Below are 57,671 nucleotides of genomic sequence, written 5' to 3' on the forward strand. Positions count from 1 at the left end.
ATACCGATACGCAATTAGCCAAAACGGATATTGAGGGAATGGGATTTGTTGATGGAGCTCATACTATTGATACCGATACACAATTAGCCAAAACCGACATTGAAACTATGGGATTTGTCGATGGTGCACATACCGTGGATACAGATACGCATGCCGATCAGACAGAAATCGAAGGTTTAGGTTTTGTTACCGGAGCACATACTATTGATACCGATACACAATTAGCCAAAACCGACATTGAAACTATGGGATTTGTCGATGGTGCACATACTATTGATACCGATACACAATACACCGCTGGTACGGGACTAACTTTATCCACTACGATATTTTCAGTTAATAATTTAGCTGGTGATGTAACCGGACCTATTAATGCTACTATTATAGCTGACGGTGCAATCAGTGGTGGTTCTGGAGGTAAAATTGTGGACAATTCAATAACGGAATCCGACCTTGCACCAAATTCGGTGAATTCGTCGGAAATTAATTTAAATGCCGTAGAAACCGAAAATATATTGAATGGCAATGTTACACCAATAAAAATTCAACCTGGTAGCAATAATCAGGTATTAACAACTAACAGTTCTGGAACTGTAGTTTGGGAAAACCAATCTGCCAATGTAACTACAAACTTAAATCAAAACACTACTACAGGTCTTATCACCTATACGAATGAAACCAATACTGACCAAACCGCAAATACGGTAGGTGCAGAAACCACCAATCAAATAAGTGTTGCAACCAATGGCGGTGCATATTATGAAAGTCCAATCAAAGCTTTTGGTAAAATTGGATCTGTCGGTACAGTTACTAAAGCAACCGCAGGGGTAACCGCTACCAGAATAAGTAAAGGAAGATACCGAGTAACTCTACCTACAGGTGCGGTTTCTGATGCAAATTATATTATTCAATTAACACAACCGGGTAGAGGTGGTGTAGGAAATGACGACCCGGGCATCTCCTACTCCAATCAAACTGCAACAAGTTTTGAAGTTATCATTGGTGACAATGATAATGGAGGTACTGACAGAAGCCGTTTTGATTCTGAATTTATGTTCACCATTTTAGACCTCTAAAAAAATGAATTTTAAAAAAATAATATTTACGATTCTATTTCTACTAACAACGATAGTAGGTTATACTCAATTAGATGGCAGTCTATTTTTAGGATTAACGAACGCCACAACATCAGAAATAAATTCTGCAATTAATGTAGAAAAAGGCTTCATGCTTTACAATACAGACGTAAATGAAATCTATGTTTATGACGGTTCTTCTTGGGTATCAAATAGTAAACCAAGTGTTTATATGGGAGTATTAACCATATCATCAACAGGAAATTTATCTGTATCAGGAATACCTTTTAAACCTTCACAAATTAGTTTTTCGGCCCATGCAAATATTGAAAGCCTGAATTTAAATACAGACAACGGTACAAGAAATAATGACAATGGAATTGCAAATACCTACGGCTCTATGAATGGGTTTGCGAGAGACGATAACGGAAGTATTGTACAACAAATCATTTACGTTGGAGGTAATGGTAATTCTATTAATGATATTTCCAGATTTTCATCAAACAGCGCATGTATCGGTATTAGGTATAGTAACCAAAATGGAGATAATATTGGTATAACTTCAGCCTCATTGGCTAGTTTTAACCCTAATGGGTTTACTATAAATGTAGGTAGTCATGCTGATAATCTAGTGGTAATCTATCAAGCTTATAAATAAACAATATCAATGAAGAAGTTTCTAATATGCTTAAGTCTATGTTTAGTTCAAATTGGTTATTCCCAAATTGAAGCCGGCCTACTTTTAGGGCTTACCGAAGCCACGGCTACAGAAATCAATAACCTAACAGGTATGGCTGAAGGTCAAATGTTATATAACACTGACACGAAAGAGGTAATGATTTATAATGGATTACAATGGGTATCAACCTCAAATTCTAACTGGTTGAACAGTGGAAATACGCTATCCGCTGGAGCTTATTTAGGCAGTAATAATGACTTTCCAATGGAATTGAGATCCAATGGTATCAGCTTGCTTCAAATAGGTCGCAGACAAACTTTGGGCCTTGTACAAAACTACCCCGATTATAATGATGGTAATCAGTATATAACATACTTAAAAGGTAATAACGGCACCTCTGCCTTGCAATTTCAAGCAGATGCCGCAGACTTTTACAAGCCTATGTTCTTTACTGACTCAAATGGAAACTTTAGGTTAAAAGGAAGTGCTGCCCAAACTGATTTTTTTGAAATCGGTTCCTCAGGTACCAATAACGCTGGAGAATTAGAGTTTATAATAGCTGATGATGGTGCAGAGCCCTTCATTTTTAAACGCTATGATTATAGAGACCAGCTGAAAAAAGAACTATTTAGAATTCAAGGAAGTTCGAATATTCAGAATGCATTACCTAGGGTAGGCATTAATACCGGCCAATTGGCAAATTCAACCTTGCAGATAAAAGGGTCTATTTCAACGGCTATCATTTCAATCAACGGGAATCTAACTCTAGATGAAACGCACCACACCGTTATTATTAATTCTAACAGTATAATTTCATTACCCTTGGCCAATACATGCTCAGGACGTACTTACATTATCAAGAATTCAACCAATACATCAGCAACTATAAGTAGTTATCTAAATAATTCCGGTACTAGCACCACAAATATCCCAGCGAACAACACCATTCAGATTCAAAGCAATGGAACCTCTTGGCATGCTATTTCTTCTGGAAACAGTACTATTGTTTCTTCCGACACAAATAATTTAATTCAGGTGGGAAATGACGGTGGAGCATTTTTAAAAATAAATCAAGGAGCAAGATGGACAAATACGGATATCGTAACTAATCTTAATGCAGGTAGCGTTTCGGCACCTATTTTTGGTACTGAAGATTATAATGATGATGCTATTAACCTGTATACTGCTGCTACCAATATGCTAACAATCAAGGAAGCAGGACGGTACGATATTAGAGCCAATATCTCCTTATTAGGTATTAATTCTGGAGGAGATCAGCAAAGAACTAATGTAAACGCTCAAATTACTGTAAACGGGACCGCTGTAGGTGCTCTTTCAGCATCTGGATATATTCGTTTTGCTTCTGGTCACGAACAATCTAGTATTCACATTAATGAAATTTTGCAATTAAATGCTAATGACGTTGTGCGAATAAGAACATATAGAGAAGCAAACTCCGGCAACGTAAGATTTAGTGGTGCAGGCGATTCAAGTTTTGTCATTAACAAATTAAAATAATTGATGAGATTCATTTATTACATATTCATATTTCTATTTACTATAATGGCATTTAGTCAAGATGCCGTTCATAATTTTGGAAATATTCAAATTCACGACGACGGTCTTGTAGGTTTTCACATGGATGTCATTAATAATGGAGCCTTTAATCAAAATAAAGGTTTGGTAGGATTTTATTCCATGGATAAAGCCCTCACCATTTCTGGAGGATCTAATCCTGTTTTTTATGATTTTGAGGTAGCGGTAGATAATGACCTTTATGTAGACAATACTGTAGGAGTTTTAAATAATGCTAACTTAATTTCTGGTGATATTATAACATCAAGAGTAGCATCCGAAGTAAATATCAATTTCTTAAACGATTCTTTTTATATTGGAGAAGGAGATAATACAAAAGTAGACGGATACGCTGCCATGAGTAAAAAATCTGATTTTACTTTTCCGATAGGACAAGATGGTAGTTTACGACCTTTAAGTATACATTCTATTGCTTCGAACGATTATGCCAAATCAGCATATTACTTTGAAGACCCTACTACACCTAGTATTTTTGGAACAAGTTTCGATATTAATAGAAAGGAAAACGAATTTTTATCTGTTAGTGAATATGAATTTTGGCATTTAGAAAGCAGTATTTCTTCTAAGGTAACCTTAACTTGGAACGAACAGAGTAATGCCAATTTTTTAGGAGATTTTATTTCAGATTTGAAGGTTGTTGGCTGGAGCGTAATCGATAAAGAATGGGTTAGTTTAGGAAATACAAATGTGGAAGGTGACTTTAATAATGGCTCAATAACTTCAGAGGAATTTATACCAAATGACTATGAAGTGTTGACTATAGGTGGTAATTCTGATATTTTAGAAACTTTAGGTAATATAACGCTAGACAACTTTTATATGACGCCAAATGGCGATGGCGTTAATGATTATTTAGTTATTGATGGTATTGAAAATTCACCTAATAATACCCTACAAATTTTTAACAGATATGGAATATTAGTTTTTTCAAAGAAAAATTACAACAATGAATTTGACGGTTTATCTAATGTTAGTGGGGTAATTTCTAAAAACTCAGGTTTGTCTTCTGGTATTTACTATTACATTATAACCTTGAATGAACTAAACATTAAACACCAAGGCTATTTATACTTAACCACCTATGAACAAAATTAATCTTAAAACCTATTAAGATTAAGATTTATTACTTTTACCTTAAGTAATATGATTTCCTTCTTACGATCCAATTTGCCTGTTTGACAAAAAAGGCATCATATTTGTAATTAAATAGTAGAAACAATTATGCAAAGAAGAACCTTTATCAATAAAAGCAGTGCAGCGGCCTTAGCTATTGGCCTTATCCCATCAATCTTTATACAAGAAGACCAAGATTATACCATTACAGAACTCATGGGAAAAGAGGATATTGAATTGTATGGCAAAGGTATTAACTTAAGAAAAGAAGCACACGATGCTTTTTTAGAGATGAAAAAGGCAGCGTATAACGATGGTATAGATCTTAAAATTGTTTCAAGCTATCGTAATTACGCACGCCAAAGAGCAATTTTTGAACGAAAATTCATAACATATACTGAAGATGACGGAATGGAGCCACTCGATGCTATTGACAAAATCATAGAGTATTCTACCATACCTGGTACCAGTAGACACCATTGGGGTACAGATATAGATGTGATTGATGGTTATAGAAAAGTAGAAGGTGATGTTTTGGTGCCTCATAAATATGAAAATGAAGGACCATTTGTTGACTTTAAAAATTGGATGGATGAAAATTCAGAAACTTATGGTTATCATCTCGTTTATACCGATGACCCAAAAAGAAGAGGATTTAAATATGAGCCATGGCACTATAGCTATGCTCCCATTTCAATTCCTATGTTAGAGCAATTTAGAAGTAAAAATATTGCTTCACTCTTACTTCGTGAAGATTACGACGGTGCTGAAAATTTTACAATGAGCTTTTTAAGAACCTATATTCAAAATAATATTTTAGACATAAATAGAGACTTGTTATAAGCTTTCTTTACACTTTTAAAACATGTATTAGAACACATTACAATGAGAAGAGGAAGTTGGAAAATTAGAATATTCATTGGTTTGGCCATTGTAGCCTTTGCATTTATTCAAAAATGCAGTAATACAGAAGAAAACCCATATACGGGTCGTTCACAGCACATTACTATGACTTCTGACCAAGAAATTGCTATTGGCTTGCAGAGTGCACCAGAAATAGCGCAACAACATGGCGGACTTTACCCTGATCAGAGGTTACAGTCATTTGTTGAATCTGTGGGTAATAAATTAGTACAAAACAGTATCGCAAGAGAAACACCTTACGAATATGATTTTCACTTACTTGCAGATGATCAGACTATAAATGCTTTTGCTTTACCCGGTGGACAATGCTTTATTACATACGCCTTATTCTCACAGTTGAACGAAGCTCAATTGGCAGGAGTATTAGGTCATGAAATTGGACATGTTATCGGAAGACATTCTGCTGAGCGAATTGCAGATAGCCAAACTTGGCAAACAGCTACAATGGGAGCAACAGTTGGCGCAGGAGACATGGGTAGCATTGTTGGTAGTATAGGTCAGAACACCTTACTTAAAAATGGTCGTGGTGATGAATTGGAAAGTGATGAATTAGGAGTCCTTTTTATGATTCAAGCAGGGTATGATCCTTATGAGATGATAAGAGTAATGGAAATATTAAAAGCAGCTGGTGGCCCAAACCGTACACCAGAATTTCAAAGTACCCATCCGGATCCCGAAAATAGAATTGAGAAAATTAATGAAGCTATAGAAAAGTACAAAAATCAAGGTTAATCGGATTTTTCGTTCATTTAATCTAGAGTACGTTTTAGCATACCTATAATTTTGTAACTTTGAGTAAGTCCCAAGCTTATTTTGCCATTGATGAATTACCTTTATAGCTATGATTTAATCATAGAAGAACACTATAATGGGAACAATAACACATTTTAAGAATTTATATGTACAGGCATTTGAAAATTGCAAACCTGAAATATTGGTTACAATTTTAAAGGTCTATTCTATATTTTGTGCCCTAATGATATTTTTGGCACTGTATGCTTTTGTTTATAGAGCAATTAATGGATTTGATTTTTAATGTTTTTTACTCTTTTACCTGAACACTATTTGGAGTAGAATTTTGTAATTTAAAAAGCCTCATTGAAATTTTCAATGAGGCTTTTTAATGTAATGTTTTACAATTAGGAGTTTTTGTCAATTATTGCTAAAACATCTGTTGCGTTAGACATTGTAGCATATTCTTTTGCCGTATATCCTTTTTCACTTTTTATGTTAAGGTTAGCGCCATTTAATAATAGAACTCTTAACACCTCTGCTCTATTATACCTTGCCGCATACATAGCCGGTGTTAGACCTAGTGATTTTTCGTTTAATTCTTCACCTAGAGCTATAAGACTGCGAACTTTATCTACATCTCCCTGCATAGCAGCTTTACATAAAGAGCTTATTTTATCTTTAAAAACCGATGTCATCGGTTCAGAAGAAAATATATTATTTGAAGTATTTGCATAAGTATCGGCTACTGCAAATACGCTAAAAAAGCAAAAAATGACAATTGAATTTTTCATAATAATTTTGTTTAAAAATTAATTATTTTATGTATAATATAAAAATAACCATACTATTGTAGTAATAATACAATTTTAAGAAAGAAATAATAAATATTTAACATTTATAAAATCTTAGCTTAATATGGAAAATAGTTGGCAATAATTAAGTTGAATTCAACAAGCTCAAAAACTTTTAATTATTATCTAACTATTAGTATTTCAAAATTGAATTTTATCAGCAAATTATAGAATTTCTGATTCCACTAACTACCTAGTGCAGTTTCGATAATACCTAATGCCTCTTCTGCATTTGATAATTCAGCATATCGTTTTGCAGAATAACCTTGATTGCTTTTGATTTTTAAATCGGCCCCATTTTTCAGTAATACTGTAAGCACTTCTACCTTGTTGTATCGGGCAGCATACATAACAGGAGTCATCCCCAAAGATTTTTGGTTGACATCTTCACCTAAAGCAATTAAACGTTTTACAGTTACGACATCGCCTTGTATGACAGCTTTGCAGAAAGAACTTACATCTACTTTTGAAATCAGTTCTTTTTTTAAAATGGTAATCGGTTCGGCAATTTCATGGGCCATAAGATTTGAACCCATAGTTAGAGCTACGATAGATAATGTTAGGATTGATTTTTTCATGATGAGTGATTTAATTGATGAATACAATATTGTATATATTAAAAGACGCCTAACAGTTATAATTGTTTCATCCTTTAACAGTGTTATAACGAAACTTTAACAAATAGCGCCTCCCTAAAATCAAAATTTGTTAGGATACACCCACAAATCAAAAAAGGTAAGTCATCTTGTAGATTTACTTATCAGAACATAGTATTTTTGTCTTCTAAAACTTTAGGAAAGATGAACAAAAAAGTAATCTTAATGATATTGGACGGATGGGGAAAATCAACTGATCCAGAAGTATCAGCAGTTGACAAAGCCAATACACCCTTTATTGATAGTCTATATACCAAATATGCCAATGCAAATTTGCTTACTGACGGTATGAATGTTGGACTGCCCGAAGGACAAATGGGTAACAGCGAGGTGGGACATATGAATTTAGGTGCCGGTAGAATCGTTTATCAAGATCTAGCGAAGATAAATAAGGCTGTAAAAGAAAATACTTTAAGTTCTGAACCAGTTTTAAAAAGTGCTTTCGAATATGCAAAGAAGAACAATAAAAATGTTCATTTCTTAGGCCTTCTTAGTGATGGTGGTGTACATAGTCATACTAACCACATTAAAGGACTTATTACTGCAGGAAAAGAATCTGGTGTTCAAAATATGTTCGTACACGCTTTTACCGATGGTAGAGATGTAGACCCTAAAAGTGGTAAAGGTTTTTTAGAAGATTTAGTTCATTTTAGTGCAGATAAGAATACCAAATTAGCAACAGTCATTGGGAGATATTATGCAATGGATCGCGATAAACGATGGGAACGTGTTAAAGAAGCGTATGATGTCATTGTAAATGCAGAAGGCGAAAAGTCTACAGACATAGGGCAAACTATTCAAAAAAGTTATAATAATGATATAACTGATGAGTTTATTAAACCTATTGTCATGACCAATACCGATGGCACACCGGTTGCATCTGTAAAAGAGGATGATGTTGTTATTTTCTTCAATTTTAGAACAGACCGAGGTAGAGAGCTAACGCAGGTATTAAGCCAAATAGATATGCATGAGCAAAATATGCATAAACTAAACTTATACTATGTTACTTTGACGAATTATGATGATTCTTATCATAATGTTCATGTAGTTTATAATAAAGATAATATCATAGAAACTTTAGGTGAGGTATTATCTAAAGCAGGTAAAAAACAAATACGAATAGCGGAAACAGAAAAGTACCCACATGTAACTTTCTTTTTTAATGGTGGTAGAGAAGTACCTTTTGAAGGTGAGACGCGTATATTATGTCCTTCTCCGAAAGTAGCTACATATGATCTGCAACCAGAAATGAGTGCTTATGAAATTAGGGATAAAATTATTCCGGAAATTAAAAAAGGTGATGTAGACTTTATTTGTTTGAACTTCGCCAATCCAGATATGGTAGGTCATACTGGCGTTATGGAAGCTGCTATAAAAGCTTGTGAAACTGTTGACAAATGTGCAAAAGATGTCATCACAACAGCAATTGAAAATGATTACTCGGTTATTGTTATTGCCGACCACGGTAATTGTGAGACAATGGTTAATGAAGACGGCAGTCCGAATACTGCCCATACGACCAATCCAGTTCCATTAATATTAGTAGATAAAGATATTCACCATATCAATGATGGTGTATTAGGTGATATTGCACCAACCATTCTAAAAATGATGGGGGTAGAAAAATCTAAATTTATGACCCAAAATTCATTGATATAATTTAATAATCGGAAACATCCGATAGTTACAAGATTTATGATAAAGATTAAGACAGCCGAAGAAATTGAATTGATGAGAGAAAGTGCGCTGATTGTATCTAAAACTTTAGGTATGATAGCGGGAGAAGTTAAGCCAGGAGTTACAACACTTCATTTAGATACTTTAGCTGAGACTTTTATTCGTGATCATGGTGCAGTACCTGGATTTCTTGGTCTATATGACTTTCCTAATTCACTATGCATGAGTCCAAATGCACAAGTCGTGCATGGTATACCTAACAATACCCCATTAGTAGAAGGCGATATTATATCGATTGATTGTGGTGCGTTAAAAAATGATTTTTATGGTGATCATGCTTATACTTTTGAAGTAGGTGAAGTAACGCCAGAAATTAAAAAACTGTTAGATGTAACTAAAAAATCACTCTACGTGGGTATACGTGAATTTAAAGTTGGTAATAGAGTTGGTGATGTTGGCTATGCAATACAAAAATTCACCGAAGACCATGGTTATGGCGTTGTTCGTGAATTGGTGGGTCATGGTTTAGGTCGAAAGATGCACGAAGGACCAGAAATGCCAAATTATGGTAGACGTGGCCGTGGTAAAAAGTTCGTTGAAGGAATGACAGTTGCTATCGAGCCTATGACTAACATGGGGACGAAAAATATAAAGCAATTAAAAGATGGTTGGACGATTCTTACTGCCGACGGAAAACCAAGTGCTCATTTTGAACATGATGTTGCTATCGTAAATGGTAAACCAGAATTGTTATCTACATTTAAATATATCTATGATGCACTAGGAATTGTTAGTGATGAAGAAGCTGAATTCACCTCTTCCTCTATTAACAACTAGGTAAGGATTATGAAGAAAATTTTTAAATTTTTTCTCAATCTTGTACCTAGACCTATTCTTATATCGCTCAGCTATGTAATAAAACCTTTTTTTATAATTTATTATAGCGGTAATACCTATGAAGATCCTATAGATGGAAAATCATTTCGTAGTTTTTTACCATATGGCTATGAGAACCCTCGTGAAAATGTGCTTTCCCCTTCTACCCTGTCATTAGAAAGACATCGACTACTATGGTTATATTTAAAAAAAGAGACTAACTTTTTTACCGCACCACTGAAAGTATTACATTTTGCTCCTGAGCAAGCCTATTATAAGCGATTCCGTAAATTAAAGAATCTTAATTATACTACCACTGATTTAAATTCACCTCTAGCAGATGTAAAAGCGGATATCTGTAATCTGCCGTTTGAAGAAAATTCTTTTGATGTTATATTCTGTAATCATGTATTAGAGCACATACCTGACGACACAAAAGCAATGTCTGAACTGTATCGAATATTAAAACCAGGTGGATGGGGTATTTTTCAAATTCCTCAAGATCTTAATAGAGAAAAAACTTTTGAGGATAATTCTATTATCGATAAAGTTGAAAGAGCAAAAATATTTGGCCAATATGACCACGTTCGAATCTATGGGAAAGATTATTTTGAAAAATTACGCTCTATAGGATTTACAGTAAATGAAATAGATTACACAAAAAACCTGACCTCTCAGGAAATTAATCGGTATCGATTAGCAACAGGAGAAATAATCCCCCTTGTCAAGAAATGATTATTTAACCACTACCTCTTTAAAACCTTTAGTTAAATATTCTTGAGCATCTCCATTTTCATCTAAATAAATAATATAAGCTTCTAACCTTTTATTTTCATTTATCAGCTTAAAGGCCTTGGCTAAATCCATAGCCATAAAAGCTGTGGCATAAGCATCTGCGGTTGCACAATTATCAGCTAAAATTGTAACTGCAAGCGTGTTCGACAACTGTGTAAAGCCTGTTTTAGGGTTTACAGTATGTACATATTTTTTACCAGTAGCTTCGTCAATTCTAAATTTTCGATAATTACCTGAAGACGCCAGAGCCCTATCATTTAGGTTAATTAATATTTTAGTTTTCCTATTAACTACCATTTGAGGATCATCAATGCCAACTACCCACGCTTTATTACTAATACTATTTTTACCTTTTGCAATGAGTTCACCACCAACTTCAATTAAATAATTTTTTACACCTTTAGCATTTAACATCGCAGCAATTCTATCAATTGCATAACCCTTTGCTATGGCATTAAAATCTAAATAAATATTCTTATTTGTCTTTATAACCTGTTTTTTAGAATTGATGGTCACTTTATCTAAACCAACATAATTCAACAAACTATCTACCTTGAGGCTATCAAGGGTTATTTGCCTTTCTGGACCAAAACCCCATGCATTTACCAAAGTACCCACTGTCGGATCAAAGAAGCCATCTGTGTCTGAGTTTATAACCTTAGACAACTCAAATACCTCTTCGAACATTTTATCAACCGCAATAGTACTATCCCCTTGATTAATTCTTGAAATATCTGATTCAGGTATATAAGTTGACAATGAATGATTAATAGATGTAAAAACCGAATCTATATCTTTTTGAAAATCTGTTTCTTCTGTAGTAATAGAAATAATATTATAAGACGTACCTAAAGCAGCACCTCTGTTCTCATTACGATATACTTCAGCATCGTTTTGATTACAAGAATATAATAATCCTAAAATAAAACCTAACACTAAAATTTTCTTCCTCATATCTCAACTAAACCATCATAATCAACAATATACTCCTCATCTAAATAAACCGGTAAATTATGGTCAGTCGAATTCACTAAACCAACACCTGCATAAAAAGTAGTAGCATCAAATTTTAACGCATGCTCCTTCATTTTATTCAAATCTGATTTAAAAAACTCCATATCTTTCGGGTCACCGGGATATTCAATCGCTTTTACAACCACAAAGCGCATTTTCTTGTCCTTAGTGCAAACAAATTGTGGATTCTTACGTAATTCGCTATTCACAGCTAAAAATTCAAACCCTGCATCTTCCAATTGTTTACCAACAATGTTCATCGCTAAATTGTGAAGTTCTTGTTCTGTTAATACGTGCATTTAAATAAATTTTATAAAAAAGCCGATACTTTAAGTATCGGCTATAATATTACATATCAGCGTTTTATATATTATCCACCGAAATCATCAAAACGTATATGCTCATCTGGGATACCAAAATCTTCACCCATTTTCTGTACAGCTTTGTTCATTAATGGAGGCCCACAGAAGTAAAGTTCAATATCTTCAGGTGAATCATGATGAGTTAAATAGTTATCAATTACACAATTGTGTATAAAACCTACGAAACCGTCACCTGGAGCATCAATATTCTCTTTTACTTTCCAATTGTCAACTTCCATTGGTTCAGAAAGCGCTAAATAGAATTTAAAATTAGGAAACTCGGCTTCTAGTTTATAAAAATGGTCTAAATAAAATAATTCACGTTTAGAGCGACCACCATACCAATAGCTAACTTTTCTATTGGTCTTTAATGTTTTGAATAAATGATATAAATGTGAACGCATTGGTGCCATACCAGCACCACCACCAACGTATAACATTTCAGAGTCAGATTCATTTATGAAAAATTCTCCATAAGGTCCTGAAATAGTTACTTCATCGCCTTTCTTAAGATTAAAAATATACGAAGATGCTACACCAGGGTTCACATCCATCCAACCGTTTTTAGCACGATCCCATGGTGGAGTTGCAATACGCACGTTCAACATAATCTCTCTTCCTTCAGCAGGAAAAGAAGCCATTGAATACGCTCTTTCTACCGTTTCTGGATTCTTCATTACTAAAGGCCAAAGGTTGAATTTATCCCATTCTGCTTGAAACTTATCTGGAGTTTCATGCTCTTCTGGGTGAGCTGTGATATCTATATCAGCGAATTTAACTTCACATTCAGGAATTTCTATTTGAATATATCCACCAGCTTTATAACCCATATCCTCAGGAATTTCAACAACGAATTCCTTAATGAAAGATGCTACATTATAATTACGAACTACTTTACCAGGCCATTTTTTAATACCAAAAACCTCCTCTGGTATGGTGATTTCCATATCTTGTTTCACCTTTACTTGACAGGCTAAACGTGCACCATGGTTCAATTCTCTCTTAGAAAAGTGAGGTGTCTCAGTAGGTAAAGCTTCACCTCCACCAGAAAGCACATGACATTCGCACTGAATACATGTTCCACCACCACCACATGCAGATGGCAAGAATACTTTTTGATTACCCAAGGTAGATAAAAGCGAGCCACCTGAAGCTACTTCAATTTTCTTTTCTCCATTAATTGTTATGGTAACCGGTCCCGAAGGCGAAAGTTTTTGTTTCGTAAACAAAAGCAATGCAACCAATACCATTAATAGTATTAGAAATGCGACAACGGTTATTAGTATAGTTCCGCCAGTACTTGCAGCTAAAATCATATTTATTTATTTACGTCGTTATAAGAAATCTCCTTTTCGTCAATTTCAGTATTCTTTTCTACCACTTCCTTTTCTGGCTCAACTACCTCTAGTTGTTTAATTTGAATCACTTGCTCATTAGCTTCTTCAGCTTCATCACCACCGCCGGTTAACATTCCTCCAAAACTTTGAAACCCGATACCCATTAAACCCGTAATAATAAAAGTAATTCCTAATCCCCTTAATGGCGCAGGTACATTACTGTATCTGATTTTTTCACGAATTGCAGCAATAGCTAATATGGCCAAGAACCAACCAATACCTGAACTAACACCATAATTAAGTGCTAAGCCTAGTGTTTCAATTTCTCTAGCCTGCATAAATAATGAACCACCTAATATGGCACAGTTTACTGCTATCAAAGGCAAGAAAATACCTAATGAGTTATATAATGAAGGTGAAAACTTCTCAACAACTATCTCTACTAATTGCACCATAGTTGCAATAGTAGCTATGAAAAGGATAAAAGATAAAAAGCTAAGGTTATAATCTGCATATTCAGGTCCTAACCAAACTAAAGCACCATCTTGTAATAAATACTTATCTAACAACCAGTTCAAAGGCACAGTTACAGCTAATACAAATATTACTGCCGCACCTAACCCTACTGCTGTAGCCACTTTTTTGGAAACAGCCAAATAAGAACACATTCCCAAGAACACGGCAAATACCATGTTATCGATAAAGATGGACTTAAAAAATAATTCTACATGTTCTAACATAATTTCTAATTAAATGTCTTTTTAATTCTCCTCTACCAATGCTGGATTTCTTGAGCGTTGCACCCAAATGATTATACCTACTACAATTAATGCAGCTGGTGGAATAATCATAAATCCATTGTTCTCGTATCCTGTAGAATATAACCCTGTTTTTGTAATTGGATCACCTAAAACCGGAATACCGAAAAGTGTTCCAGAACCTAAAAGTTCCCTAAAGAACCCTACAATAACCAAAATGATTCCATACCCTAATGAGTTCCCTATTCCATCTAAAAATGATCGCCATGGACCGTTCGCCAAAGCAAAAGCTTCGAAACGCCCCATAATGATACAGTTCGTAATAATTAGACCAACGAATACCGCTAAGGTTTTACTTAATTCATATTGATATGCCTTAAGTACTTGATCCACAATAATTACCAATGTAGCCACAATAATTAGCTGAACAATAATTCTAATTTTCGAAGGGATAATATTTCGCATCAATGAGATAACTACATTACCAGCACCCAACACGAACATTACAGAAATGGCCATTACCAATGATGCCTTTAATTCTGCAGTAATTGCCAATGCCGAACATATACCAAGTACTTGAATGGTAATAGGGTTATTATCCGCAAGCGGATCCTTTATAAGATTTATATCTTTTTTTGAGAGTAGTGCCATATTACTTTGCTCTAATTGTTTCTAAATAAGGTTTATATAATTTAATGGTTTCCTTGATCATAGCCGACACACCATTACCTGTGATAGTAGCACCTGCCAAGGCATCTACTTCGTTATCGTCTTTTGTATTATTTAAAGGATCGTTGTTACCTTTTGCAACAGCTATACCTGCATACCGAGTACCTTTTAAAATAGACTCTCCTTTAAAATCGTCCATAAAATAGCGCATTTTAATATTAGCGCCCAAGCCAGGTGTTTCCCCTTTATGATCAAAGTATACACCTTGTACAGTCATGGTTTCATCTAAAGCGATAAAGCCCCAAATAGCATCCCAAAGACCCTTACCGTACATAGGAATGATATAGAACTTCTTACCATCCTTGTCGCCAATAAAAACAGGTAACTTATAATCCTCACCTTTTTTTATATTAGCTAATTGCTTTTTCAAATCAATTAAATAGGCTTCATCATTCTGAGTAATTTTACCTCCTTGAATAACCAACTGCTCTTTTATGTAATTTGAAAATTCGCTTTCAACCACATCAGTAGGTATAAAATTTACACTACCGGTGTCATCTCCATTTTCATTAACCCCCATTGCATAAAGGATATTCTGTTGCTTTTCGAAACGCTCATTCTCTTTAATATTTGGACGTAATGCCGATGCTAAAAATGCAAGAATCGTTCCGACTACCACAACCATAACGGCCGCGAAAATAACGGTGTAACTATTTTTATCTGTATTAATTGCCATAATTAAACTGTTTCAGCTTTAAGTTCTTCTGCCTTACCATCTGAATCTTTTGGGTAGATAGTGGCATTCTTTAATCGGTTCATTCTTTTCTTGATATTACCCTTAACAACATAATGATCAATGGTAGGTGCAAAAACGTTCATTAATAAAATAGCCAAGAAAACCCCTTCTGGATATGCAGGATTGAATACTCGTATCATTACAGAGATAAATCCTATAAAAAAGCCATAATACCATTTACCTTTATTGGTCTGTGAACCTGTAACAGGATCAGTTGCCATATATACTATACCGAATGCTAGACCCCCAACGATTAGGTGTTTCCAGAAATCGAAACTCATTAAACCATAAAACTTACTTGATTCTGCAACCCAACCAAAATCAACCACTTGATTAAAAATCAATCCCATCACTAAAGAACCAATTACAGCACTGACCATAATTCTCCAACTAGCGATTTTAGTATATATCAAAAATAGACCTCCTAAAAGAATTAAAAATGCTGATGTTTCACCTACAGATCCTGGTATAAACCCGAAAAACATATCTGAAACCGAGTATGTCATTTCCGCTCCTTTATTCTGAGCTAAATATCCTAAAATAGTTTCACCCGAAATTGCGTCAACGTTTGCACCGGCCAAGATTTCCTCTGAACGCTCACGTGCACCATAAACCCATACTTTATCACCACTCATCCACGTTGGATAAGCAAAGAATAAAAAGGCTCTTATCGTTAATGCAGGATTAAGAATATTCATTCCTGTTCCACCGAAAACTTCTTTACCGATAACAACACCGAAAACAACAGCAACAGATAACATCCATAATGGTGTATCTATTGGAACGATTAACGGTACTAACATACCAGTCACCAAATAACCTTCTTCTACTTCATGACCTTTTATAACAGCAAAAATAAATTCTACCAAAAGACCAACTCCGTAAGAAACAACAACTAATGGTAATACCTTAATGATACCGATCCAAAAATTATCCCAAGTAAGGAAATCGTTCATCAATGAAAAATCAGCTGGAAATCCGTTAATAGCTGAATAATGCTGATACCCTGCATTGAACATAGAAAATATTAACACTGGTACCAATGCCATTATTACTGTATTCATTGTACGCTTTAAATCATCTGCAGACTTTACATGCGTACCACCTGCGTGGGTAGTTTCATCTGGAGAAAACAAAAAAGTATGGAAGGCATTAAATGCAGGAGCCATTTTTTTACCCTGATACTTCAGTTTAAGTTCGTGTAATTTACTTTTTAAACTCATTTCTTATCCTATTTCTTTTTGCAATAAATCTAACCCCTCACGAATAATCTTCTGGTGCGGTTGTTTAGAAATACATATAAACTCAGTTAATGAAAAATCTTCTGGAGCTACTTCATACAAACCTAATTGCTCCATTTCATCCAAATCTTTTACCATACAAGCTTTTAAAAGTTGCATTGGAAAAATATCCATCGGGAAAACTTTTTCATATTGTCCCGTTATTACGAAGGCTCTGTGCTCACCGTTAGTATTGGTATCTAAATCATATTTTTTATTCGGTTGCATCCATGAGAATGTCAATGCTCTAGTAGCCGAAATTTTATCAAAAACAGGTTTATTCCACCCAAACAACTCATAATCGTCGCCTTCTGGAATAACCGTCACTGTATTATTATAGAACCCTAAGAAACCATCTGGCTTGCTTTTAGAACCTGTAAGCACATCACCATTAATAACCCTGAAATTTTCTTCATTTACACCACTAGCATAAAGAAAAGTAGAAATTTCAGACCCTATTTTGGTTGTATAATATTTAGGTGCCTTAACAGATGATCCTGCAAGTGCAATAACTCGATCAGCATTAAACTTACCCGTAAGTAGGTATTCACCAATAATCACCAAATCTTGAGGTGATACTGTCCAAACTAACTCCCCCTTATTAATAGGATCCAACATATTTATCTGGGTACCTACCAAACCAGCAGGATGCGGACCAGAGACTTTATGTAATTCAATACCTTTTAAAGAAGCCAAAGGCGAACTACCAGAATCATCTACAGATACATGTACTTTACCAGGGGTTAATTTACCCAGTGCTGTAATTGCAGCTTGCAATTCTTTTTCCTTCCCCTGTAGAACGTAATTCAAATCAGCTTGTAACGGCGCACTTGAATATCCAGAAATAAATATTGATTTCGGTGTCGTATCAGGATTAGCAACAACATCATAAGGACGTTGTTTTATGAATGGCCAACAACCACTCTTCAATAAAGTAGCCTTCAACTCTCCCTTAGAAGCCTTTTCAACATCTAAAACAGTTCCAGGAAATGCCTCTTGTGTTTTATCAGCTAAAATCTTTAAAGTCAAAATACGTCTTCTATCTCCTCTTTCAATTTCTATCAACTCACCGCTTACTGGTGAAACAAAGAGCATATTCTCCATGTTTTTGTTGTAGAACAAAGGCTCACCAGCTTTCACTTCTGCGCCCTGCTTTACCATCATTTTAGGAGTAATTCCGTGAAAATCACTTAACTGAATTGCGTAAACATTACTCAAAACAGCTTTCGAAGTAGACTTCTCCGCGGTACCCACAAGGTTAATGTTGAGCCCTTTCTTTATTCGTATGTCTTTGGACATGTGCGTGTAGACCTTTAGGTTAACAAAATTTGAGCAAATTTAAGTACAAAAACTTCGTTTTCATAATTATTACCCCATAATTTAGACATTACAACGAGGTATATTTTTTAGGCATCGTTTTTGTTTACCTTTACTCAAAAAAAAGCCATCAGATGCGAATTTTTATTAAACATTTTATATGTCTTTTTTTCTTGCAGAACATAGTCGCACAGGTTGAAGAAGAGGTAAATCCGCCAGATAATATAAAATCAATCATCTTTAAAGGTCCTACTGAAGATCAGTTTCCAATTATTAAGATTGGCGAACCTCTTTACTTAGAATTTGATGATGTTTTAGCCAACGAACAAGACTACTACTATAAGGTAATACATTGCGATTATGATTGGAACAAATCATCTTTATTAAAATCTCAATACCTCGACGGTGTAGACAACCAGAGAATTACTGAATATGAGAATAGCTATACCACACTAGAAACCTATTCTAACTATCAACTGACCATACCCAATGACAATGTCCGTCTTAAAGTTAGCGGCAATTATCTTTTAGAAGTTTACAATAGCAATTATGAACTACAATTTTCACGTAGATTTTTGATTTATAAAGACCTTGTTACGGTAGCATCAACTATAAAACGCTCAAGAGATTTCAATTTTATAAACGAAAAACAGGTTGTTCAATTTAGTATACAGTCATCAGGCTACAAGCTGGTCAACCCGAAAAAAGAAGTTAAAGTTGCCATATTACAAAATTATAATTGGGCTACGGCTCTTCACGATATTGCACCACAATATACTATTGGCAATGAACTTGTATATAAATACGATCAAGAGACGGCCTTTTATGCAGGTAACGAATATTTACTTTTTGACACTAGTGATCTCAGAGCCCCAAGTTCTCAAATTTCGAGAATAGAACTTACCGACCTTTACAACCATTATCTATTTTCTGATGATTTCAGAAACGATAAACCCTATAGCTACTTTCCTGACATTAATGGCGATTTCGTTATTAGAACTTTGCAAGGAGACAATGCATCTCGAGAAGCGGAATATACTAATGTACATTTTAGTTTACCCTATACCGAATTCATTGCTTTAGACGAGGTTTACATATTCGGTAAATTCAATAATTACGCGCTTACCGACGAAAATAAAATGACCTATAACGAAGTCAATGGTATGATGGAAGCAACATTGAAAATGAAGCAAGGTTTTTACAATTATAAATATGTGCTCAAGGATGGCGAAAACATAAAACCAAACGTCGTAGGAGGCAATTTTCATTTTACTGAAAACAATTATCTTATTCTCGTTTATTACCGCAACTTCGGAGACATGTATGACAGCTTAATAGGCATTGGTTCTACCAATTCTAGGAATATCACCAACTAGCTGTATCTTTACGTTCTTCATCATCCATGGAAAATAAACCAACCATAAAAACTACGGGCCGTTATCGGCTACAATATAGAGGTGTTAATTGCCTCAATTGCGGACACCCTCTTGACCTGAGTGACAAATATTGTCCAAATTGCTCCCAAGCAAATAGCACTAAAAAATTAACCCTCTTTGATTTTTTTGAGGAGTTTTTTTCAAATTACATCTCTTACGATTCTAAATTGTGGCAAACTTTAGCTGCATTACTTCTAAAACCTGGTAAAATAACCAAAGAATTTATCGCAGGTAAACGTTTATCATATACGAACCCTTTCCGTTTTCTATTAAGCTTGTCTATCGTGTACTTCTTAATTATCAGTTTCAATAGCGAGTTTGAAACTTGGAACAAATTCGGCTCAGATAAACACACACCTATTTTTGATCTACAATCACAGATAAATAATTTAGAATTTGAAAATGAGGAGGAAAGAAAAATAGCATTAGCACAATTTGATTCATTAAGAATACAAGGTTTAAACGGATATAATCTTAGTGAAAATGATTCTTTATTATTAGCAAACCCTAAAGGTCATTTCAAAGAAATCAATCAAGAGGGATTTATTGAACGGTTTTTTGAAAAGATTCAATTTTTCAACACTGTTATAAAAAGCGACACTATATACAGTTTTAGTGAAAGTGTTCGTAAATATGAAGTACCTGAAGTCACTGAAAATAGAATGGCTTTTAACCTATCTAATAGTATAGTAGAAATAGAAAAACGACCAGGAACCTTTCTGAATTCTTTAATATCTAAGCTTCCCTTTGCTACATTTTTCTTCCTACCATTCTTTTCTTTCTTCATTTGGATGGTCTATATCAGAAAAAAATACACTTATACCGATCATTTAATATTTAGTTTTCACAATCAATCGTTATTATTTATCTTGCTCATTGTTAGCAATTTGATTAACACAGTTTTTAATATTGGCAGTGAAGGAGTATTTTTATTAATATTCGCAATCTGCCTTTATAAAGCAATGCGAAATTTCTATCAACAAGGAAGAGTTAAAACGATTATAAAATATATTTTCCTAAACTCAATATTTTTTATCTTAGGAAGTATTGCTATAATAATATTAATAGCTGCAAGCGTTTTTACATATTAAATATGATGATAACACAGGTAACCAAAGGCATTAAGATATCGGTACAGACTAGTTTTGAAGGCACATTCTTTAAAAACTATAAAATGCATTATGCGTTCGGGTATACTATCACCATTGAAAACCAAAGTAAAGATGCAGTTCAGTTAACTTCTCGTCATTGGAAAATATATGATTCTTTAAATGATATGGAAACCTTGGATGGTGAAGGCGTAATTGGCAAAAAACCAGTAATTCAACCTGGGGATTCACACACCTACAATTCTGGATGTTTACTAACCTCTCCTATTGGCGCTATGAAAGGTCACTATAACATGACTCATCTTAGCAACTCTGAAAAATTTAGAGTTTATATTCCAACCTTTAAATTTAGCGCACCTTTTGCTTTGAACTAAATCCTTTTAACCTTCTATTAGTTTTAAGTCCAACTCCCTTTTAGTACCTTTGGTCAACTATTTAATCTAAAAATTTTGACAATGGGTAAAGGTTTTTTCCAAGTTCCTACAGCAATTAATGAACCAATTAAAAGCTATGTACCTGGCTCTTCTGAAAGAGAAGCCGTTTTGGAACAATACAAAACATATTTTAATAGCACAGTAGATGTACCTATGTACATAGGCGCAGACGAGGTTCGCACAGGCAACACAAAACCTATGTCGCCACCTCATGACCACAAACATATTGTAGGTACGTACCATACCGCTAACAAAGAAAATGTGCAATCAGCTATAGATAATTGTCTAGAATCTAGAAATGCGTGGGCTAATTTAACTTGGGAGCAACGTGCAGCTATTTTCTTAAAAGCAGCAGAATTAATTGCCGGCCCATATCGTGCAAAAATTAATGCGTCCACAATGATTGCCCAATCAAAAAACATTCACCAAGCAGAAATAGATGCCGCTTGTGAATTGATTGACTTTTTACGTTTCAACGTAGAATACATGTCTCAGATATATGCGGAACAACCTGATTCTGCAGAAGGTATTTGGAACCGAGTTGAATATAGACCTCTAGAAGGTTTCGTTTACGCAATAACACCTTTTAACTTTACTGCCATTGCTGGTAATCTACCTGCTAGTGCTGCAATGATGGGTAATGTAGTTGTTTGGAAACCTAGTGACAGTCAAATATTTTCAGCAAAAGTTATTGTTGACATATTCAAAGAAGCAGGTTTACCTGACGGCGTTATTAATGTTGTGTATGGTGACCCAGTAATGATTACTAACACTATTTTAGCAAGTCCCGATTTTGCAGGACTTCATTTCACTGGCTCAACCCACGTTTTCAAAGAACTTTGGAAACAAATTGGAAATAACATACATACTTATAAAACATACCCAAAAATAGTTGGTGAAACTGGTGGTAAAGATTTTATACTAGCACACCCTACTGCAAACACAAAACAGGTAGCTACTGCTATTTCAAGAGGAGCTTTTGAATTTCAAGGTCAAAAATGTAGTGCGGCATCAAGAGTTTACCTACCAAAATCTACATCGAAAGAAATTTTAGAATTTGTAAAAGCAGATATCGCATCGTTCAACAAACCTGGATCACCAGAAGACATGAGCAACTTTATTACTGCCGTAATTCACGAAGGCTCTTTTGATAAATTGGCAAAATATATAACCCAGGCGAAAGAAGATAAAAATGCAGAGGTTTACGCTGGTGGTAGTTTTGATAAGTCTAAAGGTTACTTTATAGAACCTACCGTTATTTTAACCACAGACCCAAAGTATACAACAATGGAAACCGAGCTTTTCGGACCTGTAGTAACCATTTACGTTTATGATGATAAAGATTGGAGTGAAACTTTAAAATTAATCGATGGCACTTCAGAATATGCCCTTACAGGTGCTGTTCTATCAAATGATAGATACGCTATTGATGAGGCTACGAAAGCTTTACAAAATTGTGCCGGTAACTTCTACATCAACGATAAGCCAACTGGTGCCGTAGTAGGCCAACAACCTTTTGGTGGTGCAAGAGCGTCTGGAACAAATGATAAAGCCGGATCAGCTCAAAACTTGTTAAGATGGGTATCCCCTAGATTAATCAAGGAAACATTTGTAACCCCTGTGGATTACAGATATCCATTTTTAGGATAAGAAACTTAAAAGGCTGAATTTAAATTCAGCCTTTTTTTTTGATTTTTTATAAAAATAAGGGTATCATTACAATAGTTGAAATTTAATTTTATCAACCTTAACATACTAATTATGAAAAAGATACTGCTATTCGCACTGCTTTTCTCCGGAGCGTTTTCTTACGCCCAGGAAGCATTAACACAGAACACAATCAAAGCTGTTTTAACAGGAAATCAATCTCAGGTAATACAACTTGCAGAGGCTTTCCCAGAAGATAAATATGATTGGAGACCTACCGAAGGAGTTAACTCTGTTGCCGAAGCTCTTTTACATGTTGCTGGCGGCAATTACTTTTTAGCTTCCAAATTAGGATTCGCCCCGCCAGAAGATGTTGATGTTATGGCATTAGGTAAAATAACTGGCAAAGAAAATATCATTGCTGCCCTTAAAAAATCTAACCAATTTGTTCTAGATAAAATCACAAAAGTAGAGGATGGAACACTTAACGAAGAAGTTGATTTCGGATTTATGAAATCGAATAAATTAGGCGGTCTTTTAGCTATTATGGAACATAATGGAGAGCATAAAGGACAATTAATTGCTTATGCTAGATCTAATGGTGTCGTGCCACCTTGGAGTAACTAATTAAAAGTCTTTTTAATAAAAGCCCGTTAGCTATATAGTTAACGGGCTTTTACTTTTTTTCAATTTAAAGCTTTAATAAGGGTTCAACACAATATCAATGTAAATTTAACGTTAATTAATTGTAAACTAAACGTACTTTATTTAACTTGGTAATCAATTTAAAATCAAAACCTTATGAAATCTATAACAACAAAAACTCAAAGTAGTAGTTTCAGAATGTTAACATGGAGCTCAATTAAACTATTCGTCCAAAAATATAGAAGGGCATATTATCAAGCATTTTGCATTTAATTACCCTTTGAATTTCAGTGGTAGATAGACCATTTTCTTGGTTTCAAAGAATTCTTCTTTGAAGTAATCTGTCAATTCAAAAATTTCAGCGGTTTTATAATCCTTTAATTCATCAAGCAAATCGCCACCTTTTAGGTAAAGTATTCCGTTTCGAATAGAGTGCACCGACTCCTTCTTTATCTTTCCCTTTATCCAATGAACGAATGTTGGCATTGCAGCAACTGCCCTACTGACAATAAAATCGAATTGACCTGGTATTTCTTCTACTCGGGCATTAATAGTTTTTACATTAGATAATTGCAGACCCCCTACTACTTCATCAACTACTTTTATTTTTTTTCCAATAGAATCCACTAATGTAAATTGTACCTCAGGAAATAATATAGCTAACGGTATACCTGGAAAACCACCGCCTGTGCCGACATCAAGAACAGACGAGCCATCTTTAAAATTGATAAACTTGGCAATCCCCAGTGAATGTAAAACGTGTCTTACATAGAGTTCATCTATATCTTTTCTAGAAACCACATTAATCTTTTGGTTCCAATCCTTATAAAGATCTTCTAATTTTTTAAATTGTTGTTTCTGATTTTCAGATAAATTGGGAAAATATTCAAATATGGTTTCAGCAGTCATCCGTATCTTTGTAAATAGATATTATTAGTATATTCACTATTGCAAAGATTTAGCTTTTAATCAAGCTATCAAACTTTTATAGATTCAATTACATCATATTAAGTAAAAGAATACCAAATTATGGAACAAAATACCATACGATTTCCAAGAACAGATTCTGCAAAGTTTTTTAAAACTTTGAATAGTAGAGTCAATGATTATTTTAAAACCAATAAATTAAAAAAAACAGGCAACTGGAGACTTCACGTTAAAACCCTAGTGATGTTCTCTCTATTCTTAGCACCTTATTTTCTAATCTTAACCTTAGGATTACCAAATTGGGCCAACTTTTTATTGACCATTGTAATGGGCATAGGTATGGCCGGAGTTGGAATGAACGTAATGCATGATGGTAATCATGGTGCATATTCTAACAAAAAATGGGTAAACAAATTAATGGGCAGTAGTATATATATACTAGCTGGCAATGTTTACAATTGGCAAGTACAACATAATGTATTACACCACACCTATACCAATATTCATGAACATGATGAAGATATGGAAGCTGGTAGAATACTACGTTTTTCGAAACATGCGGAATGGAAGAGACATCATAAATTTCAACATTTTTATTCTGTATTACTATACGGTTTACTCACATTTAACTGGGCAATAACTACTGATTTTCAGCAGATGTATAGGTATATGAAACGCAAACTGTCTTACGGTAAGTTACCAAGTGCTACGATGAACTGGAGTACTTTAATTATTACTAAACTATTGTACATAACCATTTGGATTGTATTGCCTATGTTAGTTTTAGACATTGCATGGTGGAAAATCTTAATAGGGTTCTTTTTAATGCATTATGTAGCTGGGGTAATTTTAAGTGTAGTATTTCAGTTAGCACATATAGTTGATGATGCTGATACACCATTACCAGATGAATCTGGTACAATGAAAAATACCTGGGCAATACACCAACTGTTTACTACAGTTAATTTTGGCACTAAAAACAAAGTTGTAAACTGGTTTACGGGTGGTTTAAATCATCAGGTAGAACATCATATATTTCCTAACATAAGCCACGTTCATTACACAAAAATTTCGAAAATTGTGAAACAAACAGCACAGGAATTTAATTTGCCATATCACGAGTATAAAACTACTAGAAAAGCTATAATTTCGCACTTCAAACATTTAAAAGAATTAGGCAAAGAGCCTACATTACAATACTAGAAATTTATAGCACCCATGAGCAATCAACTTTCGGATAGAATTAATAGCGTTACACCGTCAGCTACTTTGGAAATGGCCGCAAAGGCCCGTGAATTAAGAGCATTAGGGAAAGATATCATCGGTTTAAGCTTAGGCGAACCAGATTTTAACACTCCAGATTACATTAAAGATGCTGCTATACAAGCAATCAATGATGACTACAACTCTTATTCACCTGTAGATGGTTACGTTGATTTAAAAAAAGCGATAATTACAAAATTTAAGAGAGACAATAACCTTAGTTATGAGCCATCTCAAATTGTTGTTTCAACAGGAGCTAAGCAATCGCTATACAATGTTGCGCAGGTTATCTTAAACAAAGGAGACGAAGTTATTTTACCTTGTCCTTACTGGGTAAGTTATAGCGACATAGTTAAACTGGCAGACGGAGTACCAGTAGAAGTACCTACAACTTTGGAAAATGATTTCAAAATGACTCCTGAACAATTAGAGGCCGCTATCACCCCTAAGACAAAAATGTTATGGTATAGCTCTCCTTGTAACCCTAGCGGATCTATATATAGCAAAAAAGAATTGCGTGCACTTGCCGATATATTAATTAAATACCCGCAAATTATTGTGGTTAGTGATGAAATTTACGAGCACATTAATTATGGCGTAACTGAACATGCTTCAATGGCCGAATTTGATGATATGTTTGATCGCACAGTTACGGTCAACGGTGTGGCTAAAGCATTTGCAATGACTGGATGGCGTATTGGATATATTGGCGCACCAGCTTACATTGCTCGCGCTACGAACAAATTACAAGGTCAAGTAACCAGCGGTGCCAATTGCATTGCTCAACGTGCAGTTATAACCGCTTTAGAAGAATCTCCAGACCGTATTAAGTATATGGTTGACGAATTTAAAGAACGTCGTAAATTAATTTTAGACTTGTTAAATGAAATAGATGGATTTAAATGTAATGAACCTGAGGGTGCATTTTATGTTTATCCAGATGTAACAGCTTATTTTGGAAAAACGTTCAATGGCACAAAAATTAATAACGCATCAGATTTTTCAATGTACCTTTTGGAAGCCGCTAATGTAGCCACTGTAACTGGTGATGCTTTTGGTAATGGAAATTGTATTCGTATATCTTATGCAGCATCCGTTAAAGAAATCAAAGAAGCTATATCTAGAATCAAAGAGGCACTAAAATAAATTAGAGCCACATATTTAAATAAAAAAAGCCCTTTACATGTAAAGGGCTTTTTTTATTTAAATCGCTTTGCAATTATGTTCGTTTCCAAAAATAAGGCGTTAATAATATTAATACGGTAAAAAGTTCTAGCCTACCTGCCAACATTAGAAAGCCACACCACCATTTCGCCAGATCAGGTAAGCTATTGAAGTTACTTACAGGGTTCAAACTCCCCAATGCCGGGCCTACATTACCTAACGAAGAAGCTGAACCACCTATGGCCGATTCAAAATCCAGACCTAAAGAACCTAATACAAGCGCTCCAATAATGAAGAGCAACATATAGAGAACAAAGAAGCCAATAATGTTATAAACGATTTTCTCCTTAACTGTTTTATTATTGTAACGCACCGGTATTATAGCGTTCGTATGCAATGTTCTTTTAAATTCAAGAACACCATTTTTTATAATTAATAAATGACGCATTACCTTAATACCACCTGCCGTAGAACCTGCAGATCCCCCTAAGAAAAATAACCCGAAAAAGAATATTGTTAAAAATGGAGTCCATTGTGTAAAATCGGCACTAACAAAACCCGTTGTAGTAATTACAGAAATTATCTGAAACAGGGCATGCCTAAATGAACTCTCAGCTTTACCTAAAACCATTGGGTACCCAGGGGTTATATCTGTGATATTTGCCTTAAAATAAATAACTAATGCCACTATGATTGTAAATACGATTATGAACCCAGCATAATACCGAAATTCCTCATCTTTAAATACCTTCTGCACTTTTCCTTTAAAAGCAAAGTAGCTTAACACAAAATTACTCCCCGCTAAAAACATAAAAAAGATGACAATATATTGAATTAACGGTTGATCATTCCAATAAGCTAGACTGGCATTTTTAGTAGAAAAACCACCTGTAGATAATGTAGCCATTGCATGGTTTATGGCATCGAAAAAGGACATTCCCGCTATCTTTAATAGAATAGTTTCTGCGATAGTGTATCCAAAATAAATAAGCCACAAACGCTTGGCAGTATCGGTTATTCTAGGATGCAATTTATCTGCACTTGGCCCAGGAGCCTCTGCAGAGAACAGCTGCATCCCTCCTATTCCCAACAACGGCAAAATCGCTATTGCCAGAACAATAATTCCCATTCCACCAATCCAATGGGTAAGGCTTCGCCAAAACAATATACCCTCTGGCATTACTTCTATATCATCCATAATAGAGGCACCTGTAGTGGTATAACCAGATACTGTTTCAAAGAAAGCATTAGTTATGTCTGGGACCGCGCCAGAAAACAAATAGGGCAACATCCCTGAAATTGACATTACTATCCATCCAAAAGTTACGATGATATAACCCTCTTTTTGTTTTACCTCTTTCTTATGTCCTCTAGTATAATACATTGAAAACACCCCAACAAACATGGTCGTAATCGATGCCAATGTTATACTTAAAGTAGCACCGTCTTGGTAAATACCACTTACTACCGCCGCCAAAAGCATAAAGCCCCCGTTGCATAGCAACAGAAGCCCCATTAAATGAAATATAATTCTTGAGTTAAGCCGCATTTTAAAGGAACATTCGTTCAATTTTTGAAATCTCTGAAGGTAGACAACAAACCACTACGCGGTCACCTTCTTGAATTTTAAACCCACCTAGGGCGATATGACCTACACCATCTCTTACAACACCCCCAATAGTAGCAGCCTTAGGAAAATTTAATTCCCTAATTGTTGCTCCAGTCACCTTAGAATTCTTTTTAACTATAAATTCTAAAATCTCGGCATTTAAATTATTCAAGCGCATTAGAGCCACTACTTCGCCTTTTCGAATATGTCTAAAAATATTATTAGCAGCTAAAAGTTTTTTATTGATTAATGTATCAATCCCGATAGAATGAGAAAGTTGAAAATAATCCATGTTTTCAACTAAGGCAATGGTTTTCTTAATATTCTTAGATTTCGCAACTAAGCACGACATTATATTGGTTTCTGAATTACCAGTAACAGCAATAAAGGCATCCATAGACTCTAAGCTTTCCTCTTCTAACAATTCAACATTTCTTCCATCGCCATTAATCACCAAAGCATTCGGCAATTCATCTGCTAAATCAAAAGCTTTTTCTTTGTTCTTCTCTATCAACTTAACGTTGAATTTATTGGCACAAAGGTCTCGGGCAGTTTTATAACCTACCTTACTACCTCCCAAAATCATTACATTTTTTATCTCCGCCTTTTTCTTACCCGTAAGTTTATATAACTCATCAACCCCTTTCTTTACGGTAATAAAATATACTTGATCACCTTCTTTAAACAAGGTATCCCCTCTTGGAATTACAGTATATTGAGTTCCGGTACGTTGTAGCGCAATAGGCATAAAATGTACTTCTGGGAATATCTTTGCAGCCTCTTTAACCATTTTACCTACAAATGGTGCAGATTTAATTAAAGATACACCTACCATTATCAATTCACCATCTTCAAATTCGTAAGTATCGTTAAAGGCAGATTTATTAAGTAGCATTTGAATCTCAGTAGCAGCTAAGGCTTCAGGAGAAATCAATTCATCGATTCCCAATTCAGAAAATCTCAAAAGCTCTTTATTTTTAATAAATTCGGTATTTGAAATTCTTGCGATAGTCCGCTTACATCCTAACTGTTTTGCCAACATACATAAAGTTATGTTAGTAGTTTCAGAAGACGTTACCGCAATAACTAAATCGGAATCTTGCACCTGGGCATCTCTCAATACTTCAATAGAAGTGGCATCCCCCTTTAAAACCCTAATATCTAAATGGTTGTCTGCATACGCAAGACTTTCTTTTTGACTATCAATTAAGGTAATATCCTGTGATTCATAGGAAAGCAACTTAGCCAAATGAAAGCCCACTTCCCCAGCACCAGCAATTATAATCTTCATTTAATTTATTAAACCGCTTACCATCAAAAATTGAGAAGATGTATTACCCTTCAACAGAATAATGCTCAAAAGTAATCTTGATAATAATAGCAATTATTACGGGGCAAAATTACATAATTTAATTAGTTTATTATTTATTTCCAGCTCTTTAACTATTTAGGACATAACCACTCTCATTAAAAAGGAATTAAGCTTTGCTAAATTGTATCTTTGCGAAAAAAAAGCATTCAATGTCTAAAAAAGTTACACCTTATAAAGATTCTGATTTAGGAAAAAAGGAACAAGTCACCAAAATGTTCGATACTATTTCTAAAAATTATGATGGCTTAAATCGCGTGATTTCATTTGGCATAGATATTAAATGGCGTAAAAGAGTTGTCGAAATATTAAAACAAGAACAACCTAATTCAATTTTAGATATTGCAACTGGCACGGGTGATTTAGCAATTGCTCTTGTAAAGACCGGTGCAAAAAAAATTGTTGGCTTAGATATATCACCTGGCATGTTAGCTGTCGGTAAGGAAAAGATAAAGAACAAAAATCTTGACAATAATATAGAAATGATTGTCGGGGATAGTGAAAACCTGATATTTGAAGATAATTCTTTTGATGCCGTTACAGTTTCTTTTGGTGTTAGAAATTTTGAAACTCTTGAAACTGGTATGACTGAAATACTACGAGTTTTAAAACCTAAAGGCACATTGGTTGTTTTAGAAACATCAGTACCCACACAAACGCCATACAAACAAGGCTATTCATTTTACACAAAAAATATTCTTCCTCTTATTGGTAAACTTTTCTCAAAAGATAATTCCGCTTATGGCTATTTAAGCGAATCTGCTTCTGTTTTTCCTCATGGCGAAAATTTCAACAATATTTTACGTGAAATCGGGTTTATAGATGTAACGAACAAACCTCAAACATTTGGGGTTGCATCAATTTATATTGCGAAAAAGGCAGATGCCATGCTCTAGAAAGCTCGCTTTATATTATTGATTACTTACAATAGTAAACCAGGATATATGAAGAAATGGTTTTTTATAAGCCTAGCGCTATTGTTGATGACCACCACATTGAGTGCTCAATTCAACGAAAGCCCCATATTGAACAAACAAAACGAAGACAAGAAAATCTTAAATTGGGGATATTTCTTAGGTTTAAATCAATATGATTTTAAAATAGAATACAAAGAAAATGCTCCTGATATTTTGGTCAGTAAAAGTTTTGGATTTAATGTAGGCCTTATTGGCGAATTACGCCTTAACGAGTTTTTAGATTTACGATTTGAACCCGGACTGCATTATGGATCAAGATTAATGGGCTTTACTGGCTTTGAAGATGAACGTGATGCCATTAGAGAAGTAAAATCTACCTATATAAATTTCCCTATTTTACTTAAAGCCAGTGCAAAGAGATTAGGAAACTGGAAACCTTTTATTATCGGTGGTGGGTCAAGAAGTCTTAATTTAGGTAGTAACGAAGAAAGTCTTGACGACAATAGTTCTGGCACCTTTAGAATGAAAAAATGGGTGTATAACTACGAACTTGGTTTTGGTATAGATTTCTACTTAGAATATTTTAAGTTCACACCATCTATAAGAGGCGTGTTTGCTTTAACAGATGAATTGGTACCAGATCAAGACCCAAATAGCCCTTGGACCGGAAATATTGAATCTTTAAAAACAAGAGGAATTTTTATCAATTTTACTTTTGAATAATTTTCATTAGCCGTTAGTTTTTAAAAAAAATAAAAGAGGCTTATCCTTTTCAATAGAAATATTTGAACTGAGCTCTAATCTCATAAAAACTCTGCTACTTTCTAATTTCATGTAATAAAATTGCTGTTGCAGAAGCCACATTTAAACTTTCTGTAGTTTCACCTCCATATTGCGGTATAGCCAATTTATAAGTACATAATTTTGCAACAGAATTAGAAACTCCTTTTCCTTCATTACCCATTACCATAATCCCTTTTTTTGGTAATTTCGAATCGTTTACACTATCACCATCCATAAATGTACCATACACTGGTAATTTTGTTGAATTCAAAAATGAGTCTAAAACTCTATACTGAATATTTACACGAGTAATTGAACCCATAGTCGCTTGCAATACTTTTGGATTATAACAATCAACAGTATCTAGCGAACAAACAATATCAGTTAAACCAAACCAATCGCAAAGTCTAATAATTGTACCCAAGTTACCTGGATCTTGCACACCATCTAGCACTAAAATCCAGTCTGACAGTAATTGCTCTGCCTGTTCAGGAATATGAAATACACCAAGATATCCATTCGGATTCTTTAGACTACTTATTTGACTAAGCTCCCTATTGGTAATTCGTTCAACTTCTACTCCTTCCACAAAACCTTCGGGATCTACAGCTAATAATTTATGCAGTTTTATTTTAGAATTCACCACTTCCTCTACCGTCTTTTTTCCTTCGACAACAAATAGACCATGCTCATTTCGGCACTTTTTTTGCTGTAGACTTTTGATAAGTTTCAATTCACTTTTGACAACCATTCAAATAATGTATTTTTGATTTCTATGAGGATGGCACTTTGCTCCAAAAACAACATGGCTAAATTAAGCTTATTATCCCTATTGGCAATAGTCTTGCTATCGTGCAACTCACTTAAAAAAGTTGAGGATGATGAATTTTTGGTGATTAAAAATTCTATTTACGCCGATTCTATAAAAATTAACAACGAAGAACTTCATAGTCTTATTTATCAAAAATCTAACTCAACCGTACTTGGCTACCCATTAAGACTTAATTTATACAATTTAGCAAAAGAAAATCCTGATTCATCCTATAACGCTTGGCTAGATAGAAAAGAGAATAGAAAAAAGAGACTAACAAAGCTTTTATCCGCTAAACAAGTAGAACGCTTGGGAGAATCATTTTTAGTTACAGGCTTAAGCAATTGGCTTGAAGACATTGGTGAAGCGCCCACTATTTTAGACACAACGAGAACTCGCTTAAGTTTAGCAAGGCTTAGCGCTTATTATCAAGGTAGAGGCTATTTCACTAATAATACTTCTTATGAAATTGATACCACAAAGCAGAATAAAAAAGCTAAAATTAATTATCATATAGACCTTGGAAATCCATACAAAATTGATTCTCTCGGAAATGATATCTCATCTACAGCTATTGACTCTCTGTACTTTTTAAATTCAGCCAACTCTTTAATAAAAGAGGGCCAGCAATTCGATTTATCTAATTTTAATAATGAACGTGAACGATTAACCAGTATTTTTAGAAATAGCGGTATTCGAAATTTCCAGGAAAGCTCTATTACTTTTGACATCTTACGAGATACTATAAAAGCAGCAGATGATCAACTGATGAACATCACATTAAAAATTGGCGATTTAAAGACTAGAGGTGAGAATGAAGTAACCACTTCGGCCTACAAAGTTGAAAAAATCAATAAGATTAATATTTATACAGATTACCTCTCTACTACTACACAAGATTCTTTATATGCTATTGATTATAGAGATTACACGATACACTATTCTAAGAATTTCGATATTAAACCAAAAACATTGGCTAATGCCATATTTTTTAAAAAGGACAGTATTTACAGAGATGTCGACAAAATAAGAACCTCAAGACAGCTAAACGCCTTGAATATTTTTAAATATCCAAACATAATTTTTGAAGCAGATAGCATAGGTAATAAGGTGAATACTAATATTTACTTAGCTCCAAAATCAAAATATTCACTAGGTACAAATTTCGAAGTTAGTCGTTCGAACCTTAGTAGAATAGGTGTAGGTTTAAGCACCACATTACTTATTCGAAACATTTTTAAAGGTGCTGAAAATTTAAGTATTACTGCCGACGGATCTTATGGCCTTTTGAGCAGTAACACTTTCGAAGCCAATTATTTTTCAGAGTTCGGTGGCGACATTACTCTTAACTTCCCCCGTATATGGTTTCCTTTTATTAACACCTCCAAAATAATACCTAACTATACGTTACCTAAAACCAGAATAGCTATAGGTACAAGTTTTCAAAACAACATTGGACTTGATAAACAGACATTCAATACTGTTTTAGGCTATAATTGGGTCCCAAGTGATTTCGTAAATCACAATATTGAACTTTTAAACATTCAGTTTGTTCGTAATGTAAATCCAGAACGTTTTTACAATGTATACAAAAACACTTATGAACTTTTAGATGACATAGCAGATTCCTATGATAATAGCGAATTCCCTGAACTGGCCGAATATTTTGAGTCCGATGACGACACAAATAATCCCAACTTAATAATTTCCTCCGGCACAACCGGGTTCACTGAAGCCATTTTAGACGGCACTGTATCTTCGTCTAGTGCTAATTATAGTAAAGTAAATAGCATTGAAGAAAGAAGAATTCGGCTTACCGAAAATAATTTAATTTTTGCAACCAACTATACATTCAACAAAACCAATAGAGAAGGTATTATAGATAATAGTTTTTATCAATTTAGATGGAAACTAGAAAGTGCAGGGAATCTTTTATCAGCTTTTTCATCTATCGTTCCTTTTAACAAAAATGACGATAACCAATTATTAGTCTTTGGCGTTCCTTTTTCACAATACATAAAGAATGAATTTGAATATGTCAAATACTGGGACCTATCACGTTCAAATGTATTGGCTGCTAGAGCATTTCTTGGTATTGCTATACCTTATGGTAATTCCGATAACATTCCTTTTGTACGAAGCTATTTTGCAGGTGGCGCAAACGACAACAGAGCTTGGTTTCCTTATTCTTTAGGCCCTGGTAGTGTTTCCGCTATTGATGATTTCAATGAAGCTAATCTAAAATTAACCGTTAACCTTGAATACAGATTCCCCATAGCAGGTGATATTAACGGAGCCATTTTTGCTGACGCAGGTAATATCTGGAATGTTTTAGACAATGTTGACGACCCTGAGGCTACATTCGACGGCATATCATCTTTGAAAGACATCGCTTTAGGCACAGGTCTTGGTTTACGATACGATTTCACTTATTTCCTTTTCAGACTTGATTTAGGTTTCAAAACCTATAACCCTGCTGAAATTCAATCAGAAAGATGGTTTAAGGATTATAATTTCGCCAACTCTGTTTTACAAATAGGTATCAACTATCCGTTTTAAATATAATTGTTTTACTACTTTTGTTTTTCATTTTTTTAGAAACAAATAGACCACTAAATTATGGCTCACAATATTAAGCCGGGTGTTGCTACCGGAGACGAAGTTCAAGCAATATTCAACTACGCTAAGGAAAAAGGATTTGCACTACCTGCTGTAAATGTTATAGGTTCTGACACTATTAACGGTGTTTTAGAGACTGCTGCAAGTTTAAACGCACCAGTAATTATTCAATTTTCTAATGGCGGAGCTCAGTTTAATGCTGGTAAAGGTCTTTCTAATGAAGGTCAACAAGCGGCTATACAAGGAGCTATTGCAGGTGCAAAACACGTACACCAATTGGCTGAAGCATATGGTGCAGTAGTTATTTTACATACAGATCATTGTGCTAAAAAATTATTACCATGGATAGATGGTTTATTAGATGCAAGTGAAAAGCATTTTGCCGAAACAGGTAAATCTCTTTTCAGCTCACATATGATCGACCTTTCTGAAGAGCCTTTAGAAGAAAACATAGAAATATGTAAAGGTTATCTTAAGCGTATGAGCAAAATAGGAATGACATTAGAAATCGAACTTGGTATTACTGGTGGCGAAGAAGATGGTGTTGATAATTCAGATGTAGATGATTCCAAATTATATACTCAACCAGAAGAAGTTGCTTACGCATACGAAGAACTTTCTAAAATAAGTCCGAGATTTACTATTGCTGCTGCTTTTGGTAATGTTCATGGAGTTTACAAGCCTGGTAACGTTAAATTAACACCGAAAATTCTTAAGAATTCTCAAGAATATATTACTAAGAAATACGGTGTAGAACATAACCATATTGATTTTGTATTCCACGGTGGTTCTGGATCTACAGTAGAAGAAATTAGAGAAGGTATAAGCTATGGTGTTATAAAGATGAATATTGATACAGATTTGCAATATGCATTTCTTGAAGGTGTTCGTGATTATGTTCAAGACAATAAGGACTATTTACAATCACAAATTGGAAATCCTAAAGGTGCTGACGAGCCTAACAAGAAATATTACGACCCAAGAGTTTGGTTAAGAAAAGGTGAAATCACTTTCATCGATCGTTTGAAAAAAGCATTTGAAGATTTAAATAACGTTAATACGCTATAATAAATTTTAGGACAACCATAAAATGGACGATATGACGGCTTGGTTTAAAAGAAAAGAAAAAGGAATACAGACTTCTACTGAAGAAAAGAAAGACACTCCAAAAGGACTGTGGTACAAATCTCCCACAGGCAAAATTGTTGAGTCTGATGATCTTGCCAAAAACTTTTATGTAAGCCCAGAAGATGATTACCATGTAAGAATTGGTAGTAAGGAATACTTTGAAATCTTGTTCGACAACAATAAGTTCACAGAACTTGATGAAAAGCTTACATCAAAAGATCCTTTAAAATTCGAGGATACCAAGAAATATAGCGAACGTTTAAAAGCCGCCCAGAAAAAAACTGGACTTAAAGATGCTGTCAGAACTGGATACGGAAAGTCATTTGGTAAGGACATAGTAATTTGTTGTATGGATTTTAAATTCATTGGTGGTTCAATGGGAAGTGTTGTTGGCGAAAAAATCGCTCGCGGTATTGACTACGCCATTAAGAAGAAAACACCATTTATGATGATTTCTAAATCTGGTGGAGCCCGTATGATGGAAGCTGCTCTTTCGTTAATGCAACTTGCAAAAACCTCAGCTAAATTAGCTCAGTTTTCAGAAGCCGGTTTACCATATATTTCTTTATGTACTGATCCAACTACTGGTGGCACAACAGCATCTTACGCAATGCTTGGTGATATAAACATTGCAGAACCAGGAGCTTTAATAGGTTTCGCGGGCCCTCGTATTGTTAAAGACACAACAGGTAAAGAACTGCCTGAAGGTTTTCAATCATCTGAATTTTTATTGGAACATGGTTTTTTAGATTTTATATCACATCGAAAAGACCTGAAGAAAAAAGTCAACCTTTATATTGACTTAATTCAGAACAATAAGGTTAGGTCATAAATTGGGTCAATGTTTTTCTTAATTTGAAATAGTTTCTTATTTCAAAAAAAGAGTATCTTTGCAGCCTGGTTGAAAATCAATCATAATACATAAAAATCATTTAAAATAATATTGGAATGTATCTAACAAAAGAAGTAAAGTCAGAAATTTTCAAGAAACACGGCGGTAAAGCAGAGAACACAGGTTCTACAGAAGGCCAAATCGCATTGTTCACACACCGAATCAATCACTTGACCGGTCACTTGAAAAAAAATCATAAAGATTACAATACTGAGCGTTCACTTGTGAAACTCGTAGGTAAAAGAAGAAGTCTTCTTGATTACATGATTAAAAATGATATTGTAAAATACAGAGAGCTAATTGTAGAGCTTGGTATTAGAAAATAATAGTGCAAAAAGGGGATAGGCAACTATCCCCTTTTTTTTTAATTACTCCGTGCCTTAGGAGATTTAGCTAATCATTAGCAAAGGCGAACACAAAAAGCTACACACGGTTTTTCATTGGTCAACACAACAACACAACAACTCCGACCAGAGAAATTAGTCGGAAAGACCATTGTTTAACAAATCTGCAATGTGCAGGTTTTAATCAAATTTTATGATTCCAAAAGTATTTAAAGAGGTCATAGACCTTGGTGACGGTAGAGAAATTTCTATCGAAACCGGAAAATTGGCAAAGCAGGCCCACGGTTCTGTTGTTGTACAATCAGGAAAATGTATGTTATTATGTACAGTTGTTTCCAATTACAAACAAAGCGATGTGGACTTTCTTCCACTTACGGTAGATTACCGTGAAAAATTTGCAGCCGCAGGTCGTTACCCTGGTGGTTTCTTCAAAAGAGAAGCAAGACCAAGTGATGGTGAAGTTTTGACTATGCGTTTAGTGGATCGTGTATTACGCCCATTATTCCCAAAAGATTACCATGCAGAAACGCAAGTGATGATTCAGTTAATGTCTCATGACGAAAACGTTATGCCAGAAGCTATGGCAGGATTAGCTGCTTCAGCTGCTATTCAATTATCTGATTTCCCATTCGAATGCCCTATCTCTGAAGCAAGAGTTGGTCGTGTTAATGGCGAATTTGTCATTAACCCAACTAGAGCACAATTAGCAGAATCTGACATCGATATGATGATTGGAGCATCTGCCGATTCTGTAATGATGGTTGAAGGTGAAATGGACGAAATTTCTGAAGAAGAAATGGCGGAAGCTATCAAATTTGCTCATGAAGCCATTAAAGTACAATGTGCTGCGCAAGTAAAATTGGCTGAAGCTTTCGGTAAAAAAGAAGTACGTGAGTACGCAGAAGAAAGAGAAGATGAAGATTTAGCTAAGAAAGTTCATGACATGGCATACGATAAAGTATATGCCATTGCAAAAGCTGGATCTGCTAAACACGAAAGAAGTGCTGCCTTCGCTGAAATTAAAGCTGAAATCAAAGCAACATTTTCTGAAGAAGAATTAGCTGATTATGGTGATTTGGTATCTAAGTATTACTCTAAAGCTGAAAAAGCTGCGATAAGAAACCTAACCCTAGATGAAGGCTTACGTTTAGACGGTCGTAAGACAGATGAGATTAGACCAATTTGGTGTGAAATTGATTATTTACCATCAACACATGGTTCTGCAATTTTCACTAGAGGTGAAACTCAAGCATTGGCAACTGTAACTTTAGGAACTTCTAGAGATGCAAACAAAATAGATATGCCATCTCACGAAGGTGAAGAAAATTTCTATTTACACTATAACTTCCCTCCTTTTTGCACAGGTGAAGCAAGACCATTAAGAGGAACATCTAGAAGAGAAGTTGGTCATGGTAACTTGGCTCAACGTGGTCTAAAAGGAATGATTCCTGCAGATTGTCCTTACACAGTACGTGTAGTATCTGAAGTATTAGAATCTAACGGTTCTTCTTCTATGGCAACTGTTTGTGCTGGTACAATGGCATTAATGGATGCTGGTGTAAAAATGATAAGACCAGTTTCAGGTATTGCAATGGGGTTGATTTCTGATGCAAAAACCGGAAAATATGCAGTTCTTTCCGATATTTTAGGTGATGAAGATCACTTAGGTGATATGGACTTTAAAGTTACCGGTACTTCAGAAGGTATTACTGCTTGCCAAATGGACATTAAAGTAAAAGGATTGTCTTATGAGATTTTAGTAAATGCACTAAAACAAGCTCGTGAAGGCCGTTTACATATCTTAGGTAAAATTACCGATACTATTTCCACTCCAGCAGAAAGTGTTAAAGAACATGCGCCAACAATGGTTACGCGTAGAGTTCCTAACGAATTCATTGGTGCTTTAATCGGACCTGGAGGAAAAGTGATTCAAGAGATGCAAAAAGAAACTGAGACCACTATCGTTATAAACGAAGATCCAGTAACTGAAGAAGGTATCGTTGAAATTTTAGGTGTAGGACAAGAAGGTATCAATGCTGTTATGGCAAAAATCGACGCTATATTGTTTAAACCTACTGTAGGTAGTGTTTACGAAGTAAAAGTGATCAAAATGCTAGATTTTGGTGCTGTTGTTGAGTATATGGATGCTCCAGGAAACGAAGTTTTACTTCACGTTTCTGAATTAGCATGGGAAAGAACTGAAAATGTAACCGATGTGGTAAACATGGGAGATGTGTTTGATGTTAAATATTTTGGTCTTGATCCAAGAACAAGAAAAGAGAAAGTTTCTCGTAAAGCTCTTTTACCAAAACCAGAAGGTTTTGTAGAAAGACCACCACGTGATGATAAAAAAAGAGATGACCGTCGTGGAAATGACCGTAATCGCGATAGAAAACCAAGAAGAGATTAATTCTTTGTAAGTTTAAAAAGGAGGCCTCGACATATATGTTGGGGCTTTTTTTATGCATTTCAACAGAAAAACAAAGTTTTTTACCTTCAATTGTAACATTCGGAAGTTTTTTACGTATAAGTATATGCAGTCTATGCAAATTGAACTTAATTTATTTTAATGAGACAGCTTAAGATTACAAAACAGGTCACCAATAGGGAGACCGCATCTTTGGACAAGTACTTACAAGAAATTGGAAAAGTAGACTTGATTACCGCTGATGAAGAAGTAGAGTTGGCACAACGCATCAAGGCAGGCGACCAGATCGCTCTTGAAAAACTTACAAAAGCCAACCTCAGATTCGTGGTTTCAGTTGCAAAGCAGTACCAAAACCAAGGCCTTACTTTACCAGATTTAATTAACGAGGGTAACCTTGGTCTAATTAAAGCTGCACAGCGTTTTGACGAAACGCGGGGATTTAAATTTATCTCCTACGCCGTATGGTGGATCCGTCAATCTATATTACAAGCATTGGCAGAGCAATCTCGTATCGTTCGTTTGCCATTGAACAAAATTGGTTCTATCAACAAAATCAACAAAACTTTTGCTTTTCTAGAGCAAGCGCATGAAAGAATGCCTTCTCCAGAAGAAATTGCAAAAGAATTGGATATGACCGTTGAGGACGTAAAACAATCTTTAAAAAACTCAGGTAGACACGTATCTATGGATGCGCCTCTTATTGATGGTGAAGATTCTAACCTTTATGATGTACTTCGTAGTGGTGAGTCTCCAAATCCTGATAGAGAGTTATTACATGAGTCACTTCGTACAGAAATTGAGCGTGCATTAGAAACATTGACTCCGCGTGAGGCAGATGTTATTCGTTTGTACTTTGGCCTTGCAGGTCAACATTCTATGACTTTGGAAGAAATTGGTGAAACCTTTGACCTAACAAGAGAAAGAGTTCGTCAAATAAAGGAAAAAGCGATTAGAAGATTAAAGCATACCTCTAGAAGTAAAATATTAAAAACGTATTTGGGTTAAAAATCCTAAGCGTTCAAGCTATAAAAATTACACGTTAAATATATCCTAAATTGGTTTTATGGCATATTAATTGTAATTTTAACGGTAACAACAGTTTATCATGACTGTTCGTTTTTTGATTGATGAATAAACTCCGGCTGATTACCGGAGTTTTTTCATTTATAATAGTCTGTAAAAGTATTCGACCGATTATAAAAACAACAAATGCTCTCAAATTAATCTTCCTTATATTAGATCACTATCACCTAATACCAATGAAACAATTTATATTAATTATAATGGGTGTCACGCTTTTAATTTCTTGTAAAAATCAAAAAAAAACTACAGATTTTGATAGTTATCCCACACCAATAAATGAAAACCTTTGGCATAGTTATACTAAAGAATCAACGGTATTTAAATTATGGTCACCAAATGCAAAAGAGATTGTTCTAAGATTATTTAAAACCGGAAATAGCTCTGAACCCTTTACCGCCAAACCGTTAAAAAAAGAAGCGAATGGCATATGGCAACTAAAAGTTGATGGTGACTTAAATGGCACTTATTACACGTATCAGGTTAAAATAGATAATTTATGGCTATCCGAAACACCAGGCATATACGCCAAAGCTGTTGGCGTTAATGGCAATAGAGCTATGGTGTTAGATTTAGAAACAACAAATCCTAAAGAATGGAACAAAGATAAAGGCCCGCAAATAAACTATTTGAACGAAGCTATTATTTATGAGCTTCATATTAGAGATATGACTATTCACACTAAATCTGGATCTTCTTTACCCGGTTCTTATTTAGGTTTAGTGGAGAAGAGCACGAAAGGCCCTGCAAATGTAACTACCGGAATAGACCATTTAAAGGAGTTAGGAATTACACATGTGCATCTATTACCCACTTTTGACCATTATTCTATTGACGAAACCAACTTAAACACACCTCAATTCAATTGGGGCTATGATCCTCAAAACTACAATGTGCCCGAAGGTTCTTTTTCATCAGACCCTTTTAATGCTGAAGTAAGGATAAAGGAATTTAAACAAATGGTGAAAGCTTTTCATGATAATTGCATTGGTGTTATATTAGATGTAGCCTACAATCATACAGGGAAGACCGCAAAGGCTAATTTCAATCAAGAAGTACCCGAATACTATTTTCGTCATTGGCAAGATGGCTCTTATGCCGATGCGGCAGCTTGCGGTAACGAAACAGCTTCTGAACGTGCCATGATGCAAAAATTCATCATAGAATCTATGACCTATTGGACCAAGGAATATCACCTTGACGGTTTTCGAATAGACCTTATGGGAATTCATGACATTGAAACCATGAATAAAATATCGGAAGCTGTAAAAAAAATAAATCCTGATGCATTATTATATGGTGAAGGGTGGACTGCCAAAGACTCCCCCTTACCAGAAGAAAAACGTGCACTTAAAAAACACATGCAGCAGCTACCTCAAATTGCTGCTTTTAGTGATGACATTCGTGACGGAATAAAAGGTTCTGTTTTTAATGATGAAAGTACCGGTTTTGTTAGCGGTGCAAAAGACACCGAAGAATCTATAAAATTCGGAATTGTAGGTGCTATTCAACATCCTCAACTTGATTATGAAAAAGTCAACTATTCAAATGCCCCATGGACATTAGAGCCTTGGCAATCTATAAATTATGCATCATGTCATGACAATCATACTTTATTCGATAAATTAAAAATCTCAAAACCCGAAGCTGACACAGAAGAGTTAATTGGTATGGATAAATTGGCGAATGCCATTGTGCTAACCTCTCAAGGAACCCCATTTTTACATGCAGGTGTTGAAATGCTTCGTACCAAAAACGGAGAGCATAATTCCTATAATTTACCAGATAGTATAAACCAAATAGATTGGGATTGGAAAGTTCAACATAAAGCGGTATTTGAGTATTATAAAAATCTAATTTCACTACGTAAAGCACATCCAGCGTTTAAAATGAATAATGCCACAGATGTAGTAAATCATTTAAAATTCAATACCGTTGAAGATGGAATTTTATCTTATAGTATAAAAGGTAATGCTAATGATGATAATTGGAAAAGTATTCTTGTTATTTACAATGCTACCAACAACGTAATTTACCATGATATAAAAGGGACTTGGCAAGAAGCCGTTTCTGGAGACAATTTTGATTTAAAAGGTAAACGAAGATTGAAAAATAAAATAGAAGTACCGCCCTTATCTATGTACATTGCATTCCAGAAATAACTGAATCACCTAAACAACACTAATATTATATTGATGAATTCTGAAACCCAACCTAATAATCCGCTTCATGGTGTTAAACTAGTGACTATACTAGAAGAACTTACTGAAAAGTATTCATGGGAAGATTTGGCTGGTCAAATCGATATTAATTGTTTCAAAAGTAATCCATCTATTAAATCAAGTTTAAAATTTCTAAGAAGAACTCCTTGGGCAAGAGAAAAAGTAGAACATTTATATTTACAATCCTTTAAAAAGTAATGAGTTTCAATATTGTATTAATAGAACCCGAAATACCTAATAACACGGGTAATATAGGTAGGTTGGCGCTTGCCACAGGATCTACACTTCATCTTGTTAAACCTTTCGGCTTTGAACTTAGCGACAAACGTTTAAAACGTGCTGGTTTAGATTATTGGCAGTACCTCGACGTTATAATTTATGAAAATGTAGAATCGTTTTTTGAACAACATCACGAAAAAGAAATGATTTTCTTTTCTGCTACTGCAACTAAAAATCATTGGGATATAAAATTTAAAGATGACATGTTCCTTGTTTTTGGTAAGGAATCCATTGGACTATCTAATTCCATTTTATCTCAGAACAAACAAAAAACAGTCAAAATTCCACTCTACAGCGAACATATTAGAAGTTTAAATTTAGCTAACGCAGTGGCCATTTCAATTTATGAAGGATTACGTCAATTAGACTGAGAACTGCACAATGTTACTTTGTATCTTTAAAAGACCAATACAAAGAACCAATGACAACAACCAAGCACCTCATTACCTTCTTTACTGCTTTGCTATTATTTTCTTGCAATGAGAAAGAAAAAGAAATAGCAGAAGAAACAAGTATAAAATTTAACACTCCAAAAGATTTCATACTCGAAGAAATTTATCATCCCAGCAATTTCAAACAAGGCTCATGGGTAGCATTGGCACAAGGTGATAATAGCACCATGTTTGCCTGTGATCAATATGGCAAACTATATCAATTCGCAACTCCTGAAATTGGCGACGTTCTCAAAACAACTGATGTAACCCCATTAGATTTAGAAATTGGAGAAGCACATGGCTTATTGTGGGCGTTCAATAGTTTGTATGTTGCGGTTAATAAAAATTGGGATGAAGAAACTATCGAGGACCAAAAAAATGGTAGTGGCATCTATCGGATAACCGATACTAATAATGATGGCAAGTTAGATACCGTAAAAATGCTTCTTAAATTAGAAGGAAGCGGAGAACATGGGCCCCATAGTTTTATATTATCACCAGATGGTAAAGAAATTTATTTCATTGCCGGTAACCATACATTAATACCTGAAAGTATAAAACAAAATAGTCGCTTACCTAGCAACTGGGACGAGGACAACCTCTTTACCCCTTATTTAGATGCCAGAGGTCATGCAAATGACATTAAAGCACCGGGTGGATGGATAACCAAATTTGATCCTGATGGTTCATCTTTTGAATTAATTTCTGCAGGTTTTAGGAATCCTTTTGATATTGCTTTTAATTCTGACGGTGAACTTTTTACCTATGATGCAGACATGGAATGGGATATTGGTATGCCATGGTATAGACCAACAAGAATTTGCCATGTTACTAGCGGTAGTGAATACGGCTGGCGAACAGGATCCGGAAAATGGCCTGCCTATTATCCCGACAATTTACCTGCAGTGCATAATTTAGAACAAGGATCACCAACCGCAGTTTTATCAACCTCTTCATTAAATTTTCCAGAAAGATATAAAAATGGACTATTGGCAATGGATTGGAGTTTTGGCACCGTTTATTTTATTGATTTAATTGAGAAAGAAAGTACTTATGAAGCCAAAAGGGAAGAATTCTTATCAGGAACCCCCCTACCCTTAACAGATATGATTACTGGCAATGATGGTAATTTATATTTTGCAACGGGTGGTCGTCGACTAGATTCTCACCTCTACCGTCTGCGATATACAGGCTCAGATACAACCAAAACATCTCAGGTAAATTCAAAAAACACACATGAACGAAATCTGCGTAAACAAATAGAAGAGTACCATGTAACGGTTTCTCCAAAAGGCACAGAATTGGCATGGGAGCATTTAGCAAATAAGGACCGATTTATAAGATACGCCTCAAGAATTGCCTTAGAACATCAACCTATAACTTCTTGGTTAGACAATTACAAAAACGAAGCCGACTACAGAAAAATTATTGAAAGTAGTATTGCCTTAAATCATCAGGGCGATCAACAACTTCAATCGTTGATTTTGAAAAAATTAATGGCAATACCCATTTCTACTTTAGATGCTGAATTACAAATGGATTTACTTCGTACCTATTCTCTAAATTTTATTAGATTGGGAATGCCAAACAAGAGCGAGAAACAAAAACTCATAAAGCTCCTAAATCCATTATTTCCTGCAACAAATAGTGCAGTAAGTAAAGAATTGGCTCAGATACTATTATACTTAGAAGCTGACGGTATAGTTAAAAAACTCGTAGAAAGACTCGAATATCATACAGCGCAAAAAACAGTTACAGAAGGTGTTGAGATGCTATCTAATGAAGCCACCTTGCGTAGTGAGCAATATGGACCATTAATTAGAGCTGTTATCGCTAAAATGCCGCCAAGTGAAGCTATTTATTACGGTATGCTATTAAGCAATGCCGAAAATGGATGGAACAAAGATTTAAGAACACGTTATTTTTCTTGGTATTTTGATGTGTTAGGCTCTAAGGGTGGTATGAGCTTTAAAGCCTATATGGAAAATGTAAGGCAACGAGCCCTAACTCATGTTCCAGAAAAAGAAAGAGATTATTTTCAAGAAATTTCCGGAGTATACTCTCCATCTAGCGCAGTGGCAGATTTACCACAACCTTTTGGACCGGGTAAAAATTACACCGGCGAAAATATGGGCGATGTCGTTTGGGGCGGCTTAGATAACTACATAGGCAATATAAAAGCTGGCAAAAGAGCATTTGCTTCGGCAAACTGTGTATTGTGTCACAGAATGCGTGGTGAAGGTGGTGCTGCTGGTCCTGATCTTACCCAAGCACATTCTAAATTCAGTACCTATGACTTAATGTTCGCTATTTATAGCCCGAACGATGAAATTTCAGACCAATATGCAAACACTCTTTTTCATTTAAAGGACGACGCGAAACTGGCCGGTCGAATTAAATCTGAAACTGGAGATTCTATCGTGATAATGCCCAATCCGTTCAACGAAAGCTACACGGTTAGCATTGCCAAGAATGCCATTCTCAAAAAAGAACTTTCGCCGGTATCACCTATGCCACCAGCTTTATTGAATAGATTGAATGAGCAAGAGGTTGTCGATTTATTTGCATACATCATTGCTGGTGGAGATGAAAAACATAAAATATATTCAAGGAAAGAGTAACAGTTAACTAACCAAATTCAAATTAAAGCCTCATAAAAGGAGGCTTTTTTAATTACCAAAATCATAAAATACAAGTTCAATTTCGAAATTATTCTTAAGTGAAAAGCTATTAAATGGGCTTAACATATTAAACATGTCTACAACCCGTTAAAATTTAAAAATGACTTACGAATAGTATAATAATTGATTAATTTCAAACTGATATTTTTAAAATCAATCCAACCAAACTTCAACGATTATGAATATTAAGTATTTCTATCTATTTCTTGTATTTACGCTATCATCTTATAGCACAAGTTTTGCTCAAAAGAAATCAGACAAAACAGCTTCAACATCCCCATTAGACCAATCTTTTTATGAAAATTTAGAATGGAGAAATATTGGTCCTATTCGCGGTGGCCGTTCATTAGGTTCAGCAGGTAGCCCTGGCAGACCTAATGAATATTATTTTGGAGCAACAGGTGGTGGACTTTGGAAAACTACCGATGGTGGTAATGAATGGGCACCAGTTACAGACGGCCAAATTACAAGTTCTTCAGTTGGTGCAGTAGCTATCGCAGAAACCAATCCTGATATTGTATATATCGGTATGGGAGAGGTACAACTTCGCGGTAGCATAACGCAAGGAGATGGTGTCTATAAGACTAAAGATGGTGGTAAAACATGGAGGCACTTAGGACTAGAAGAAACCCAAGCAGTATCTAGAATTAGAATTCATCCTACAAATCCTGATATTGTTTATGTTGCTGCTCTTGGTCACCCATATGGTGATAATGAACAACGTGGGGTTTTTAAAAGTACAGATGGTGGAAATACATGGAAAAAGACATTATATGTTAGCGACAAAGCGGGTGCGGTAGATTTAATCATCGACAGAAATAATCCTAAAGTTCTTTATGCAAGTACATGGCAAGTTCAACGAAAAGCATGGAAAATGTGGAGCGGCGGACCCGATTGTAAATTATGGAAATCTACCGATGCAGGTGAAACATGGACGGATCTAACAAAAAATCCAGGTATGCCAGAAGGCCCTATTGGTAAAATTGGTGTTACCGTATCCCCGGCCGATTCCAATCGTGTTTGGGCAGTTGTAGAAGCAAATGAAGGTGGTGTTTTTCGCTCAGATGATGCTGGTAAAACATGGGAAAGAACTAATGATGAGCGAAAGTTAAGACAACGTGCTTTCTATTACTCTAGAATTTATGCGGATCCTTTCGATAAAGATATTGTGTATGGACTCAATGTTGATTTCTGGAAATCTACTGATGGTGGTAAAACTTTTGATACAGAAATAAAAGTGCCACACGGCGATAACCATGATTTATGGATTGACCCTAATAATCCAGAACGTATGATTTCTTCCAATGATGGTGGTGGCGTCGTTAGTATCAATGGAGGTAAGTCTTGGACAGAAGAGGATTATATTACTACTCAATTGTACCACGTAATGGCAACTAATGATATTCCCTATCATGTGGCCGGTGCTCAACAAGATAATAGTACGATCGCTGTACCAAGCGATGGTTGGGAACATATGCAGGCACGTGGACAAGGTGATGGATGGGCTTATGCCGTTGGTGGAGGAGAAAGTGGCTGGATTACACAGCATCCAAAAAATAACGATATTTTCTATGCAGGTAGCCAAGGGGCCCTTTTAACTAGATATGATAGAAGTAATGGTCAGTCACGTGACATACAAGTGTATCCACGGTTTTTCTCTGGTGAACCGGCAAGTGCCTTACCAGAACGCTGGCAGTGGACGTTCCCTATTATGTTCGCCCCAAAAGATTCAAATGTTATGTATACATGTTCGCAACATGTTTGGAAAACAACAGATGACGGACAATCATGGGAAAAAATTAGTCCTGACCTTACGTATGCAGATCCATCTACATTGGGCAAAACTGGTGGAATTATCACCATGGATATGAACGGTCCTGAAATATACGCTACCGTATTTGCCCTTGCTCCATCCAACCACGATATCAATACCATCTGGGCAGGTTCTGATGATGGAAAAATTCATATTACTAGAGATGGTGGCAAAAATTGGTCTGACATTACACCAAAAGAATTACCAAAATTTTCACGAGTAAGTATTATTGATGAATCTATCCACAATCCTGGTACGTTATACGTAGCTGCTAACCGTTATCAGGTTGATGACAGACAGCCCTATGTTTTTAAAACCCATGATTATGGCAAAACTTGGACAAAAATTATCAATGGTATCGAAGATGGTCATTTTGCAAGAGCTGTACGTGAAGACCCAGTTAGAGAAGGTCTTCTATTTTTAGCCACAGAGCACGGTGTTTACTTTTCTATGAACGATGGTGAGTTATGGCAGAGTCTACAATTAAAACTACCAGACACGCCTGTACGTGATTTAGTAATAAAAGATAATGATGTGGTTTTAGGAACCCACGGAAGAGGATTTTGGATTTTAGATGATATACAACCGCTGAGACAGTTTACTCCAGAAATGGCAAAACAAGATGCTATATTATTTCAACCTAGCAATACCTATAGAGGATTAACTGATGCATCTATTCAATATTACCTAAAAGACCAGAAAGATACGATCACTTTTGAAATTTATGACGCCAATGATAAATTGATAAATACGTTCACAGGTAGTAAACCAAAGTATGAAGTAGACCCTAATTTACCATATTGGTTACGTGGAGGCTCCTCAAAACCTACAACTGCAAAAGGAATAAATACTTTTACGTGGGACCTAAGATATACTGGCGCAACTACTTTTGACGGTATGATTATTTGGAGTGCAAGACCTGCAAGGGGTCCGAAAGCACCATTAGGTACTTATAAAGTAAAAATGAAGTCAGGGGATTATGAAAAAACATATTCCTTTGAATTAGAAATGGATCCAAATCTTAAAGGAATCACTAAAGAAGATTTGGATGAACAATTTAATTTGTCGAACAAAATAATGGAAAAAACCACTATAGCTAATGAAGCGGTGATACAAATACGTAAAATCAAAACTACATTCAAAGAGGTTAAGGATAAAATTGAATCAAATGATTATAAAAAAATCATAACTCCTTTTTTAAATGATTTATCGACCATAGAAGAAGAGTTATACCAGGTTAAGAACCAATCTGGCCAAGATCCTTTAAACTTCCCTATTAAGTTAAACAACCGTTTAGCATCATTGCGACGAAGTGTTGAATCAGGTGAAGCAAAACCTACCAATGGAGCATACAAAGTATATGAAGAACTATCAGCAGAGCTTGATGTTCAAATCGGGAAGTTAAATTCAGTGTTGGAAAGTTATAAACCAAAAGCGAATCCTATTTTAAATAAGAACGGTTTAACTCCTATCGAATAAAAGAGTATAAATCGGAGAGAGAGGATTCTGTTAAACCTTACCCTGAAGGTTTAACAGAATCCTTATTTTTGTAATGAATTTTAAGGGTATATAAAATGAAAAAGCCAAGTATAGCGCCATCACTATTAGCTGCAGATTTCGGAAATCTTCAACGTGATGTAGAAATGGTAAATGCAAGTGAAGCTGATTTCCACCATATTGATGTCATGGACGGAGTTTTTGTTCCGAACATTTCATACGGAATGCCTGTGGTTAAGGCAATTCAGAAAAGTGCCACTAAACCATTAGACGTCCATTTAATGATTGTTGACCCTGACCGCTACATTGAAGAATTTGCCAATTTAGGAGCAAGCATTTTAACCGTTCACTACGAAGCATGCACTCATTTACACAGAACATTGCAAGCAATTAAAGCACATGGCATGAAAGCTGGTGTTGCCTTAAATCCACATACTAATATAATACTGTTAGAAGATACCATTAAAGATATCGATGTGGTATTAATTATGAGTGTTAACCCTGGTTTTGGCGGCCAATCATTCATTGAACATACGTATGATAAGGTCAAAGCCTTAAAAGCTTTAATCAAAAGAAAGAATTCATCCGCTTTAATTGAAATTGACGGAGGTGTAACCACAGCAAATTCACGAAAATTAGTTGACGCAGGTGCTGACATATTGGTTGCAGGAAGCTTTGTTTTTAAAAGTTCAGATCCGATAAATACAATAAAAGAATTAAAGGGATGAAAACTGAATTTGATATCATCATCATCGGTGGAGGACCGATAGGGATTGCATGCGGATTAGAAGCAAAGAAAAATGGTCTTAGTTACCTTATCTTAGAAAAAGGACCCATCGTAAATTCTCTTTTCCATTACCCTTCGAATATGCAATTTTTCTCTTCTTCAGAAAAACTTGAGATTGATGAAATTCCTTTTATTAGCAAAGAAGCCAAGCCCAAAAGAGATGAGGCTTTAGAATACTATAGACGTATTGTAACCTCTAACAAATTGAATATTCATTTGTTTGAAAAAGTAGAGGACGTCAAAAAAGTTGATGAGACCTTTACCATAACTTCAGATAAAACTACCTATACCGCGCAACAAATTGTCGTAGCTACAGGTTTTTACGACATTCCTAACTTATTGAATGTACCCGGTGAAAATTTGGATAAAGTAGTTCATTATTATGACAATCCCCATTACTACTCAGGTCAAAAAGTAGCGGTTGTTGGCGCCAGTAATTCTGCCATTGATGCTGCCCTAGAGTGTTATCGTAAAGGTGCAGAGGTTTCTTTGATTATTCGTGGATCAGAGGTAGGGCAACGCGTAAAATATTGGGTTCGACCAGATATAATTAATCGAATTGAAGAAGGAAGTATTAAGGCATATTATAATTCAACAGTAAAGACAATTATAAAAGACAAAATAACATTAGCAACACAAACCGGAGATGTCGAAATTGATAATGATTTTATACTAGCCCTTACAGGCTACAAACCTAATTTTAAGTTTTTAGAAATGTTAGGTGTACAAATCAGCAATGACGAGAAAAAGCTGCCGGCCTACGACCCAGAAACGATGGAAACCAATATTAAAGGACTTTACTTGGCAGGGGTAATTTGCGGAGGAATGGAAACCCATAAATGGTTTATCGAAAACTCCCGAATTCATGCCAAAATGATTATTAAAGATATAATCTCAAATTCGGTCACTTCAGAAAGCAATTAAAGTATTAACCAAGAAATCCCTTTTATTATTATAAAAACAAAAGCCACATCTTTCACAGATGTGGCTTTTTTACTAGTGACCTCGAAGGGATTCAAACCCCCAACCCTCAGAGCCGAAATCTGATGCGCTATTCAGTTGCGCCACGAGGCCATTATTATTCAGTATTTAAATTAAATACTGAGACTTAAGATAATTTATTTTTAACAATGGTAGATATTAATTTACCATCAGCTTGTCCTGCTAATTCTTTAGAAACAATTCCCATTACCTTACCCATATCCTTCATTCCTGAAGCACCTATTGAGTCAATAGTTTGAACTACTACTTTCTCTACTTCCTCTTCTGTAAGTTGTTCTGGTAAAAATTGCTCAATAACAGCAATTTGCGCCAATTCTGGATCTGCAAGATCTTGTCTTCCTTGCTCTATAAATATTGCAGCACTATCTTTTCTTTGTTTTACTAATTTCTGTACTAATTGTATTTCGTCATCTTCTGTGATTTCACCATCACCACTAGTACTTGCCATTAAGAGCGCAGATTTTATAGCTCTAAGTGATTCTAATGCAACCTTATCTTTAGCTTTCATAGCCAATTTCAATTGCTCCATTACTTTTTGCTGTAAACTCATAGCTTCCTTATTTTGGTTTGCGAAGATAAAAAATAAACCCGAAAACTAACTTAGTATTCGGGTTTAAAAATATTTGATATACGCTATCTCTAATCTACATTATCATGTAAAAATGAGTTATTTGAACGTAATTGAATATCATCATTACTATCACCACTAAGCGATGTTCTAGAAATTTTACTCTCTCTAGGATTATCGTTTAAATTTACACCTTGTCTTTGGTAAGCAGGCTTCTTTTCATCATAACTGCTAGGTGTATTTGTTTTGAACTTATAGTTGAAATCTTTAAGTTTTCTTCTACGCTCATCAGCTCTATCACGCAACAACTCTTCTATCGGTGTTTCCATTGGATCAAGTTGTTCTTCTGGACGTACTTCTCTTTTTGGTGCTACAGTCTTTTTTTCGAATATCAATTCATCTTCAATAATCTTTGGCTCAAACTCTTCTGCTTTTGATTTTGCACCAGTCAATTTACTTTCCAATTGCATGTAATCATCCAAACTATAGCGTTTTTCACCATTCTTGTTATATTCCAAAACGGGTATGATTTCAATACTATCGTTTACATCTAAATCTTTCACTTCATCATGTAAGTTAAAAGTGATCACATTTTCCTTTTCTTCATCCCTTAATGGCATGTCGAAACCTATGGCAAAATCATCTTCTTCAACATCTTTCGTTTTCAACACTTCAGGATCAACCACCTCAATATCTCTTAACGATGATGGTGAATCTATAATTACGAAATCTTCCTCTTTAACATTATGAGCAACTACTTCCTCGTAAAAAACATTAAAATTCTTAATATAGTTCGTTGTCGGTATTAAATCGAAATCTGCCTCATCAACAAATTCATATTTGGCAACGGGCTTTACTTCTTTAACTTTCACCTCTTCTTCATCCATTTCCAAAGTATGCACAGTTTTGGAATTGGACAGCAACATTGCCTCTGCGCGTTGACCGTCTTCTAAGGTATGAATGATTTTTTTCGACTCCGTATTAACGATATCATCCTGCTGCTCTATATTAAAACCCGTGGCAATTACCGTAACGGCAATAGCCTCTCCTAAGCTTTCATCTTCACCAACACCCATAATGATGTTTGCTCCGTAACCAGCTTCGATTTGAATATGATCATTTATTTCGCCTATTTCATCAATAGTAATTTCTTGTGCGCCAGAAACGATTAATAACAATACGTTTTTAGCTCCTTGAATTTTATTATCGTTCAATAACGGTGAGTCTAAAGCTTTCATGATTGCTTCATTAGCTCTTGCAGAGCCAGAGGAGATTGCAGACCCCATAATAGCAGTACCACTATTAGAAAGTACCGTTTTAGCGTCACGTAAATCTATGTTTTGTGTGTAGTGATGTGTAATAACTTCGGCGATACCTCTAGCAGCCGTTGCTAACACTTCATCAGCTTTAGAGAAACCAGCTTTAAAACCAAGGTTACCGTATACTTCTCTTAATTTATTGTTATTAATGACGATCAGCGAATCTACATTTTTTCGTAATTTCTCAATACCACGTTGTGCTTGTTCAACACGCATTCTTCCTTCAAATTGGAATGGCATCGTAACAATACCTACTGTAAGAACATCCATTTCCTTAGCAAACTTGGCTATGACGGGAGCAGCACCAGTACCTGTTCCCCCACCCATACCTGCAGTAATGAAAATCATCTTTGTCGTAGAGTCCAACATCGATTTGATTTCCTCCATACTTTCCATTGCAGCCTGTTCTCCAACTTCAGGATTGGCACCAGCACCCAAACCTTCTGTTAATGAAACACCTAATTGTATTTTGTTAGGCACGGGACTATTGTCTAATGCCTGTGAATCTGTATTACAGATTACAAAATCAACTCCGTTAATTCCTGCTTGGAACATGTGATTAATAGCATTGCTACCACCACCACCTACACCAATGACCTTTATAACGTTGCTTTGATTCTTTGGAAGATCAAAGGAGATATTATCAAATTCGCTGTTCTTACTCATATTCTTGTTATTACTGGTTATGTATATTCTTACTATATGCTAATTACTCTGCGTTGTCTAAAAACTCTTTTAACTTTTCAGACCATTTATCAAAAACAGATTTTCTTTCCTTGTACATTCTGTTTTTACCTTCATATTCATTCTCATCAACACCGGCAAACGCTTCAACTTCCTCTTGTTCTGTTTGCGCAAATTCTTCAGATGCTAGAGATTTCTTCTTAATACTTTCAAGCTTTTTCTCGTTCTTAATTGCATTCATTAAAAGCCCAACAGCTGTAGCGTATAAAGGGCTAGCAACTTCCTCATCTGAATCACCAGCTAAATGCTCGTTCGGATACCCAATTCTGGTATCCATACCTGTTATATATTCAACTAATTGCTTCAAATGCTTAAGTTGACTACCGCCACCTGTTAAAACAATACCTGCAATTAATTTTTTCTTTTGCTCTTCATGACCATAGTTCTTAATCTCTACATAGACTTGCTCTATGATTTCAACTACACGCGCATGAATTATTTTAGATAAATTCTTTAAAGAGATTTCTTTTGGCTCTCTACCGCGTAAACCTGGTATAGAAACTATTTCATTATCTCTATTCTCCCCTGGCCATGCCGACCCAAATCTAGTTTTCAACAACTCGGCCTGTTTCTCAATAATAGAACAACCTTCTTTGATGTCTTCGGTAATTACACCTCCACCAAAAGGAATAACCGCCGTATGTCTAATAATACCATCTTTAAATATGGCTAAATCAGTAGTACCACCTCCTATATCGATTAATGCTACACCAGCTTCTTTCTCTTCTTGACTCAATACCGCATCTGATGATGCCAATGGCTCGAGTGTAATATTCCCTAAATCTAGACCCGCACTCTTAATACAACGACCTACATTTTTTATGGAAACTACTTGCCCTACAACTACATGAAAGTTGGCTTCTAAACGACCACCATACATACCAATAGGCTCACGAATTTCTCCTTGGCCATCTACTTTATATTCTTGTGGTAATACGTGAATTATCTCCTCACCAGGAAGCATAATCAATTTGTGCACTTGATTAATTAAGATATCTAAATCTTCTTCATTGATGACCTCTTCAGAATCTTTGCGCGTAATATAATCGCTATGCTGTAAGCTTCTTATATGCTGACCTGCGATACCGACAACTACAGAACCAATTTTAAGACCCGAATTAGCCTCAGCTTCTTCTACCGCTTGTTGTATTGATTTTATAGTTTGTGTTATGTTATTTACAACACCTCTGTGTACACCTAAACTTTTGGATTTACCGATACCTAAAATCTCGATCTTACCGTATTCATTTTCCTTACCGATAATGGCAACGATTTTCGTTGTTCCGATGTCAAGACCGACTGAATATTTAGTTTGTTCCATTTTCTATTAAATTTTAGTGCACACCACCTGGTTATTGAATTCTAAACTTACTACCGCATAATCCTCCAAGGTTTCATCCTTGATCGCTTTGGCATAAAATGCCTTAAAATTGCTGAACTTCCCCTCTAAATCTTCAATACCGCCTAAGTTCACTACAAAATTATTAAGCCTTAATCGCAATTGATATTCGTTTTCACCCTTTATGTGAATCCCGATTATCGTTTTACGAAAAAAATCGTCATTGTTAATATGCTCCAATATGACATAGACATCCTCAAGGCTTTTACCACTGATATTGCCTGTTATTATGGGAACTCTTGCTGAATGATTATTGGAAAGAGGCATCCTTTTTCCTTCATCATCCAAATAATACTTCGTATCCCCCTCTATTCGTCCGATTGGTTTCCGTTGAACAATTTTCGACGTAAGCTCACCATCTATAGTAAGATAGACTTGGGCACTTTTTACCATTTCATTGGCCTCAATGGCTTTTTCCACAGTATTCAAAACTATATTTTCTTTAGGCACATTTTCAAGGCTACCATATTTTTGTATTAACAATTTATTAACCGTCCCTTCTGTCAGGTATAAATTCTCATCACCAATGAACTCTACCTTCATTCCGGCAACATTCTTAGCGCTATTCCGATTATTCGAAAAAGCGTATAACCCCGTGATTACCAGAATCAAAGCAGTCAACTTTAAAAAATTCCAATTAATCTGCATACGATAATTCATTTTTAATTTTCATCACCTCTAAACCTATATCCCCTGCTCCCATTGTTACTAAAACTTCTGGATTCTGGATTTTAATTTCAGAAATGATTTGTTCTTTTGAAATTAATTTTTTATTGCTTGTTGTCATTTTCTCAAGCAACCAATTTGAATCTATTCCTTCAATCGGTTCTTCCCTTGCTGGATAGATATCTAACAACAAAATATTCTCGAATCGAGATAAGCTTTTTGCAAAATCATCAGCAAAATCTCGTGTTCTTGAAAATAGATGTGGTTGAAAAATGGCCAATACTTTTTTATTCGGATGCATTTCTGAAATCGCTTCAAAAACTGCATTGATTTCTGTTGGATGATGGGCATAATCATCTATAAAAATAAAATCATCATTTTTAATTTTATAAGAAAAACGCCTCTGCACTCCTTTAAAAGTCGATAGAGCCTCAGCAAGGCGATGCGGCGGGGAACCTGATTGCATCGCCATCGCAAAAGCTACCAAACCGTTAAGCAAATTGTGCCTTCCTGGTTTGTTGAATTCGACCCCTTTCAGGTTTACTTCAGGGGTCTCCAAATCGAAAATGTAGGTGCCATGTTCTATTTTTATGTTCCGGATACAATAATCCGAATCGTCTTCAATACCATAGGTCAACCCGGCTAAAGGCAAACCATTACGAACGAATAGTTTTCCGCCCGGTTTTAATCGTTTTGTAAAATCAACAAATGTTCGCTCCAATTCTTGTGCATCACCATATATATCCAAATGATCTGCATCCATTGAGGTTACACATGCCACATTAGGTGTCAACTGCATAAATGAACGATCAAACTCATCGGCCTCCACAACAGAATAATCAGTGCCTTCCAATAGAAAATTACTATTGAAGTCTTCTGAAATTCCGCCTAAAAAAGCCGTCATCGATACGCCTGTTTCTTTTAATAAATGCGCCAGTATACTCGAGGTTGTTGTTTTACCATGCGTACCAGCAACAGCAAAACAGAACGAATCTTTTGTAATAAGTCCCAACACTTCTGAACGTTTCTTAATTATAAAACCATTGGTTAAGAAATACTGATATTCAGAATGACTGGACGGTACTGCCGGAGTATAAACGACTAGTGTATTTTCAGAATTCTTAAACTCGTTAGGAATCAG

Annotated in this window: 51 protein-coding genes and 1 tRNA gene (1 of these 52 running past the window's edge); 32 read left to right on the forward strand and 20 right to left on the reverse strand. The window is 35.2% G+C overall.

Translation table 11 applies throughout. The features are described 5' to 3' along the window. From AAC084_RS18325 to AAC084_RS18355, 7 genes are all read left to right on the forward strand, one after another. Positions 1 to 1,076, forward strand: a 1,076-nt coding sequence (locus AAC084_RS18325) for a hypothetical protein (RefSeq protein ID WP_339841716.1), incomplete at its 5' end; no start/stop codon positions are given. 4 nt (positions 1,077 to 1,080) lie between these two features. After that, positions 1,081 to 1,734, forward strand: coding sequence for a hypothetical protein (locus tag AAC084_RS18330; protein ID WP_339841718.1), 654 nt, complete (start codon positions 1,081 to 1,083; stop codon positions 1,732 to 1,734). 9 nt (positions 1,735 to 1,743) lie between these two features. Further along, entirely contained in the window at positions 1,744 to 3,273 is a 1,530-nt protein-coding gene (locus AAC084_RS18335; RefSeq protein WP_339841720.1) for a hypothetical protein, read from the forward strand. 3 nt (positions 3,274 to 3,276) lie between these two features. Then, entirely contained in the window at positions 3,277 to 4,446 is a 1,170-nt protein-coding gene (locus AAC084_RS18340) for a gliding motility-associated C-terminal domain-containing protein (RefSeq protein ID WP_339841721.1), read from the forward strand. Positions 4,447 to 4,572: 126 nt separating this feature from the next. Then, complete coding sequence (locus AAC084_RS18345) at positions 4,573 to 5,307, forward strand: M15 family metallopeptidase (RefSeq protein ID WP_339841723.1); 735 nt, start codon at positions 4,573 to 4,575, stop codon at positions 5,305 to 5,307. 42 nt (positions 5,308 to 5,349) lie between these two features. Then, positions 5,350 to 6,120, forward strand: coding sequence for a M48 family metalloprotease (locus AAC084_RS18350; protein ID WP_339841724.1), 771 nt, complete (start codon positions 5,350 to 5,352; stop codon positions 6,118 to 6,120). A 136-nt stretch (positions 6,121 to 6,256) separates the two neighbouring features. After that, positions 6,257 to 6,424 carry a DUF6747 family protein gene (locus tag AAC084_RS18355; protein ID WP_339841725.1) on the forward strand — a complete coding sequence of 56 codons (168 nt, stop codon included), beginning with the start codon at positions 6,257 to 6,259 and terminating at the stop codon, positions 6,422 to 6,424. A 103-nt stretch (positions 6,425 to 6,527) separates the two neighbouring features. Here AAC084_RS18355 and AAC084_RS18360 read toward each other — a convergent pair whose 3' ends face one another. Together AAC084_RS18360 and AAC084_RS18365 are read right to left on the reverse strand one after the other, a co-directional pair. After that, positions 6,528 to 6,914 (reverse strand): ankyrin repeat domain-containing protein, encoded by a 387-nt coding sequence (locus tag AAC084_RS18360; protein ID WP_339841726.1) that lies wholly within the window; start codon positions 6,912 to 6,914, stop codon positions 6,528 to 6,530. Between the two features lie 245 nt (positions 6,915 to 7,159). After that, a complete protein-coding gene (locus tag AAC084_RS18365; RefSeq protein WP_339841727.1) occupies positions 7,160 to 7,552 on the reverse strand; it encodes an ankyrin repeat domain-containing protein in 393 nt (130 codons plus the stop codon). Positions 7,553 to 7,774: 222 nt separating this feature from the next. Between AAC084_RS18365 and gpmI the strand changes: the two genes are divergently transcribed. Genes gpmI through AAC084_RS18380 form a run of 3 tightly spaced genes read left to right on the forward strand, consistent with a single transcriptional unit; the run spans position 7,775 to position 10,921 of the window. Continuing rightward, positions 7,775 to 9,292: a 2,3-bisphosphoglycerate-independent phosphoglycerate mutase gene (gene gpmI, locus AAC084_RS18370; protein WP_339841728.1), complete on the forward strand. Its 1,518-nt coding sequence runs from the start codon at positions 7,775 to 7,777 to the stop codon at positions 9,290 to 9,292. Between the two features lie 36 nt (positions 9,293 to 9,328). After that, the gene (gene map / locus AAC084_RS18375; protein ID WP_339841729.1) at positions 9,329 to 10,147 is read left to right on the forward strand and encodes a type I methionyl aminopeptidase; all 819 of its coding nucleotides are present in this window, start codon (positions 9,329 to 9,331) and stop codon (positions 10,145 to 10,147) included. A gap of 9 nt (positions 10,148 to 10,156) precedes the next feature. After that, entirely contained in the window at positions 10,157 to 10,921 is a 765-nt protein-coding gene (locus tag AAC084_RS18380; RefSeq protein ID WP_339841730.1) for a class I SAM-dependent methyltransferase, read from the forward strand. On the opposite strand, the gene AAC084_RS18385 is transcribed toward AAC084_RS18380, so the two are convergent. From AAC084_RS18385 to AAC084_RS18420, 8 genes are all read right to left on the reverse strand, one after another. Beyond that, the gene (locus AAC084_RS18385; RefSeq protein ID WP_339841731.1) at positions 10,922 to 11,935 is read right to left on the reverse strand and encodes an FAD:protein FMN transferase; all 1,014 of its coding nucleotides are present in this window, start codon (positions 11,933 to 11,935) and stop codon (positions 10,922 to 10,924) included. Then, positions 11,932 to 12,294 carry a Na(+)-translocating NADH-quinone reductase subunit F gene (locus AAC084_RS18390; RefSeq protein WP_339841732.1) on the reverse strand — a complete coding sequence of 121 codons (363 nt, stop codon included), beginning with the start codon at positions 12,292 to 12,294 and terminating at the stop codon, positions 11,932 to 11,934. Before AAC084_RS18390 ends, AAC084_RS18385 begins: the two co-directional genes overlap by 4 nt. A 71-nt stretch (positions 12,295 to 12,365) precedes the next feature. Beyond that, positions 12,366 to 13,673: an NADH:ubiquinone reductase (Na(+)-transporting) subunit F gene (gene nqrF / locus AAC084_RS18395; protein WP_339841733.1), complete on the reverse strand. Its 1,308-nt coding sequence runs from the start codon at positions 13,671 to 13,673 to the stop codon at positions 12,366 to 12,368. Between the two features lie 2 nt (positions 13,674 to 13,675). Then, entirely contained in the window at positions 13,676 to 14,434 is a 759-nt protein-coding gene (gene nqrE / locus AAC084_RS18400; protein ID WP_339841734.1) for an NADH:ubiquinone reductase (Na(+)-transporting) subunit E, read from the reverse strand. Positions 14,435 to 14,455: 21 nt separating this feature from the next. Then, positions 14,456 to 15,103, reverse strand: a complete 648-nt coding sequence (locus AAC084_RS18405; protein ID WP_339841735.1) for an NADH:ubiquinone reductase (Na(+)-transporting) subunit D — start codon at positions 15,101 to 15,103, stop codon at positions 14,456 to 14,458. Position 15,104: 1 nt separating this feature from the next. After that, positions 15,105 to 15,857, reverse strand: coding sequence for a Na(+)-translocating NADH-quinone reductase subunit C (locus AAC084_RS18410; RefSeq protein ID WP_339841737.1), 753 nt, complete (start codon positions 15,855 to 15,857; stop codon positions 15,105 to 15,107). A gap of 2 nt (positions 15,858 to 15,859) precedes the next feature. Next, positions 15,860 to 17,140 (reverse strand): NADH:ubiquinone reductase (Na(+)-transporting) subunit B, encoded by a 1,281-nt coding sequence (locus AAC084_RS18415; protein ID WP_339841738.1) that lies wholly within the window; start codon positions 17,138 to 17,140, stop codon positions 15,860 to 15,862. A gap of 3 nt (positions 17,141 to 17,143) precedes the next feature. After that, the gene (locus AAC084_RS18420; RefSeq protein WP_339841739.1) at positions 17,144 to 18,496 is read right to left on the reverse strand and encodes a Na(+)-translocating NADH-quinone reductase subunit A; all 1,353 of its coding nucleotides are present in this window, start codon (positions 18,494 to 18,496) and stop codon (positions 17,144 to 17,146) included. A gap of 152 nt (positions 18,497 to 18,648) precedes the next feature. Here AAC084_RS18420 and AAC084_RS18425 point away from each other — a divergent pair, with 152 nt between their 5' ends. From AAC084_RS18425 to AAC084_RS18445, 5 genes are all read left to right on the forward strand, one after another. Beyond that, positions 18,649 to 19,890: a DUF5103 domain-containing protein gene (locus AAC084_RS18425; protein ID WP_339841740.1), complete on the forward strand. Its 1,242-nt coding sequence runs from the start codon at positions 18,649 to 18,651 to the stop codon at positions 19,888 to 19,890. A 26-nt stretch (positions 19,891 to 19,916) separates the two neighbouring features. After that, entirely contained in the window at positions 19,917 to 21,041 is a 1,125-nt protein-coding gene (locus AAC084_RS18430; protein WP_339841742.1) for a DUF3667 domain-containing protein, read from the forward strand. A 5-nt stretch (positions 21,042 to 21,046) separates the two neighbouring features. Then, the gene (apaG, locus tag AAC084_RS18435; protein ID WP_339841785.1) at positions 21,047 to 21,433 is read left to right on the forward strand and encodes a Co2+/Mg2+ efflux protein ApaG; all 387 of its coding nucleotides are present in this window, start codon (positions 21,047 to 21,049) and stop codon (positions 21,431 to 21,433) included. A gap of 81 nt (positions 21,434 to 21,514) precedes the next feature. Then, positions 21,515 to 23,143 carry an L-glutamate gamma-semialdehyde dehydrogenase gene (gene pruA / locus AAC084_RS18440; protein WP_339841743.1) on the forward strand — a complete coding sequence of 543 codons (1,629 nt, stop codon included), beginning with the start codon at positions 21,515 to 21,517 and terminating at the stop codon, positions 23,141 to 23,143. Positions 23,144 to 23,254: 111 nt separating this feature from the next. Then, complete coding sequence (locus tag AAC084_RS18445) at positions 23,255 to 23,767, forward strand: DinB family protein (RefSeq protein ID WP_339841744.1); 513 nt, start codon at positions 23,255 to 23,257, stop codon at positions 23,765 to 23,767. 291 nt (positions 23,768 to 24,058) lie between these two features. Here AAC084_RS18445 and rsmG read toward each other — a convergent pair whose 3' ends face one another. Further along, on the reverse strand, positions 24,059 to 24,694 hold the full coding sequence (gene rsmG, locus AAC084_RS18450) for a 16S rRNA (guanine(527)-N(7))-methyltransferase RsmG (protein ID WP_339841745.1): 636 nt from the start codon (positions 24,692 to 24,694) through the stop codon (positions 24,059 to 24,061). Between the two features lie 120 nt (positions 24,695 to 24,814). Between rsmG and AAC084_RS18455 the strand changes: the two genes are divergently transcribed. Then, positions 24,815 to 25,915 (forward strand): acyl-CoA desaturase, encoded by a 1,101-nt coding sequence (locus AAC084_RS18455; RefSeq protein ID WP_339841747.1) that lies wholly within the window; start codon positions 24,815 to 24,817, stop codon positions 25,913 to 25,915. Positions 25,916 to 25,930: 15 nt separating this feature from the next. Next, positions 25,931 to 27,121 (forward strand): pyridoxal phosphate-dependent aminotransferase, encoded by a 1,191-nt coding sequence (locus AAC084_RS18460; RefSeq protein WP_339841748.1) that lies wholly within the window; start codon positions 25,931 to 25,933, stop codon positions 27,119 to 27,121. A 73-nt stretch (positions 27,122 to 27,194) separates the two neighbouring features. Here AAC084_RS18460 and AAC084_RS18465 read toward each other — a convergent pair whose 3' ends face one another. Continuing rightward, the gene (locus AAC084_RS18465; RefSeq protein WP_339841749.1) at positions 27,195 to 28,688 is read right to left on the reverse strand and encodes a potassium transporter TrkG; all 1,494 of its coding nucleotides are present in this window, start codon (positions 28,686 to 28,688) and stop codon (positions 27,195 to 27,197) included. Between the two features lies 1 nt (position 28,689). Next, the gene (gene trkA, locus AAC084_RS18470; RefSeq protein ID WP_339841750.1) at positions 28,690 to 30,039 is read right to left on the reverse strand and encodes a Trk system potassium transporter TrkA; all 1,350 of its coding nucleotides are present in this window, start codon (positions 30,037 to 30,039) and stop codon (positions 28,690 to 28,692) included. A gap of 230 nt (positions 30,040 to 30,269) precedes the next feature. Between trkA and ubiE the strand changes: the two genes are divergently transcribed. Both ubiE and AAC084_RS18480 read left to right on the forward strand, forming a co-directional pair. Further along, complete coding sequence (ubiE, locus tag AAC084_RS18475) at positions 30,270 to 31,013, forward strand: bifunctional demethylmenaquinone methyltransferase/2-methoxy-6-polyprenyl-1,4-benzoquinol methylase UbiE (protein ID WP_339841752.1); 744 nt, start codon at positions 30,270 to 30,272, stop codon at positions 31,011 to 31,013. Positions 31,014 to 31,061: 48 nt separating this feature from the next. Further along, positions 31,062 to 31,757, forward strand: a complete 696-nt coding sequence (locus AAC084_RS18480; protein WP_339841753.1) for a porin family protein — start codon at positions 31,062 to 31,064, stop codon at positions 31,755 to 31,757. Between the two features lie 94 nt (positions 31,758 to 31,851). Here the strand turns inward: AAC084_RS18480 and AAC084_RS18485 are convergent, their stop codons facing one another. Further along, positions 31,852 to 32,568, reverse strand: a complete 717-nt coding sequence (locus AAC084_RS18485) for an RNA methyltransferase (RefSeq protein WP_339841754.1) — start codon at positions 32,566 to 32,568, stop codon at positions 31,852 to 31,854. 54 nt (positions 32,569 to 32,622) lie between these two features. Between AAC084_RS18485 and AAC084_RS18490 the strand changes: the two genes are divergently transcribed. From AAC084_RS18490 to AAC084_RS18550, 13 genes are all read left to right on the forward strand, one after another. Next, the gene (locus AAC084_RS18490; protein WP_339841755.1) at positions 32,623 to 35,187 is read left to right on the forward strand and encodes a BamA/TamA family outer membrane protein; all 2,565 of its coding nucleotides are present in this window, start codon (positions 32,623 to 32,625) and stop codon (positions 35,185 to 35,187) included. Positions 35,188 to 35,247: 60 nt separating this feature from the next. After that, entirely contained in the window at positions 35,248 to 36,315 is a 1,068-nt protein-coding gene (fbaA, locus tag AAC084_RS18495) for a class II fructose-bisphosphate aldolase (RefSeq protein WP_339841756.1), read from the forward strand. 31 nt (positions 36,316 to 36,346) lie between these two features. Next, a complete protein-coding gene (gene accD, locus AAC084_RS18500; RefSeq protein ID WP_339841786.1) occupies positions 36,347 to 37,207 on the forward strand; it encodes an acetyl-CoA carboxylase, carboxyltransferase subunit beta in 861 nt (286 codons plus the stop codon). Between the two features lie 116 nt (positions 37,208 to 37,323). Continuing rightward, the gene (gene rpsO / locus AAC084_RS18505; RefSeq protein WP_339841757.1) at positions 37,324 to 37,593 is read left to right on the forward strand and encodes a 30S ribosomal protein S15; all 270 of its coding nucleotides are present in this window, start codon (positions 37,324 to 37,326) and stop codon (positions 37,591 to 37,593) included. 211 nt (positions 37,594 to 37,804) lie between these two features. Continuing rightward, positions 37,805 to 40,021, forward strand: coding sequence for a polyribonucleotide nucleotidyltransferase (locus AAC084_RS18510; protein ID WP_339841758.1), 2,217 nt, complete (start codon positions 37,805 to 37,807; stop codon positions 40,019 to 40,021). Positions 40,022 to 40,180: 159 nt separating this feature from the next. Then, a complete protein-coding gene (locus AAC084_RS18515) occupies positions 40,181 to 41,044 on the forward strand; it encodes a sigma-70 family RNA polymerase sigma factor (RefSeq protein ID WP_027067982.1) in 864 nt (287 codons plus the stop codon). Positions 41,045 to 41,298: 254 nt separating this feature from the next. Beyond that, positions 41,299 to 43,281, forward strand: a complete 1,983-nt coding sequence (pulA, locus tag AAC084_RS18520; protein WP_339841759.1) for a type I pullulanase — start codon at positions 41,299 to 41,301, stop codon at positions 43,279 to 43,281. Between the two features lie 33 nt (positions 43,282 to 43,314). Next, the gene (locus tag AAC084_RS18525) at positions 43,315 to 43,539 is read left to right on the forward strand and encodes a VF530 family protein (RefSeq protein ID WP_335638389.1); all 225 of its coding nucleotides are present in this window, start codon (positions 43,315 to 43,317) and stop codon (positions 43,537 to 43,539) included. Further along, positions 43,539 to 43,991 carry a tRNA (cytidine(34)-2'-O)-methyltransferase gene (locus AAC084_RS18530; RefSeq protein WP_339841760.1) on the forward strand — a complete coding sequence of 151 codons (453 nt, stop codon included), beginning with the start codon at positions 43,539 to 43,541 and terminating at the stop codon, positions 43,989 to 43,991. The genes AAC084_RS18525 and AAC084_RS18530 overlap by 1 nt, the downstream gene beginning before the upstream one ends. 50 nt (positions 43,992 to 44,041) lie before the next feature. Continuing rightward, positions 44,042 to 46,675 (forward strand): c-type cytochrome, encoded by a 2,634-nt coding sequence (locus AAC084_RS18535; RefSeq protein WP_339841762.1) that lies wholly within the window; start codon positions 44,042 to 44,044, stop codon positions 46,673 to 46,675. A 238-nt stretch (positions 46,676 to 46,913) separates the two neighbouring features. Continuing rightward, entirely contained in the window at positions 46,914 to 50,027 is a 3,114-nt protein-coding gene (locus tag AAC084_RS18540; protein WP_339841764.1) for a glycosyl hydrolase, read from the forward strand. 95 nt (positions 50,028 to 50,122) lie between these two features. Next, positions 50,123 to 50,773: a ribulose-phosphate 3-epimerase gene (gene rpe, locus AAC084_RS18545; RefSeq protein ID WP_339841765.1), complete on the forward strand. Its 651-nt coding sequence runs from the start codon at positions 50,123 to 50,125 to the stop codon at positions 50,771 to 50,773. Further along, positions 50,770 to 51,756 (forward strand): YpdA family putative bacillithiol disulfide reductase, encoded by a 987-nt coding sequence (locus AAC084_RS18550; RefSeq protein ID WP_339841766.1) that lies wholly within the window; start codon positions 50,770 to 50,772, stop codon positions 51,754 to 51,756. Before rpe ends, AAC084_RS18550 begins: the two co-directional genes overlap by 4 nt. 76 nt (positions 51,757 to 51,832) lie before the next feature. Here AAC084_RS18550 and AAC084_RS18555 read toward each other — a convergent pair. The 6 genes from AAC084_RS18555 to murC all read right to left on the reverse strand — a co-directional run. Then, a tRNA-Arg gene (locus tag AAC084_RS18555) sits at positions 51,833 to 51,906 on the reverse strand. A 34-nt stretch (positions 51,907 to 51,940) separates the two neighbouring features. Beyond that, on the reverse strand, positions 51,941 to 52,384 hold the full coding sequence (locus AAC084_RS18560; protein WP_339841767.1) for a GatB/YqeY domain-containing protein: 444 nt from the start codon (positions 52,382 to 52,384) through the stop codon (positions 51,941 to 51,943). A gap of 89 nt (positions 52,385 to 52,473) precedes the next feature. Beyond that, entirely contained in the window at positions 52,474 to 54,387 is a 1,914-nt protein-coding gene (gene ftsZ, locus AAC084_RS18565) for a cell division protein FtsZ (protein ID WP_339841768.1), read from the reverse strand. 43 nt (positions 54,388 to 54,430) lie between these two features. Beyond that, positions 54,431 to 55,786 (reverse strand): cell division protein FtsA, encoded by a 1,356-nt coding sequence (ftsA, locus tag AAC084_RS18570; protein ID WP_339841769.1) that lies wholly within the window; start codon positions 55,784 to 55,786, stop codon positions 54,431 to 54,433. Between the two features lie 6 nt (positions 55,787 to 55,792). Then, positions 55,793 to 56,512, reverse strand: coding sequence for a cell division protein FtsQ/DivIB (locus AAC084_RS18575; protein ID WP_339841770.1), 720 nt, complete (start codon positions 56,510 to 56,512; stop codon positions 55,793 to 55,795). After that, on the reverse strand, positions 56,502 to 57,671 hold the 3' portion of the coding sequence (gene murC / locus AAC084_RS18580) for a UDP-N-acetylmuramate--L-alanine ligase (protein ID WP_339841771.1). Its footprint extends 183 nt past the window's final position; 1,170 of the gene's 1,353 nt are visible here — the last part of the coding sequence; its start codon lies beyond the right edge, outside the window; it ends in the stop codon at positions 56,502 to 56,504. The genes AAC084_RS18575 and murC overlap by 11 nt, the downstream gene beginning before the upstream one ends.

The sequence above is a fragment of the uncultured Maribacter sp. genome (assembly GCF_963977385.1).
In the GTDB taxonomy this organism is placed as follows: domain Bacteria; phylum Bacteroidota; class Bacteroidia; order Flavobacteriales; family Flavobacteriaceae; genus Maribacter.

Excerpts from the sequence above, each read along its gene's own strand:
- rpe (WP_339841765.1), top strand. The coding sequence starts at position 50,123 with ATGAAAAAGCCAAGTATAGCGCCATCACTATTAGCTGCAGATTTCGGA.
- AAC084_RS18380 (WP_339841730.1), top strand. The coding sequence starts at position 10,157 with ATGAAGAAAATTTTTAAATTTTTTCTCAATCTTGTACCTAGACCTATT.
- AAC084_RS18515 (WP_027067982.1), top strand. The coding sequence starts at position 40,181 with ATGAGACAGCTTAAGATTACAAAACAGGTCACCAATAGGGAGACCGCA.
- ubiE (WP_339841752.1), top strand. The coding sequence starts at position 30,270 with ATGTCTAAAAAAGTTACACCTTATAAAGATTCTGATTTAGGAAAAAAG.
- AAC084_RS18465 (WP_339841749.1), bottom strand. The coding sequence starts at position 28,688 with ATGCGGCTTAACTCAAGAATTATATTTCATTTAATGGGGCTTCTGTTG.
- AAC084_RS18460 (WP_339841748.1), top strand. The coding sequence starts at position 25,931 with ATGAGCAATCAACTTTCGGATAGAATTAATAGCGTTACACCGTCAGCT.
- AAC084_RS18445 (WP_339841744.1), top strand. The coding sequence starts at position 23,255 with ATGAAAAAGATACTGCTATTCGCACTGCTTTTCTCCGGAGCGTTTTCT.
- AAC084_RS18510 (WP_339841758.1), top strand. The coding sequence starts at position 37,805 with ATGATTCCAAAAGTATTTAAAGAGGTCATAGACCTTGGTGACGGTAGA.
- AAC084_RS18425 (WP_339841740.1), top strand. The coding sequence starts at position 18,649 with ATGCGAATTTTTATTAAACATTTTATATGTCTTTTTTTCTTGCAGAAC.
- accD (WP_339841786.1), top strand. The coding sequence starts at position 36,347 with ATGACGGCTTGGTTTAAAAGAAAAGAAAAAGGAATACAGACTTCTACT.
- AAC084_RS18485 (WP_339841754.1), bottom strand. The coding sequence starts at position 32,568 with ATGGTTGTCAAAAGTGAATTGAAACTTATCAAAAGTCTACAGCAAAAA.
- rpsO (WP_339841757.1), top strand. The coding sequence starts at position 37,324 with ATGTATCTAACAAAAGAAGTAAAGTCAGAAATTTTCAAGAAACACGGC.
- nqrF (WP_339841733.1), bottom strand. The coding sequence starts at position 13,673 with ATGATTTTAGCTGCAAGTACTGGCGGAACTATACTAATAACCGTTGTC.
- AAC084_RS18560 (WP_339841767.1), bottom strand. The coding sequence starts at position 52,384 with ATGAGTTTACAGCAAAAAGTAATGGAGCAATTGAAATTGGCTATGAAA.
- nqrE (WP_339841734.1), bottom strand. The coding sequence starts at position 14,434 with ATGTTAGAACATGTAGAATTATTTTTTAAGTCCATCTTTATCGATAAC.
- AAC084_RS18350 (WP_339841724.1), top strand. The coding sequence starts at position 5,350 with ATGAGAAGAGGAAGTTGGAAAATTAGAATATTCATTGGTTTGGCCATT.
- AAC084_RS18490 (WP_339841755.1), top strand. The coding sequence starts at position 32,623 with ATGGCTAAATTAAGCTTATTATCCCTATTGGCAATAGTCTTGCTATCG.
- trkA (WP_339841750.1), bottom strand. The coding sequence starts at position 30,039 with ATGAAGATTATAATTGCTGGTGCTGGGGAAGTGGGCTTTCATTTGGCT.
- AAC084_RS18540 (WP_339841764.1), top strand. The coding sequence starts at position 46,914 with ATGAATATTAAGTATTTCTATCTATTTCTTGTATTTACGCTATCATCT.
- AAC084_RS18530 (WP_339841760.1), top strand. The coding sequence starts at position 43,539 with ATGAGTTTCAATATTGTATTAATAGAACCCGAAATACCTAATAACACG.
- AAC084_RS18335 (WP_339841720.1), top strand. The coding sequence starts at position 1,744 with ATGAAGAAGTTTCTAATATGCTTAAGTCTATGTTTAGTTCAAATTGGT.
- pruA (WP_339841743.1), top strand. The coding sequence starts at position 21,515 with ATGGGTAAAGGTTTTTTCCAAGTTCCTACAGCAATTAATGAACCAATT.
- AAC084_RS18345 (WP_339841723.1), top strand. The coding sequence starts at position 4,573 with ATGCAAAGAAGAACCTTTATCAATAAAAGCAGTGCAGCGGCCTTAGCT.
- AAC084_RS18410 (WP_339841737.1), bottom strand. The coding sequence starts at position 15,857 with ATGGCAATTAATACAGATAAAAATAGTTACACCGTTATTTTCGCGGCC.
- AAC084_RS18535 (WP_339841762.1), top strand. The coding sequence starts at position 44,042 with ATGACAACAACCAAGCACCTCATTACCTTCTTTACTGCTTTGCTATTA.
- ftsA (WP_339841769.1), bottom strand. The coding sequence starts at position 55,786 with ATGGAACAAACTAAATATTCAGTCGGTCTTGACATCGGAACAACGAAA.
- ftsZ (WP_339841768.1), bottom strand. The coding sequence starts at position 54,387 with ATGAGTAAGAACAGCGAATTTGATAATATCTCCTTTGATCTTCCAAAG.
- rsmG (WP_339841745.1), bottom strand. The coding sequence starts at position 24,694 with ATGACTGCTGAAACCATATTTGAATATTTTCCCAATTTATCTGAAAAT.
- AAC084_RS18360 (WP_339841726.1), bottom strand. The coding sequence starts at position 6,914 with ATGAAAAATTCAATTGTCATTTTTTGCTTTTTTAGCGTATTTGCAGTA.
- AAC084_RS18430 (WP_339841742.1), top strand. The coding sequence starts at position 19,917 with ATGGAAAATAAACCAACCATAAAAACTACGGGCCGTTATCGGCTACAA.
- AAC084_RS18550 (WP_339841766.1), top strand. The coding sequence starts at position 50,770 with ATGAAAACTGAATTTGATATCATCATCATCGGTGGAGGACCGATAGGG.
- AAC084_RS18365 (WP_339841727.1), bottom strand. The coding sequence starts at position 7,552 with ATGAAAAAATCAATCCTAACATTATCTATCGTAGCTCTAACTATGGGT.
- apaG (WP_339841785.1), top strand. The coding sequence starts at position 21,047 with ATGATAACACAGGTAACCAAAGGCATTAAGATATCGGTACAGACTAGT.
- AAC084_RS18415 (WP_339841738.1), bottom strand. The coding sequence starts at position 17,140 with ATGAGTTTAAAAAGTAAATTACACGAACTTAAACTGAAGTATCAGGGT.
- AAC084_RS18330 (WP_339841718.1), top strand. The coding sequence starts at position 1,081 with ATGAATTTTAAAAAAATAATATTTACGATTCTATTTCTACTAACAACG.
- AAC084_RS18355 (WP_339841725.1), top strand. The coding sequence starts at position 6,257 with ATGGGAACAATAACACATTTTAAGAATTTATATGTACAGGCATTTGAA.
- gpmI (WP_339841728.1), top strand. The coding sequence starts at position 7,775 with ATGAACAAAAAAGTAATCTTAATGATATTGGACGGATGGGGAAAATCA.
- AAC084_RS18480 (WP_339841753.1), top strand. The coding sequence starts at position 31,062 with ATGAAGAAATGGTTTTTTATAAGCCTAGCGCTATTGTTGATGACCACC.
- AAC084_RS18340 (WP_339841721.1), top strand. The coding sequence starts at position 3,277 with ATGAGATTCATTTATTACATATTCATATTTCTATTTACTATAATGGCA.
- AAC084_RS18390 (WP_339841732.1), bottom strand. The coding sequence starts at position 12,294 with ATGCACGTATTAACAGAACAAGAACTTCACAATTTAGCGATGAACATT.
- AAC084_RS18385 (WP_339841731.1), bottom strand. The coding sequence starts at position 11,935 with ATGAGGAAGAAAATTTTAGTGTTAGGTTTTATTTTAGGATTATTATAT.
- AAC084_RS18405 (WP_339841735.1), bottom strand. The coding sequence starts at position 15,103 with ATGGCACTACTCTCAAAAAAAGATATAAATCTTATAAAGGATCCGCTT.
- fbaA (WP_339841756.1), top strand. The coding sequence starts at position 35,248 with ATGGCTCACAATATTAAGCCGGGTGTTGCTACCGGAGACGAAGTTCAA.
- pulA (WP_339841759.1), top strand. The coding sequence starts at position 41,299 with ATGAAACAATTTATATTAATTATAATGGGTGTCACGCTTTTAATTTCT.
- map (WP_339841729.1), top strand. The coding sequence starts at position 9,329 with ATGATAAAGATTAAGACAGCCGAAGAAATTGAATTGATGAGAGAAAGT.
- AAC084_RS18575 (WP_339841770.1), bottom strand. The coding sequence starts at position 56,512 with ATGCAGATTAATTGGAATTTTTTAAAGTTGACTGCTTTGATTCTGGTA.
- AAC084_RS18525 (WP_335638389.1), top strand. The coding sequence starts at position 43,315 with ATGAATTCTGAAACCCAACCTAATAATCCGCTTCATGGTGTTAAACTA.
- AAC084_RS18420 (WP_339841739.1), bottom strand. The coding sequence starts at position 18,496 with ATGTCCAAAGACATACGAATAAAGAAAGGGCTCAACATTAACCTTGTG.
- AAC084_RS18455 (WP_339841747.1), top strand. The coding sequence starts at position 24,815 with ATGGAACAAAATACCATACGATTTCCAAGAACAGATTCTGCAAAGTTT.